We start from the raw sequence: 57,671 nt of genomic DNA, 5'->3' as shown, positions 1-57,671 counted from the left end.
TGACTTGGGCTTTCTTGACTCGTTGAATGATGATTTTCATAATAGCCTTTCTAGTAACTGAAGGGAGAATTAGCCGTTGGTCCGTTTAACAGAGTAGACCTCTGGTACACTCTTAATCTTGTCCACGACTGTGGTCAGTGTAGAGAGGTTGGAAATACCAAAGGATACATGGATATTAGCAAATTTCATATCCTTAGTTGGTTGAGCATTAACAGTTGAGATATTCTTGGTCGTGTTTGAGAGAACTTGTAAAACATCATTTAAGAGCCCTGTACGGTTGAGACCATAGATATCGATGTGGGCAGTGTATTCCTTGCTTGAGAATTGATCTTCCCATTCCACATCAAGGAGACGTTGCTCATAGTTTTCTTGGGCACGGAGATTCATACAGTCCACACGGTGAATAGCTACACCGCGTCCCTTAGTAATGTAGCCGACAATGTCGTCACCCGGCACTGGATTGCAACACTTGGCAATACGAACGAGGAGACCTGAAGCACCTTCAATGACCACACCACCCTCATGCTTGACCTTGATGGTTTCTTTGTTCTCGACCTTAACTTCGCCACCTTTGACAAGCTCTTCTGCCTCCGCCTTGGCCTTAGCGCGTTCTTCCTCACGACGTTCCTTTTCGGTCAAGCGGTTAAAGACGGTAATAGCGCCAATTTCTCCAAAACCAATGGCTGCGTAGAGAGCCTCCTCTGTCTTGTAGCTGGTCTTTTGAAGAACCTCATCCATATGGCGCTTGTCCATGAATTTATTGGCTACATAGCCGTTTTCTTGGAACTGGGCCATCAACATCTCACGGCCCTTGTTAACGGATAATTCCTTGTCTTGATTTTTAAAGAACTGACGAATCTTGTTGCGCGCCTTGCTGGTCTTGACCATGTTGAGCCAGTCACGACTCGGACCAAAGGAGTTGGGATTGGTGATAATTTCAACCTGATCCCCTGTCTTGAGCTTGGTTGTCAGCGGAACCATACGGCCATTGACCTTGGCACCAGTCGCTTTTTCACCGACTTTGGTATGGATTTCATAGGCAAAGTCAATCGGTCCTGAATCTTTTGGTAGGGAGCGAACCGCACCATCAGGAGTAAAGACGTAAATCTCCTCCGCCAGATAGTTTTCCTTAACAGAGTCCACAAATTCCTTGGCATCATCAGCCTGGTCTTGGAGCTCCATCATCTCCTTGATCCAGTTCATTCCAATAGCAGATTCCTTGCTGTTGACCTGCCCTTTAATGCCTTTCTTATAAGCCCAGTGAGCCGCAACCCCATACTCAGCCACTTCGTGCATTTCCTTGGTCCGAATCTGGAACTCAATCGGCCCTTTTGGCCCATAAACAGTTGTATGGATAGACTGGTAACCATTGGCCTTACGATTGGCGATATAGTCTTTGAAGCGGCCTGGCATAGGTTTCCAAAGTTCATGCACATAACCCAGCATAGCATAGACATCACTCTGGGTATCTAAGATACAGCGAATGGCAATCAGGTCATAAATTTCCTCAAAGCGTTTCTTCTTATCCTGCATCTTGCGGTAGATCGAATAGATATGCTTAGGACGACCATAGATTTTCCCTTTGAGATTTCTTTCTGTAGCGTACTCTTCCAACTTGGTTACAACTTCATCGACCAAAGCCTCACGTTCTCTGCGTTTTTCCTTCATCATGTGGGTAATCTTGTAAAACTCAGTTGGATTGAGATAACGGAAAGATAGATCTTCCAACTCCCACTTGACACTGGAAATCCCTAGACGATGAGCAAGTGGTGCATAAATTTCCATGGTTTCTCTGGAGATACGCTCTTGCTTGTCCTTTCGAAGGTGTTTGAGAGTCCGCATATTGTGCAAACGGTCCGATAATTTAACCAAGATAACACGGATATCCTCTGACATGGCCATAAGCATCTTGCGGTGATTTTCAGCCAATTGTTCCTCGAGTGATTTGTACTCAACCTTACCAAGCTTGGTCACCCCATCAACGATAATCCGAACATCATGACCGAACTCTCTCTCCAAATCATCCAGTGTCGCATCTGTGTCTTCAACCACATCATGCAAAAAACCACAGGCAACGGTTACGGCATCCAGCTTGAGCTTAGCCAGAATGCCTGCTACCTGAATGGGATGGATAATATAGGGCTCACCTGATTTCCGAAACTGCCCACTATGACAATCAACTGCGTAAATCAATGCTTTTTGTACAAAAGCAACGTCTTCCTTTGTTAAATATTCTTTCGTTAAAGCGACTACCTGATCGCCCGTCAAATTCACTTCTTTCGGCATCTATACTCTCCAATTCTTCCTACCATTTTATCACTTTTTTAAGGATATGAAAACTAGAAAAGCCTGTTTTTATACCAATAACAAGCATTTAAAAGAAAAACACTGCCAGATTTCTCTAGCAGTGTTTTGACATTTCATTTGCTTAGTAGACTGTTTTTTCAGTTTCTACATCGAAGAAGTGTGCTTTGTTCAAGTCAAATCCAAGTTCAACTGTTGCACCTGTTTGCAAGTAGTCACGAGCATCCACTTTTGCAACAAATTCATCTTTACCAACTTGGCAGTAAAGGTGAGATTCTGAACCAAGCAATTCTGATACAGAGATAGTTGCTTTAACAACTGATTCTGGGAATGTTTCAAGGAAAGCAGGTTCTGCATTCACATCTTCTGGACGAATACCGAAAATCAATTCTTTACCTTCATAGCCTTTATCACGAAGAACTTTCAATGCTCCTTCTGGAACTTTCAAGCGGAAACCGTCAGAAACAATTTCACCACCAACCAATTTCACATTGATGAAGTTCATAGCTGGGCTTCCGATAAATCCTGCAACGAACTTGTTAACTGGGTTTTTGTAAACTTCTTGAGGGGTACCGATTTGTTCAACACGTCCGATAGTACCTGTACCAGCAGGGTTCTTAGTAGCTGACATGATAACGATACGGTCTGCAAGAGTCATCGCTTCTGTTTGGTCGTGGGTTACGTAGATAGTTGTAGCTCCGATACGACGGTGGATTTTCGCGATTTCAGCACGCATGGATACACGAAGTTTGGCATCCAAGTTTGACAAAGGTTCGTCCATCAAGAATACTTTTGCATCACGGACGATGGCACGACCCATGGCAACACGTTGACGTTGACCACCTGAGAGGTCAGCAGGTTTACGATCCAAGAATTCTTTCAAACCAAGGATTGCTGCTGCTTCTTGAACACGTTTGTCGATGTCTTCCTTGCTGTATTTACGCAATTTCAAACCGAAAGCCATGTTGTCATATACAGTCATGTGTGGATAAAGAGCGTAGTTTTGGAATACCATGGCGATGTCACGGTCTTTTGGAGCTACGTCGTTGACAACCACGCCATCGATAGATGCAGTACCTTCTGTGATGTCTTCAAGACCAGCAATCATACGAAGAGTTGTTGATTTACCACATCCTGAAGGACCTACGAAAACGATAAATTCCTTGTCTTTGATGTCCAAGTTGAAGTCTTCAACTGAGTAGTGTTCGCTGTTTGGATATTTTTTGTAAATGTTTTTAAGATTTAATTCTACCATGGAAGGTGAACTCCTTTTATTTTTTGATAGCTTTATTATAGATGAAAACGCTTTACTTTTCTATGGCAAGGTGACCAAAAAAATAAAAAAGTTCTGTGCAACTTGCACAAAACTTTAAAGAATATCTGGTAAAATCAACTGATAACACAAGGTCAAGTCGGTCAATTCCTTCAACTGTAGCCCTGTCAATTCTTCCCATTTGTCAATCTTGTATTGGAGAGAATTGCGGTGCAGATAGAGTTGCTGGGCCGTTTTAGTTAGGACAGCACTGTTTTCCCAGAGAGAAAGGATAATTTCCTGAATCTGATCCTGATCCAAAATCATCTGATGCAGGTATTCTTTAATGACTCTCAGTTCCACAAGTCTTTCCCCCATACTCCATAGATAGAGCTGTGAAAAGGTGTGTACACCTTGGTGACCTTGGCGCCACCAAGCTTTAAACAAATCCCGCTCCGCTTTGATTAAGTCTGATAGGGCTTGAGGGCCTGTCTGAGACCAAACCTGGCCTAACATGATAGACAGACGAAGGCCAAAGTCATACTCAACCGCTTCAATCATATCAGATAAGATTGAGCGAACAGAGCTATATTTATCTTGTTGAAGAACAAATACATAATCCTGAGCCCCAACCTGTAGCACTGTCTGGCAGTTGGGAAAAAGAGTCCGCATCATGTCTAGCCAAGAGGATAGATTTTCCTGTTGGTAATAGGATAGATGGCAATAAACCAGCTGAATTTTTTTAAATGTTTGCGGTGCCTGCCCCTTCCCCTCAATCAAATAGGGATACCAAGGATTGAGCGAACGAGCCTGCTCCTGCTGGGTCAAAAGGGCAACCAGCTGCTTTTCACGCTCGCTGAGCCCAGCTTCCTCCAGTAAAATCCACTGCTGAGAAGCTAAAGGAAGAGTAAGATAGCCCGGTTTCTCTACTGGCTGATCTGAAATCTGAGCTTCAGGGAACCAGTCTTGTAATTCCTTTGCAATCATATTCTAGCCCTCCACTTTTTGGATGCACCAAGAAATTATAGTCTCTAGACGCTCCAGATTTTCAGTCAGATGGAGATAGCCCATGACCGCTTCAAATCCTGTAGACATGCGATAAGTTACGACATCCGCATTTTTAGCCTTTGTGTGGCTATTGGTATTGCGGCCTCGTTTATAGATTTCTTCTTCTTTTTCCGTCAAGACTTGCTCTTCCAACATGAGGGCAATCAAGTGAGCTTGAGCCTTGGCTGACACATACTTAGTCGCCTCTTGGTGGAGTTTGTTGGGTTTGGTCATGCCTTTAAGGATGAGATGGCGACGGATATACATGGAATAAACCGCATCTCCTTCGAAGGCAAGCGCAATCCCGTTAATGAGATTGACATCAATCACGAGTCCACCTCACTCCATCCTTGGTGTCAAGGAGCTTAATTCCTTGAGCAGCCAATTGGTCACGGATTTGGTCTGCTGTCGCAAAGTCACGATTAGCACGCGCTTCTTGACGTTTTTGGATTAAGGCTTCAATGTCTGCATCCAAAACTTCCTCAACAAAGACAATCCCAAAGACCTCCAACATAGCCGCAAGAGCTTCCTTAACACTTGCATCATAGTTTCCTGAGTTGATCCATTTGGCCATTTCAAAGACAACTGTGATACCGTTGGCAGAGTTGAAATCCTCATCCATAGCAGCTACAAACTTGTCTTTAAAGGCTTGTAACTCTTGGGTATCCACGTTTCCTGTAAATGGTTGTTCGTAAGTGTTCTTCAGATACTTGAGATTGGTCTCGGCGTCTCTCACTGCTTTTTCGGTAAAGTTGATAGGCTTGCGGTAATGCTGAGTCGCAAAGAAGAAACGCAACACTTGACCATCAAGAGTTCTAAGGGCATCATGGACGGTGATAAAGTTACCCAAGGACTTAGACATCTTGACATTGTCGATATTGACAAAGCCATTATGCATCCAGTAGTTAGCAAAAGTCTTACCTGTTTTTGCTTCTGACTGGGCAATTTCGTTGGTATGGTGAGGAAACTCCAAATCAGCTCCACCACCGTGGATATCAATGGTATCTCCCAAAATCTCTGTCGACATGACTGAACACTCGATATGCCAGCCCGGACGACCAGGTCCCCAAGGACTGTCCCAAGAAATCTCGCCTGGTTTTGCAGCTTTCCAAAGGGCAAAGTCTACAGGATTTTCCTTGCGAGCTGTTTCTTCATCGGTACGACCTGAAGCACCCAGCTCCAAATCTTCCAAGGTTTTGTTAGCCAATTTGGCGTAATTGTGGGATTTTTCCACACGGAAATAGACATCCCCTTGGCTCTCGTAAGCATAACCTTTTTCAATCAAGTCTTCCACAAAACGAATGATGTCCGCCATAAACTCCACTACACGCGGATGGCGAGTCGCAGGTTTCACACCCAAGGCCGTCACATCCTCACGAAAGGCAGCGATGTACTTGTCCGCAACCTCCAGAGGCGTGATACCTTCTTCCTTGGCACGGTTGATAATCTTATCGTCTACATCTGTAAAGTTGGAAATATAATTGACCTCAAATCCCCGATACTCAAAATAGCGACGAACTGTGTCAAAAGCTACTGTTGAACGGGCATTGCCCACGTGGATATAGTTATAAACCGTCGGACCACAGACATACATGCGAACCTTGCCCTCTTCAATGGGCATAAATTCACGTAGGCTGCGGGTCATGGTGTCGTAAATTTTAATCATGCGGTCCACTCCCTTCTCTATTTCTGACTTTTTCGGCTGAAAACCAGCTCTGCAAAAGGGCCAAATTGTCTGAGGCTATCCAGTTGGTAAAAGCGCTGCCCTTCCTCTTGAGTAAAGAGGGGAACTCCCTTTCCTAGGATAAGGGGCGCTATCTGAATAATGAGGTGGTCGAAAAGATCCGCATCCAAGAGCGGTCCTACCAAGGAATTACCACCAATCACAAAGACATTTTTGCCTTTGTCAATCTGTTGAACAAAGTCCACCACATCCCCAGCTACTGGCTTGTAATTGATGACAGGCAGGTGCCTATCATGCGTAAAGACATAGTTTTCCGTAGCTTGATAAAAACTTTCTACATCTTGCAAATCTTGGATTTCCTCAAAAGTCCGCTTGCCCATGATGGTGATATCCATTTGCCTGTAAAAGTCATCATAGCTTGTATCCTCTACAGAACCAAGCTGATGCAGCCAGTCTATCCTGTGCTGGCTGTCTGCCAAGTAGCCATCCATGGTGATACAGCCGTAAAAATATACTGCCATTCTTGTAGTTACCTTTCTAGTTCCTTTGCTATTGTCAAAGCGATAGTGAAAAAAGTCATGGCATCAGCTGTCCGCTCTTCATGGCGGGCATCCCAGGTTCGGTTATGATGATCCACATAGTCAGCTGTGTAGAAGAATTGATAGACCTTGCTCTTGCGAAATTGACTCCAAGCCATGATAGCTGAAGCTTCCATATCCACCACTTGTGCACCAGCAGCCAAGCGACGCTTGACCTTATCAGGCGTTTCTCGATAAAAGGCATCAGTCGTCCAAGACTTGGTGCGGATATGCTCGATATTGTGCTTGTCAAAGATGGCTTCCAGCTCGATTAGCAGAGACTCGTCATAGGCTACTTCGTCACCCGGTGGGGCATAATGATAGCTAGTTCCTTCATCACGCAATGCGGCCGCAGGCAAGATGATCTTATCTGCCTCAATTGAGCGGTCCAAAACGCCACAGGAACCTAAAATGATAAAATTTTTGAAGCCTCTAGCTACCAATTCCTCCAGTTGGCCAACTATCATCGGAGCCCCAATCGGAGCCAACATAACTGCTAGCTTGATAGGACCTTGGCGGTAAATATACCATGGACGCTGTCCGTTTATGCTTTTCAAATAGCCTCCTGGATAGACTGCTTCTGACTCAATCAAACGTTTCAGAATTTCGCCATTAAAGGACAGGATGATGGTTTCACACACTTCACCCTTGTCATGGACTGGCTTTTCAGTTGGTTCGATAACAGCAGGTACATTTTCGAATTCTTCTAATAGCATAACTTCTCTTTCTTTAAGGCTCCAGCAAATCCGCCTTCATTTTATTTAGACGGCGCAGTTTGGTCTCATCTTTTTTGGCTTCACTGATATAATGAGCCCATTCACGCTGGTGGCTAGGTGGCAGTTTAATAAAGCGCTCCTTAGCAAGACCATCCAAGCGTTCTTGCAACTCAAGAACTGCCTGGTTCAAAATTGCATCTGATAAATCTGACATAGTTCTTACCTCCTGTCATACTTCACCTCGATAACTTTGCTACCCTATCCTACAGACTTGATGAATGGTGACTGGCTTCACGGGCATGCTCTAGCTTGTCTAGATAGTATTCTCGTTTTTCTTCAACTTCGTGGATCGTCGGCTCATCTTTCTGTCCATGAACTCGGACGATCTTAGCTGGGATTCCGACAACTGTCACATCGCTCGGAACATCTGCCACAACCACTGCACCCGCCCCAACTTTGGCTTTCTCTCCAATTTCAATAGGGCCAATCACCTGAGCGTGGGCCGAAATCAGCGCCCCTTTTCGAACAGTCGGATGGCGTTTGCCAACATCCTTCCCTGTTCCACCAAGAGTCACTCCGTGATAGAGAAGAACGCCTTTTTCAACAATCGCCGTCTCTCCAATCACCAGACCTGAACCATGGTCGATAAAAACACCTGATTCTATCTGAGCACCCGGATGAATCTCTATCTGAGTCCAAAAGCGCCAAAACTGACTGTGCATACGAGCCAGGAGTTTGAAGCCGTGCTTCCAGAGAAAATGCGAGAGACGGTGGGCAGCTAAGGCCTTGACACCTGGATAAGTCAGCAAAACTTCCAAACTGTTGCGTGCCGCTGGATCATTTTCTTTTACAATATCAATGGTTTCGCGCCACCATCCCATACATTTCTCCTTTTCTTATTCTGAATCTTTTGGTGTTTCTGTAAATTCTTTCTTCGATTTGTGGTCCTTGTGATGACGTGGACGGTGAGGTCTCTCAGACTTTTCGCCTTTTTCATCATGCTCAGGTTTTGGTGGACGAGGAAGAAGAGCCTTCATAGAGGCATCGATACGGCCTTTTTCATCAATCTTGATAACCTTAACATCAACTTCATCACCGATAGCTACCAAATCCTCGACACGGTTGGTACGAGTCCAAGCCATTTCAGAAATGTGCACAAGTGCATCTGTCTTATCAAAGAGGTTGACAAAGGCACCAAATTTCTCGATACGAACAACCTTCGCATGGTAAACTTCATCCACTTTAGCTTCACGGACCAAGCCAGCGATGATTTCTTTGGTTCGGTTAATGGCATCTTGGTCGCTAGAGTAGATAGAAACATTACCTTCTTCGTCGATATCAATCTTAACGCCTGTTTCAGCGATAATCTTGTCGATGGTTTCTCCACCCTTACCGATGACAATCTTGATCTTGTCCACATCAATCTTGATGGTGTCAATTTTTGGAGCAGTTGGAGCCAATTCTGGACGAACTTCTGGAATAGTTGCTTGAATCACATCAAGGATTTCAAAACGCGCTTTCTTGGCTTGGGCAAGGGCTTCTGTCAAGATTTCAGCAGTAATTCCTTGAATCTTGATATCCATTTGAAGAGCTGTAATCCCGTCACGAGTACCTGCAACCTTAAAGTCCATGTCTCCAAAGTGGTCTTCCAAACCTTGGATATCTGTCAATACTGTATAGTTATTTCCATCTGAGATAAGTCCCATAGCAATACCAGCTACTGGCGCCTTGATTGGCACACCACCAGCCATAAGGGCAAGAGTTCCCGCACAGATAGAGGCTTGAGAAGATGAACCGTTTGATTCCAAGACCTCTGCTACCAAGCGGATCGCGTATGGAAATTCTTCCAAACTAGGCAAGACTTGAGCAAGAGCACGCTCACCGAGAGCACCGTGACCAATTTCACGACGACCAGGGGCACCGTAACGGCCTGTTTCCCCTACAGAGTATTGAGGGAAGTTATAGTGGTGCATAAAGCGTTTCTTGTACTCTGGATCCAAACCATCGATGATTTGAGTTTCTCCCATCGGAGCCAAGGTCAAAACTGAAAGGGCTTGAGTTTGTCCTCGAGTAAAGAGACCAGAACCATGTACACGAGGAAGATAGTCAACCTGCGCATCTAAAGGACGGATTTCATCGACTTTACGACCGTCAGGACGCACCTTGTCTTCTGTGATCAAACGACGCACTTCAGCGTGTTCCATTTGTTCCAAGATTTCAGCCACATCACGCATAATACGGTCAAATTCTTCGTGGTCTGCATATTTTTCTTCGTAAACAGCAGTCACTTGGTCTTTAACTGCTTGAGTTGCAGCTTCACGAGCCAATTTTTCTTCTACTTGGACCGCTTTTTGGAGGTCGCTGTTGTAGGCTGCGATGATTTCAGCCTGCAAGTCCGCATCTACATGAAGCAATTCCACTTCTGCTTTTTCCTTACCGACCGCAGCAACGATTTCTTCTTGGAAGGCAATCAATTCTTTAACAGCTTCGTGTCCTTTGAGAAGAGCTTCCAACATGATTTCTTCTGACAATTCTTTGGCACCAGACTCAACCATGTTGATAGCGTGCTTGGTACCAGCTACTGTCAATTCAAGAAGTGATTGCTCTGCTTGTTCTTGAGTAGGGTTGATGATGATTTGGCCATCGACATAACCCACTTGTACCCCAGCGATTGGTCCGTCAAATGGAATATCTGAGATAGAAAGCGCCAAGGATGAACCAAACATAGCCGCCATTGGAGCAGAGGCATTTTCATCATAAGAGAGCACTGTGTTGATTACTTGCACTTCGTTACGGAAACCTTCCGCAAACATAGGACGGATTGGACGGTCAATCAAACGCGCTGTCAAAGTCGCATCTGTTGAAGGACGTCCTTCACGTTTCATAAAGCCACCAGGAAACTTCCCAGCCGCATACATTTTTTCTTCGTAGTTAACTTGAAGTGGGAAGAAATCCCCAGTTGCCATTTTCTTAGACATAACGGCAGCAGTCAAGACAGTTGACTCACCGTAACGCACGACAACAGAGCCATTTGCTTGCTTAGCAACCTGGCCAGTCTCTACAACCAACTCACGACCCGCAAAAGTCGTTTGAAACACTTGTTTTGTCATTTTAATCCCCTTTGGATTGATGAAATTATACGCCTTGCCTACAAAGATCAAGATACTAAGGTCACAAAAAGCAAAGTAAAAATAGGAAACTGGCGAAGTCTTCGATGAAGACAAGACAGTTTATCTTTTTTACACAGCTTTTCGGCCGAGTTCAATTACTCATGATAGCATAGATTGACGCAGTGTGCGATGCACACCAGGAAATCTATCTTTTTCACTAGGGATTTAGCCCGTGTTCAACTACCTAAATACCTTGAAAAGTTTAAAAATATTATTCTTTAGCATTTGTACCTTTTATAGCAGATTTGAATAGCTAAGAATCTGTTTATACCCTCATCTTTGTATCAAGTACGTACAGAGTCTATTTTATCATATTTTTCTTAAAAAGTGCGGGCTTTTCTATTAAAAAGGAACCATTCCCCTCACCTGAGAAGAATGGTTTGCTTTTTATTATCCTAAAGACTGATGATTAAACAAGGCGTGGGTTGCTTGGTGGATGTATTTTGCTGTTTCAGCATTGTTCATGGTGTAGAGATGCACACCTGCGACATCTTGAGTTACCAAGTCCACGATCTGATCCACTGCATAGGCAAGTCCTGCTGCTCTGAGCGACTCAGGGTCATGCTCATACTTGTCTAAGATGGCCTTAAATTTACGTGGAAGATGGATATTCTCACATGTCTTCAAGAGACGAAGCGCTTGGTTACGGTTAAGAATGGGCATAATCCCCGCATGAATAGGAACATCAATCCCTGCCAAGGTACACTTGTCTTGGAAATCATAGAAACGCTCATTATCAAAGAAAAGCTGCGTTACAAGGCTGGAACAGCCTGCATCTACTTTCTTCTTGAGATTTTGAATATCCGAGATCTGGTTTGGCGAGTCAGGGTGTCCCTCTGGGTAGCAAGCTCCGATAATATCAAAGTGAGGGGCTTGTTCCTTGATGAACTCGATCAAGTCCGTTGCATAGCGGAAATCCTTTTGTGGTTCCACATCAGGGATAATATCCCCACGCAAGGCCAAGATTTTCTGTACCCCAACCTTATCCAAGTCCGCAATGGTTTCAGCAACCTTGTCCTTGGTCAGATAGATAGCTGGCAAGTGGGCAATAGTTGGAATCGCCAAGTCATTCTGGATAAAGTCAGCCAAACGAACCGTCGTTTCCTTGATATTAAATTTATTATTGCTGGCAGTCACACTGATAAAGTGCGGTGTCAGCTCCCGCATATCCTGCAAGGCTGAAATAATATTATCATTACCCACAGCTGGGTTTGGAGGGAACACTTCAAATGAAAGTGACGGCGTTTGGCGTGACATATTCATTATCCTTTTCTAGTTTTCTAGTTGATTTCTTACTGATCAACCATGTATGGAGAAATGTCTTTTCTTACAATTTCTCACGCGCAGCTTTAGCAGCTTCAACAAGGCGGATCAAGCTTTCTTTTGTTTCTGGAATACCACGTGTTTTCAAACCACAGTCAGGGTTGATCCAAACTTTCTTGCTTGGCACTTTGGCAAGAATAGCATCGATTGTGTGGTCGATTTCGCCTTCATTAGGCACACGAGGAGAGTGGATATCGTAAACCCCAGGTCCCACTTCTGTTTGGAAGTTTTTCGCTTTGAGTTCGTCCAAGATTTCAAGGTTGGAACGGCTTGCTTCAAAGGAAATAACGTCCGCATCCATGTTGTCGATAGCTGGGATGATATCTGTAAATTCTGAGTAACACATGTGAGTGTGGATTTGAGTGTCTGGCGCTACTGTTGAGTGTACCAAGCGGAAGGCAGGAATAGCCCAGTCAAGGTAGTCTTCGTACCAGTCGCTACGACGGAGTGGCAATTTCTCACGAAGAGCAGCCTCGTCGATTTGGATGATTTTCACACCTGCAGCTTCAAGGTCAAGAACTTCATCCTTGATGGCAAGAGCGATTTGAAGAGTTGAATCCTTGATAGAAATGTCTTCACGTGGGAATGACCAGTTAAGGATGGTAACAGGTCCTGTCAACATACCCTTAACAGGTTTGTCAGTACGGCTTTGTGCGTAGCTAGACCATTTCACAGTGATTGGGTTGAGACGAGTGACATCGCCCCAGATGATTGGTGGTTTCACCCCACGCATACCGTATGATTGTACCCAACCATTCTTAGAGAAGAGGTAACCTGACAAGTTTTGACCAAAGTACTCAACCATGTCGTTACGCTCGAACTCACCGTGTACAAGCACGTCGAATCCAACTTCTTCTTGCCATTTGATCCATTCGTCGATAGTTTCAGCAAGGAAAGCATCGTATTCTTCTTGTGACAATTCACCTTTACGGAAGGCCAAACGTTTCGCACGAACTTCCTTAGTTTGAGGGAATGAACCGATGGTTGTTGTTGGAAGAGCTGGAAGTTTAAAGGCTTCTTCTTGGATGGCTTCACGTTCCGCAAAGGCTGGCAAACGAGTGTAGTCAGCGTCTGTCAATCCAGCGATACGCGCACGAAGTTCTGCATTTTCACCCACACGTTCAGTCGCAAAGAGTTCTTTGTTAGCTGCAAGAGCTTCTGCACCTTGACCATTGCGGATAGCATCCAAATCACGAATCTCATCCAATTTTTCAACTGCAAAGGCAAAGTGGTTCAAGATAGCTGGTTCAAATTCTTCATTAGCAGTTGTAAATGGCACATGAAGAAGTGAGCATGAGCTAGTCAAAACGATGTTTTCAGCTGGGATTTGTTCAAGAATCGCCAAGCTCTTTTCATAGTTGTTACGCCAGATGTTCTTACCATTGACAATACCTGCATAGAGAGTCTTGTCAGCTGGGAAGCCACCTTTAACGAGTTCAAGAGTTTTCTTACCTTCAACGAAGTCCAAACCAATGGCATCTACTGGCAAGTTCACAAGGTCAGCGTAGACGTCACGAACGTCACCGAAGTAAGTTTGAAGCAAGACTTCAAGACCTTTCTTGTCAGCCAAAAGCTTGTTGTAGAGGTTCAAGAAGAGGGCTTTTTCTTCAGCTGTCAAATCTTTGACAAGAGCTGCTTCGTCCAATTGGATACGAGTCGCACCAAGCTCAGCCAATTTAGCAAAGACCTCTTGGTAAGCAGCTACTAAGCTATCTACGAAGTCTTCTGCTTTCACACCGTCTTCAAAATCTGACAATTGAAGGAAAGTGAACGGACCTACAAGGACTGGACGAGTGTTGAGACCAAGTTCTTTTGCTTCTTGGAACTCATCAAAAATCTTGTGACCAGCCAATTTAACTTGAGTGTCTTTTTCAAATTTAGGAACGATGTAGTGGTAGTTGGTGTTAAACCATTTCTTCATCGGAAGGGCACGCACGTCCCCTTTTTCTCCTTGGTAACCACGTCCCAAAGCAAAGTAGCGTTCAAGATCAGACAATTCCAAGTTTTGAACGGAAGCAGGTACCACGTTGAAGAGGAAAGCTGCATCTAGGAAGTTGTCATAGTGAGAAAAGTCATTTGATGGGATTTCAGTGATGCCTTTTTCTTTGACGATGTTCCAGTGTTTAGCACGCAATTCTTTTGCTGCGGCAAGGAGTTCTTCTTCTGAGATTTCTTTTCTAAAGTATTTTTCAGTTGTAAATTTTAATTCGCGGAATTCGCCCAAACGAGGGAAACCGATGATCGTAGTTGACATGATGTGTCCTCCAAAATTTGTTGTTGAAACTATCTTAACAGAAAAGAAACTGTCTGTATAATTGTAAATAATTAGGCTTTGATATAGTTTGAAACTATATCACTGTTTTAAACAAAAGAAAAAGACTTGAGATCTGTGTCTCAAATCCTTTGTATTGCTTGTTTGGTGGCTGTATTTTAGTTGGAATGCTCAAACGAGCTATTGACGATTTTCATCAGTGACTATGGCTTGCTATTAGAAAAGACTATAGGTTGGTTTTCTTTTGTAATTCTGATATTTCCCTGAAAAAGTGCGGACGGGAGGTAAAATTGTTCTGTGGATGATTTTAGCCAACCAAGTAATCTCTTCTCTATCAACCTTTTTCCTGTTCAAGTGGAACGACTGCTAGTGTCTTTCCTAAACTTGCTAAAACTTTTAAGACCGTATCCAACTGAGGACTGGTCTTTCCTGTCTCCATCCTAGCTATAACAGGCTGGCTTACTCCACTGAGTTCCTCTAGCTTTTTCTGACTGATACCTTGCTCATGTCTAGCCTCAATCAACTCACTCATGATATCCACTCGCATATCACTTTCAAGGATTTCCTCCTTGGTAAAGAGTTCAGATCGGATATCCTTCCAATTACTTCCAATAGCACTATTCTTCATCACTTAACCCTCTTTCTTTTATGTCCTTCAGTTCACGCTTGGCTTTTGAAACAAATTATAACTTAAAAGTTATTAAAAGTAAATCCTAATACTCTTAAAAAGAAGACCTTAGAATCATTCTAAAGGTCTCATATTTATTATTCAAAAAAATTACGAGAAGAGTTATAATATGGAGCTAATCCTGACTCTTACTCCAGCTCAATGCCTTTCTCTCGGAGATTAGCTAAACACTCCTCATAGTATTCTGCATCATGTTCACTATAGATGGTCTTGCCTAGTTTCTCCTCTGCTAAGTCTTGATAAGAAGGGCAGGTCTTGCCACGGTAGTTCTTATCCAGCCACTCTGGACTGACATTGTAGCCACGGATTGCCATCTCCTCCATGATCAAGCGATGATAGGCATAGAGACGATAAGGCGAGTGGGTAAAGACATAGTCCACCGTCGCATGCTTTCTGCCCCAGCCATTGCCACGAAGAGCACAGCACTCTCGATGTTGCCCCAAAAGCTGCGGACGGGGAAGTTGTGAAATCAAAGCCTCATGCCAAAGTCTCATGAGAGTCTCCTTTCAGTAAAGTCGAATGTTGCAAATAGGTATTGGGATAGCGATCCAGCAACTCTCTCGTCTTAGCGATTAAGTCTTCCTTAGAAGCCTGACCAAAGCGGTAGCGATCCAGCAAGAGCATGTAGTCTTTGCATTCAACATCTGTCGCTTTCTTTTTGAAATAGCCCCAAATATGCTGAAAGGCATTGCAAACCTGACCCCTGTGTTCTGGGATTTGACAGGCACGGTCAATCATCTCTTGAACCTGACTCACCTCCACCTCTTCATTCTTCAAGTATTGGCGAATCTCATTGTAAATATTGCTGGAATGGCTCAAAACGAGGTATTTGTTTCTAGCCCAGAGTTGTTGGCACTGGGATTTTTGATTAGTTTGTTCCATCTTTCTCCTTACTTTCTATCCGTTTCCAGGAAATATGGAAACAAAGTTGTATCCTAAAAATGAGCGAATTATCAGCGGAATATGAGCGAATCAATTGGCTCCATCACCCTTTAAAGTGTTTCAAAAACTCTTTGAGCTCGGCATCGGCTTCTGGTGTGGTTCCGTGGAGTTGACCGAGCATTTCAAGTAATGCAGCTGTTTGTCTTTCGATTGCTTTATTTGTCTCGTTAATCTTGCTGACGATGTCTGTCAGCGGCTCGACTTCTTCTTCCTCACCAGTACTTAATCTCACCGTCTCTAAAACCATTCAACCGAATTCCTAGAGGTTGAATGGACGAACTGCTAATCAAGCCCTTAGATAAAAGATAACTTCTCATCTTTTCGTTGAAATTGTTTTTCTTAACCGTGACAACATTGTTTCCTTTTTCGTTCCTATTTAATTTTTCAAAAGCTTTTTCCCATTCGTTATATACATCAGAATCTCCCAAAAAATCCATTATCTCCCACAGTTCAAATAGATCTAGATATTCCCCTAACAAAGCTAACCTATGTGTTGAGATTTCAGGATTAGATAGTAAATTATCCTTGAGCAGACTTGTACGATCTGAAGATTCAATATCGTCCATAGCCAATAACTCTCGGCATAACTGAATACTAATTTCTTCACTATCTAATCTAATCAAGTCATCCCAGTTTTCTTTAGCTAGCTGTCTTATCTTAATTTTGATAGATTCATCTGCATTGTCATAATAATTGGAACTAATTATATAACTTAAATCATCTATATCAAATTTAGAATCAAGGATATGAGCAACAAGTTCAAGAGAAAATTGCTTATTTTTTATGCTTACATAATCCAGAGAATCTATTATTTGTAGCTTGTAGGAATCATCTATTTCCTCATATTGCAACAAATCATTGAGTTCCGTTTCATCATGAACGTCTTCTTCAATCTCAAGATACTTTTCAATATTCCTTGAAATGAAATAATTTTTCATTGATGGATATTTTTCTCTGATGAACTTAAGATTATTAGCATTAAATTTTATAACATTCAAATCTATCAAAACTTCCAATCTATCATCTGAAAGCCCCGTTACATCAAAGTTTTCGTAATGCCATTGCATTGATGTAAGCATTGTTCTATATATAGTTAAGTTCAGATTATCTTCAGATACAATTTGAACAAAAAAATCTTCCTGTACTTCCTCATCAAGTTGTACAAAAATTTCTCGGTTCAATACAAAATTGGGATCTTGATTAATAAAAGGAACCAGATATTCATCAATATTCCTAAATAAAGTAAAGTAGGAACAAACAATCTCAGAATTAACTTGCCCTTTTTTAAGCAGCACAAGATTTTCTATCAGTTTTATATCATTAGATAATCCTTGAAACTTCTCTACAGTATATTTAATGGAGAAGTTTGGAATATTATTGAATATACTTACGGCAGGTGTAATCTCCCCATCTTCGTAATCCTCAACTCTATATAAAATATCATGTTTAAGTAAGTGTTCAATATAAGAAGAATCATCATCCATTTTCCCGTTTGATATTTTTATATAAACATTGACGTATTGTAACAAATTATCTTCCGAATCTAAACAGTAGTCCAACAGTGATTTCAATTCAATATTTTTACTAATAAGTTCAAAATTCTTGTGAGTATATTCATAATTAGTATATCTTTTTCCCAAATTCCATTTTATAAAAAATTTCAAATTATTCTCAGAAATCGAATATAAATCATTCCGATAGATATAATTCATTATTTCTTTATAATCTGTAAGTTTTTTTTCATCTAATAAGGATTCATAAATACGCTGTGAATATTCTCTAACTTTCATCTCAATATTTGATAAATTTTTTGTAAACTGCTGAATTTCATAACTCATATTTGGAGAAAGAAGCTCTTGATTATCATTTATATATCCTGAAATCAATACTTTTGTTTTTTCAGGAATGTCACTCAAATCAACTAAATTCATCAATGATAGTATTAGACTATTTTTATTTGGAGCAGCATATCCTCCATTTTTAATTTCTAAATACTCGTTAAAAAGACTAACATTGTGCTCCAACCATTTCTTAAAAAATAATTTAATAGTCTCTTTTTTATAAATTACACCTTGACCTGATGTAGCTCTATCTAATGTATTGTAAAAGTTGATTAAGAAATCCAAAACATCCTCTTGTTTAAATACTTGAGCTAAACACTCATTATCATTTTCTTTTCTGGAATTTAGTAAATAGTCAAATAAATTATAATTTAGCACATAACTATATCTATAATCTTTAATCGACAAGCGATTAACTATTTCATTTGTATTGGTTAAAGAAATATCATAATTACCATCACGTCCAGAAACAACATTTCTTAAATATTCTTTTTCTTCTACCGTTATAGTATTTTCATAGAAATGATTCAAATAATCTTGATAGCTCTCATCAATATAAGCATTTCTAATTAGGAAAGAAATTATTGAGGATTGAGGATTCTTTCTTATTTCTTCGGTAAAATCACTTTTAAAATCATCAATATCTGTAGCATATTGGTAAACATCTGATAACCTATAACTATCTAGTTTCCCAAGCTCATCGTTCAGTTTCTTAATTTCTTTTTCCAATTTTTCTATGAGCTTCTTATTCCTAATATTCTCTAAACGTTCTTGGAATTCTGGAGTATTTTTATCTGGAAATATAGACTCAATACCCGTATTTCGTTTATATTGATTATTCTCTGCGTCACTATAATCTTCAAAGGTCCAAATTTCACTATCATCTGCCAGTAACGCTTTTATGTAATCCGAACGTGATGAAAAATCTGATTCAGATTTACTATTTACTTTAATTACTTTTCTACCAGGTGGTACTTTCAAAATAGTTCCATATAATTCAAGCTCATCGTTTAATTGTTCTTCCTCTGCCTTCTCTATCTTTTTCTCCAATTCTTTTATCTTACTATTTAATTTCTCCCTACTATTTTTTAATGCTATTTCTTTTGAGTTCAATAGTTCAAATAAATATCCTTGATTTTTTTGTAAAAGCGAAAAGTCTTTAGGGAAAATATTTTTATACACTATCATCGAAAATACTTTCTCAGGATTTAATTTCAAAGTACTCAATACTTCTTTATAGGTCAAATACTCATTACAAATATTATTTATCAGACGCATATCATCAAGGTATAGTGAGATATTAAATAAAAACTTTTCATCCAATTCCTCACAAATTTTCATATCATTTAATATTTCTGATAGCTTATCATAGGAATTTGAAGCCGTTACAACAGGCACTATTGGAATAATAAAATCAAAAAATTTCGTTCGTTCTTGTGACTCAAATAAATCATCTTTAACAAGATAGAAGAAAACCAGTTTAGGTTCTTTACATACTTCTCTTTTTCTATTAATAACAATATTTAATTCCTTAATTTTTTCAAAGATTCTTGAATCATTGAAACGCTCAATATCTTCAAAAACTATGACATCTGCCTTAGATTGTTTAAACAGATATATTACGTCATCCAAATACCTATCAAAATAAGATACTTTGCTATTCTCATTTGAAAAAACTTCTATATCCGTCTCTATTTTATCTGATTTTAGCGATAGGTGTTTAATGAATCCAATATCTCTTTGTAGCTTTAATAAATAAAAAATTCCATATAGCAATAACGCAAATATGATAGCGAGCGCTAATAATCTAGAAGTTACATCAGTCGTCCAAGAAAGCCAAGAGACTTCCTTGATCAAATTAACCCATGTGTTAAAATTAAAAGAATACAGAAACAGCAGCAATAAAGAAAATAAATAAGCCGTATTCCTCCAAGGATGAATTTGTGACTCTGCATCAAGAGTTTTAAAAATTGATTTTCTAATCGAGTTAGGTTCAATCTGATGGAGTAATTGATTGATAATCTTTCCCTCAATTGTATTTATTTGACGGTTATTAAGTCCTTTTTCTTCATTTTTTATAGTCTCATCATACTGAGCAAGAGAAATATGGATAAACTTTTTATTTTTAGTTTTTTTTAGAAGCTCAATCAATCTTCTTATTCCTATTTTTTCTGATTGACAATCATGTAAAAATTTCTTAAAAAACTCAATTACTTCTTTAATTCCTATTTTGGGAGAGCTGTTATTTTGCAAACGCTTCTCAAAACTCTCAATGACACTGCTTTTACCAGCTCCATAGTTCCCTGTAATTGCGACATTTGTTGGTTCTGATTCATCACTTATAACATACTCCAAAGCTTGTAATGTGACTAGTTGAATTTCTACATTTTTATTCGATGTAAGTGAACGGAACCTATACTCTTTTTCCATCAACAATCTCCCTTTTTCTATCTCATTATTACTGTTTATTATTTGAATTTTTCTTCTAACACCTACCATTATATCAATTCTAACTCAGTATATAAAGCTTTTATATACAAAACACCCCTTAGAAACCTGCTTCTAAGGGGTTGTCTTTATCCTGCCACTTGTGTAGCTTCTTCTACTTTTACTTTTTTATCCTTCTTACTTGAACCAGTCAATCGTCGTTTACTGTCTCGGATTGTATTGAGGTCTTTAAGGAGTTGGGTCAGGTGCTCTTTTTCAGGATAGGCTTCTGCGCTGGCTGCGGTGTAGCGCATAAAGAGGTCGTAGATGCTGGTTAGTTCCGTACGGACTTGTCTGGTCTTACCGACTTCCTTAGCAGACTTATGCGCACGCGCCTGACTTTCCACCTTATCATATTCCTCCTGCGCACTAATCACCGCCGTCAGCATAGGGGTCAAGCCTAGACTGGTAACTGCTGTCTGGTAGGGTTCCTCACTAAGCGTTTTGAGCAGACTCTTGATTTCTGCCGTTTCCACATCATTGCTGTGCTTGGTGATATCCTTGTACTTGGCAAAGACTGGTTTCAAAGTCTCATGAGCTTCTTTGAGTTTGGTCTCCTTGATCTTAGCAAAGCCTCTATGAAGAGTAAAGAGACCGACTAGGGCACTGTCACGATTGCGATCGACTTCGGTCAGATTCGTCGCCTCTTTCTTTTCTACGATAGCGAGTTGGCCTTGGAAGTCTGCTAGCTTGCTCTTGAAGGAATCAAGATGCTTGCTATACATAGGCTCGTCCTTATGTGCCTTGGCAAAAACTTCTAGTAGTTGACCCGTATCTACCATGAGACTTTCAAACTCACGGTTGGTAAAGTTGGTATAGCTTAGGGGGCGGATGGTAAATGTTTTTGTCATGATGATAACCTTTCTATTTAACGAATCATTTAGTTTTTTCTTTATCAAATAAAGACTGGATTAGTTCTGGAAGATAGACCTGTTTTTGATCTGTTTTTACAATGCTTCCTTGTCTAGGAGGTTGAATCAAAGGTCTATCCTTTCTTACATAGACTTGAAGCAATACACAGACCAAAAATAGGAGTCCCCATAGAGGAAGGTCCGATAGGATACTCTCCTTATTTTCTTTATCTTTCTTCATCAGATTTCTCCTTTAAGTTGATAAGACAATTCTAACAAATAGCAAAGAACTTAGGACACTCATCCGCTCAACTGTCTACTTTATCATCCCAACTGCACTTTTTCAGTCTATTTCTTACTTTTACTGGATAAATCAGTCATTTTAAAATAATACTCAATGAAAATCAAAGAGCAAACTAGGAAGCTAGCCGCAGGTTGCTCAAAGCACGGCTTTGAGGTTGTAGATAGAACTGACGAAGTCAGTAACCATACCCACAGCAAGGCGACGCTGACGTGGTTTGAATTGGATTTTTGAAGAGTATTAAAAATCCCTATCTGACTGGAAACATATCCGTCTGTCAAATAGAGACTCTTACTATTTTTAGATTTTAACTTTACTAACTTTAGAATACATCTAAACTTTAGGAAAGATGGCTATTCGAAAGCTAGAAGACCTCAAAACTTTCTCAGATAGACTATTCGAAGCTTAGAATACTCATAAATTTATGTACTTCTTGCTATTCTAAGTTTAGAATACCTGTAAACTTTAGGAAATTCATATCTTCGAAACTTCGAATAGCTACCTACCCTACTCGAATCGACTTTTAACCTTCTTCTTAGTCAAGGTACGGTCATTTTTATTGGAGAGAGCTTTGATACGAGCTTCGAGAAGGATTTTCCGCCCGGCCTCTGTTCGTGTATAGACAAGGTGATAACGTCCGATAGTTGGTCTCAGAAAGTCGAGGAATTTCTGTGCTTCTTCCTTGCGCTTGTCAAAAAGACTTGGCACGACATAGTAAGGTGACTGACCTTGTCGGACTTTCTCTGCCTTCAAGAGATAGCGCTGATTGTCCACTGGAGCAAAGAACTCTCCCACAGTCTGAGCAAACAGCTCCTTGTCCCTCATGCTTCCTCCTTTGAGATAGGCAAAAACCATATAATTTTCCTTGTCCTCTTCTACCTGAACACGGGATTGATCATCTGTTAGATGCCCTGAATCTAGCAGAGCCTTTCGGATTTGCTCCCCCAGAGACTGCAAGCGTTTATAGGGACTTTTATAACGGAGGTAGCGCCAAGATGCAAAGACCAAAAAGAGGAGACAGGCTGCCGTAAGCCACCAAACTCTAATCAGTCTCAATCTAAACAACAAGAGCAATAAATCCACTGCTAGGAGCAACAAAGACATGCGAACCCATTTTAATGCATCAAACTGGAGCATGATTGGAATCTTCTGTTGTTGAGCAGCGACTTCAGTGACAATCTCAAATCGATCTGCCACTACGAGAGCATCTTGCCATTTTTTGCGCAAGCCTGCTCGATCCTTGGAGAGACTCTTAACTCGCTCATTATACTCGCTGATTTGCTTTTTCCTAAAGGGGGGCTTTGGAAAATCCAAACGATCCAAACCGGTCTCAATACTCTCCTGATTATAGGCCAAGCCAAGAAAATGCTCCATCCGTCGCGACAAGGTCTGCAGATCCTGATTGCTCTCTGGTCTAGGCTCCTCACCAGGAAGAGTGATAAGTGCTTGCGCTTGAACGGCTACCAGATGCCAGATGTTACTGGTCTTTTCTGGATGGCACGGCCAAATACGAATGGCACGGCCACGCATCTGGTTACTTAGCATAAAGCTCCCCACAAAGCTTCCGAGGATTAGGGAATTAACACAAGGAGCATCCCAACCCTCTCCGAGGAGAGATTTGGTTCCTACTAGGACTTGAATCCGCCCTCGTTGAAAAAGCTCCGTCACTGCCGCTACGATTCCCTTAGCTGAGCTTGGAAAACCAACCTGCACATAATCTTTTTGATCTAAGTGACCAATAGATGAGAAACTAAGAGGAACCTGAGGCAAGAGTTCCTTCAACTCTGCTGCCACATCGGTAGGCAAAATAACGACACTACCTGACAAGACAGCCAAAGACACAGGTATCTCTTGCTCCTGAGCTTTCCGACGAATGCTTTCAAAATAAGGGAGAACCCCCAACTGAGAAATGGTTGCCTGATTATCTCCCAGATAGGTAGCAAAATCCTTGCGAATATAGTCAGCTAGTACTAACTGTCTCAGTTCCTGACCTAGACTCTCATACTCTGTCCAGAAGATATCAGCGATGGCAGACAATTTCCCCAGAGATTGAGTTAAAAGCTGATCAGAAACCTTAGACTTAACCAGATAAACCTGACGTTTTTCCACCAACCCACGAGCCTTCAAGTCAGCCTCTAACTTTTTCCTATATCCATCTAGATCCTCATACCAATCTGGTGTCTGATAGAGCATGCTCTGCAACAGTGTCTCCAGCCAGTAGGAGGTCAATGCTGGAAGCTTCTGGGTTCCCAGTAAATTTTGCAAAGAGGGAGGAATCGTTAACCCCTGAGAATGCATATAAATCAACATAGCGGACAAATACTTGGGATCTTCTAAGAGCAAATCAGATGAAATATCCCCTTTGAGGACCTTAGACCCTGCTACAAATGTTTGAAAATCAGGATCAACTATAAGGTGGTGAATATAGTCCCACTTAGTCTCCTCAAACCGTTTGAGACGTTCCGCCTCTTCAGCTGTTGGTGAACACATATAGACAAAATCCTGATGAGGGCAAAGAGTGTCTTCCTTGACTAATTCGGGTACCGTGATTTCTTGGTCGATTTCCCCACACATACGGATATAGCGTTCCCAGAGTTCAGGATCGCTGTCATAAGGTGGTGTCGCTGTCAAGGAGATGAGTTTCAGCGGTCCATACTGCTTGCGAAAGGCTTCCAGACTTTTCCACCATTCATTGCGCAGGTGGTGGCATTCGTCCAAACAAAGAGTCGCAACTTTCTGAGCTCTTAGGCTTGCAAGCAAATCAAACCCCACAAAATCCTCTGCTTCTCCATCTTCTTGTGATTGAAGTTGGTTCATGGCACTATGAAAAGCCTGATAGGTCACAATCGTTAATGCCTTCATCTCCTTTAAGTTTTGGGAAACGAGGTCTGAAAGCCTCTGACCATCCTCTAGAAAAGCAGTTTGGATCCTATCTACCCATTGTTCGCGAATGGTGACAGTCGGAACTAAAACAAGGGCTGGGTTGCCAAAACGAGCGATTAGCTCGATACCAATGGTTGTCTTTCCAGACCCTGGAGCAGCCACTAGATGAACATGACCGTCTGCTTGATAGTCCTGAAAACGATCCAAGACCTGTTTTTGATATTGGCGCCAGCTTCCTTCAAAGTTTAAACCTAACATGATACTCCTCATTCTATACCGTCATTTTCTTATTCTCATTTTACCACACTTATTTCTCCAGCCAGATAATCCAGATAGTTTTTCTCCACAAAATATGGTATAGTAGAATCATACTATCTATGAGGAGTTTACATGTCACAGGATAAGCAAATGAAAGCTGTTTCTCCCCTTCTACAGCAAGTCATCAATATCTCATCTATCGTCGGGGGAGTCGGCACCTTGATTTTCTGTATTTGGGCCTATCAGGCAGGAGTGTTACAGTCAAAGGAAACCCTATCGGCCTTTATCCAGCAAGCTGGGGTTTGGGGGCCTCCACTCTTTATCTTTTTACAGATCCTACAAACCGTTGTTCCGATTATTCCAGGAGCTTTGACCTCAGTGGCTGGGGTCTTTATTTACGGCCACATCATCGGAACCATCTATAACTATATCGGTATCGTGATTGGCTGTGCTATTATCTTTTACCTGGTGCGTCTCTATGGAGCTGCCTTTGTTCAGTCGGTCGTCAGCAAGCGCACCTATGACAAGTATATCGGTTGGCTAGATAAGGGCAATCGTTTCGAGCGGTTCTTTATCTTTATGATGATCTGGCCTGTCAGTCCAGCTGACTTTCTCTGTATGCTGGCTGCCCTGACCAAGATGACCTTCAAACGCTATATGATTATCATCATTCTGACCAAGCCCTTTACTCTAGTGGTTTATACTTATGGTTTGACCTATATCATTGATTTCTTCTGGCAGATGTTTTGAGAATAGAAAATAGCCTGATACTAAATATACTTTGGTATGGAAATCATGCCAACTTTTCGATAGTGAATCGAGGACTAACCTAGCCTTTCCGCCGTGATAGAAAGACCTGAAATCTCATGGTTTCAGGTGTTGGGAAACTTTGAGACAGTAGGCTCAAAGTTTCGATATGGAATTTCGAAGAAAGTCGCTACCGTCCATAATCACTTAAGGAAAGGCTCAAAAAAATTGTCTTCAAACAAAACATCCGTTTGGTTGCCCAAGCGGATATTTTCTTTGTTTTATTTTGCGACACTCTTAGCAAGGACAAAGTTCCCAAGTGTGGCAGAACCATTGCCTGCGACTGCTGGAGTCACGATATAGTCACGCACGTCTGGTACTGGTAGGTAACCATTTAGAAGAGCAGTGAATTTCTCACGTACACGGTCCAGCATGTGTTGTTGGGCCATAACCCCACCACCAAAGACGATGACGTCTGGGCGGAAAGTCACAGTAGCATTGACCGCAGCCTGAGCGATATAGTAGGCTTGAACATCCCAGACAGAGTTGTTGAGTTCAATGTTTTCCCCACGAACACCTGTACGAGCTTCCAAACTTGGACCAGCTGCATAACCTTCCAAACATCCATTATGGAAAGGACAAACACCATTAAATTCTTTTTCAATATCCATTGGGTGTCTAGCCACATAATAATGACCCATCTCAGGGTGACCAACACCGCCAATAAACTCGCCACGTTGGATAACACCTGCACCGATACCTGTACCGATTGTGTAATAAACCAAGTTTTCGATACGACCGCCGGCATTATTACGAGCAACCACTTCACCGTATGCAGAACTGTTTACGTCTGTCGTAAAATACATAGGCACGTTTAGAGCGCGACGAAGAGCACCAAGCAAGTCGACATTTCCCCAGTTAGGTTTTGGAGTTGTTGTGATAAATCCATAAGTTTTTGAGTTTTTATCGATATCGATTGGACCAAATGAACCAATGGCAAGTCCTGCAAGATTGTCAAATTTTGAGAAGAACTCGATGGTTTTATCGATTGTTTCAATAGGTGTTGTTGTAGGAAATTGTACCTTTTCTACAACGTTATAGTTTTCATCTCCGACAGCACAGACAAATTTTGTACCGCCCGCTTCCAAGCTTCCGTATAGTTTTGTCATGATTAACCTCTTGTATTTATTTTCTTTATTATAGCATATTTCCAGACTGAAAATTGCTCAATATTTTAGATTTTCCTCTGTAAATTTTACCATTCAAGCAAAAACGAACAAACATGACATTTGTTCGTTTTTTTGTTTTATTAAGCTTTAACTTCGATGATTGCGTCACCCTTAGCAACTGATCCAGAAGCAACTGGATTTACTGAAGCAAAGTCTGCAGTGTTTGTTACGATAACCATAGTTGTGTTATCAAGACCTGCAGCAGCAATCTTAGCTGAGTCAAATGTTCCAAGAACATCTCCAGCTTTAACCTTGTCACCTTGGGCAACTTTATGGTTGAAGCCTTCACCGTTCATTGAAACAGTGTCGATACCAACGTGAATTAAGATTTCAGCACCGTTAGCTGTTCTCAATCCATAAGCATGGCCAGTTGGGAAGACGATTGTTACTTCAGCATCAGCTGGTGCATAAACAACATCTTGGCTAGGTTTCACGGCGATACCTTGTCCCATAGCTCCACTTGAGAATACTGGGTCATTCACATTTGAAAGAGCAACAACGTCACCAACGATTGGTGTTTGGATAACACCTTCGCTAGGTGAAACCACAGTACCAGTTACTGCTTCTTCTGTTAAACGGTCAGTTTCAGCTTCAGAAATTGCTCCTGAAACTTCTTCTACTTCATCTTCGTAACCAAACATGTAAGTAAGAGCAAAACCAAGTACAAATGATACAGCTACCATAAGAAGGTATTGTAGAAGTTGTCCGTTACCAATGTAAAGCATTGTACCAGGGATGACTGTGATACCATTACCAGTACCAGCAAGTCCAAGGATAGATGCCAATCCACCACCGATTGCACCAGCAATCAATGAAAGGAAGAATGGTTTACGGAAACGCAAGTTAACCCCGAAGATAGCAGGCTCAGTAATACCTAGGAAGGCAGAAAGAGCAGCTGGGAAAGCAAGTGTTTTAAGTTTAGGATTTTTAGTTTTCACACCAACGGCTACTGTCGCAGCACCTTGAGCAGTCATGGCAGCTGTGATGATAGCGTTGAATGGGTTAGCATGGTCAGCAGCAAGCAATTGAACTTCAAGCAAGTTGAAGATGTGATGAACACCTGATACGACGATTAATTGGTGAACTCCACCAATCAAGAAACCACCAAGTCCGAATGGCAAGTTAAGAATAGCTTTTGTTCCAATGAGGATGTAACTTTCAACAACGTGGAAGACTGGTCCGATAACAAACAATCCAAGGATTGACATTACAAGGAGTGTTACGAACGGTGTTACCAAGAGGTCAAGTACATCTGGAACAACTTTACGAACAGCTTTTTCAAATTTAGCTCCGACAACCCCGATGATGAAGGCTGGAAGAACTGAACCTTGCAAACCTACAACTGGGATAAATCCGAAGAACTGCATTGCAGTTACTTCACCACCAGAAGCAACAGCCCAGGCATTTGGAAGTGAGTCAGATACGAGCATCATACCAAGGACGATACCAACGGCTGGGTTACCACCGAATACACGGAAGGTTGACCAAACAACCAATCCTGGCAAGATAATAAAGGCTGTATCAGTCAAGATTTGAGTGTAAGTTGTCACATCTTCTGGAAGTGTCATCCCAAGAGCAGTCAAGAGACCACGAACACCCATGAAGAGACCAGTTGCTACGATAACTGGAATGATTGGTACGAATACGTCACCGAAAGTACGGATAGCACGTTGGAACCAATTTCCTTGTTTGGCAGCTTCTGCTTTCATTTCTTCTTTAGAAGAGGTTGGCAAACCAAGTGCAACCACTTCGTCGTACATCTTGTTTACTGTACCAGTACCAAAGATGATTTGGTATTGGCCTGAGTTAAAGAAAGCTCCTTGAACTTTATCCAAGTTCTCAATCACTTCCTTATTGATTTTCCCTTCATCTTTGACCATGACACGTAGACGAGTCGCACAGTGGGCAACACTGTTGACATTTTCACGTCCGCCAAGGGCTTCGATGACCTTTTTTGCAATATCCTGATTGTTCATTTGCAAAAATCTCCTTATAAAATTTTGTTCTTGTTTGAAAGCGATTTTATTCGCCCTACGACTATTATTTTATCATGTTTCTAAAATATGTCAAGCGTTTTGCAGAATTTTTTATTCCCTTTCTTTTTTCTCTGATTATTTTTGCTCGTTTTTGAGGGATATTCTCTTTTTCCTCAAAAAAATATCTTTATACTTGAGGAGATAAGGCTTTTATTTACATTTTCTTTCATTTTTTCGTGAAAATTTGCCAGATTTCCTTCACTTGATTCCTGGCAATCGTTTGACATATTTTTCTTTTTTTTAACATAAAAGACTTGCTTTTTTTGCCGAAAACGTTTACTATTAATAATAGAATAGAACTTATGGAGGAAAGATAAAATGGAATGGACAACCGAGCGCCGTTACAGACGCTATGAAGACTGGTCTAATGATGAAATCAAACAAATCAAGGAAAAGATGGCTCAATCTCCTTGGCATACTCGTTACCATGTCGAGCCTAAAATGGGCCTTCTCAATGATCCAAATGGCTTTTCTTATTTTGATGGCAAATGGATTCTCTTTTACCAAAACTTCCCCTTCGGTGCAGCCCATGGGTTGAAGTCTTGGGTGCAGCTTGAAAGTGATGATTTAGTGCACTTTACAGAAACTGGAGTCAAAATTTTACCAGATACTCCATTGGATAGCCACGGTGCCTACTCTGGTTCTGCCATGCAGTTCGGCGATCAGTTGTTCCTATTTTATACTGGAAATGTCCGTGATGAAAACTGGATCCGTCACCCTTACCAGATTGGGGCTTTGATGGATAAGGATGGCAAGATTACAAAGATTGACAAGATCTTGATTGACCAGCCAGCAGACTCTACAGACCACTTCCGCGACCCGCAAATTTTTAACTTCAAGGGTCAATATTATGCTATCGTCGGTGGACAGGACTTGGAGAAAAAAGGCTTCGTCCGTCTCTACAAGGCTGTGGACAATGATTATACAAACTGGCAAGCAGTTGGCGACCTTAACTTTGCTAACGACCGCACTGCCTACATGATGGAATGCCCAAATCTAGTCTTTGTAGGGGAGCAACCTGTCCTTCTCTACTGTCCACAAGGATTGGATAAACAAGTTCTAGACTATGACAATATCTACCCAAACATGTACAAAATAGGGGCATCCTTTGATCCTGAAAATGCCAAAATGGTAGATGTGTCTCAACTTCATAATCTAGACTATGGTTTCGAAGCCTATGCGACTCAAGCCTTCAACGCTCCAGATGGACGTGCACTAGCAGTAAGTTGGCTTGGGTTACCAGATGTTTCTTACCCATCTGACCGTTTTGACCACCAAGGAACCTTCTCATTGGTCAAAGAACTCACTATCAAAGATGGCAAACTCTACCAATATCCGGTCGCAGCCGTCAAAGAACTTCGTTCTTCTGAAGAGGCCTTCTTAAATCGCACTCAAACCAATAACACCTATGAACTCGAGCTCAACTTGGAGGCCAATAGCCAAAGCGAGATTGTCTTGCTCGCTGATAAAGAAGGCAAGGGGCTTTCAATCAACTTTGATCTTGTCAATGGACAGGTGACAGTGGATCGTAGTCAGGCTGGTGAACAGTACTCCCAAGAATTTGGAAGCACTCGTTCTTGCCCAATCGACAAGCAAACTACTACTGCTAACATCTTCATCGACAATTCTGTTTTTGAAATTTTTATCAATAAAGGAGAAAAAGTATTTTCTGGTCGCGTCTTTCCGAATGCCGATCAAAATGGTATCCTGATCAAATCTGGAAACCCAACCGGAACCTACTATGAATTAGATTATGGTCGCAAAACTAACTGATGTCGCAAAACTTGCTGGTGTCAGCCCTACTACCGTTTCTCGGGTTATCAATAAAAAAGGTTATCTGTCTGAAAAAACCATTCTCAAGGTCAATGAAGCCATGAGAGAATTGGGCTATAAGCCCAACAATTTAGCTCGTAGCCTCCAAGGAAAATCAGCTAAGTTGATTGGCTTAATTTTCCCAAATATTTCCAATGTTTTCTATGCAGAATTGATTGATAAGTTGGAACACCAACTCTTTAAAAATGGATACAAGACCATCATCTGTAACAGCGAGCACGACTCTAAGAAGGAACGGGAGTACATCGAAATGCTAGAGGCCAATCAGGTCGACGGTATCATTTCTGGTAGTCATAACTTGGGAATTGAAGACTACAATCGTGTAACAGCGCCAATCATTTCCTTTGACCGAAACTTGTCTCCAGACATTCCTGTTGTCTCCTCTGACAACTACGGTGGCGGGGTTCTCGCTGCCCAAACCTTGGTCAAGACAGGTGCCCAGTCTATTATCATGATTACAGGGAATGACAATTCCAATTCGCCTACTGGACTGCGTCATGCTGGTTTTGCCTCTGTACTCCCAAAAGCGCCTATTATCAATGTTTCGAGTGACTTTTCTCCCGTCAGAAAGGAAATGGAAATCAAGAATATCTTGACTCATCAGAAACCAGATGCTATCTTTGCTTCAGATGATCTGACAGCCATCTTGGTTATCAAAATAGCTCAGGAACTGGGAATCTCTGTTCCTGAAGAGCTCAAAGTCATCGGCTATGATGGGACTTACTTTATCGAAAACTACTACCCTCAACTGGCGACCATCAAGCAACCCTTGGAAGAGATTGCCCAACTCACTGTTGATCTTCTCTTGCAGAAGATCGAAGGCAAGGAAGTCGCGACAACTGGTTACTTCTTACCAGTCACCCTATTACCTGGAAAAAGTATTTAATACTCTTCGAAAATCTCTTTAAATCACGTCAGCGTCCATCTACAACCTCAAAACAGTGTTTTGAGCAGCTTACGGCTAGCTTCCTAGTTTGCTTTTTGATTTTCATTGAGTATAAACACAAGAAAACTCAGACGAATTCGTCTGAGTTTTTTTATGATCTTAAGTTTTCTAGATAGCGCTGGGCTGTCTCTAAGTTAAAGGTTTTATCTGCGATGAGTCGCTCAACGAGGGGAGCAACCTCGGACTCACTAGCACCTGCTAGGAGAGCTAGGGATTTGGCCTGCAATTTCATGTGGCCTTGCTGGATGCCCGTACTGACCAAGGCTTTGAGAGCCGCAAAGTTTTGGGCAAGACCGATGGACACGATAATCTGAGCTAATTCCTTGGCTGAAGGATTTCCTAGTAGTTCATGACTGAGGGCTACACGAGGGTTGAGTCCGATAGAGCCACCCTTGGTCGCTACAGGCATAGGTAGGGTCATCTGGCCGACCAATTCTTCTGTGTCCCTATCTAGACTCCATCGACTGAGACCTTGATAGTGTCCATCTCGACTGGCAAAGGCATGGGCCCCAGCTTCGATGGCACGCCAGTCATTACCAGTGGCAATCAAAATGGCATCGATACCATTAAAAATCCCTTTATTGTGAGTAGCCGCTCGGTAAGGATCTGCCTGCGCAAACTGACTAGCCAAGGCTATTTTCTCAGCAATTTCTCGTCCTTGATCCCTTTGGGGACTCAAGTAGCGAAAGGCGATGCGACAACTCGCAGTCACCAGAGAATCGGTCGCGTAGTTGGACAAAATTCCCATAAGGCTTTGTCCTTGACTGAGTTCTTCTAAGACTGGCTTCAAGGATTCCAGCATGGTGTTGAGCATATTGGCTCCCATAGCTTCCTGGGTATCGACATGGAGATAGACAACGAGAAAGTCTGTTTCACCTTTGATCTGCTCTACATGCAAATCACGCGCGCCGCCACCACGTTTGACGATAGAAGGATAGGCTTGATTGGCAAGTTCCAAGAGCTCCGCTTTCTTGCTGGCAATCTTTTCTTGCGCTTGTTCAGGATCAGCAACTTGATAAAGGGCTACCTGACCGATCATCTGGCGCTCATGTACTTGAGCAGTAAAGCCGCCTGCTCGCTTGATGATTTTGCTGGCATAGCTGGATGCAGCAACCACAGACGGTTCTTCTGTCACATAGGGAACTGTGTAGTCCTGACCGTTCACCAAAAGCTCTGGAATGATGGAATAAGGCAGAGAAAAAGTTCCTACCACATTCTCACTCAGCTGATCTGCAACTGCCAAGCTGATTTGTTCATCCTGCTCCAGACTGGTTTGCTTTTCAGGACTAAGGAGCGCCTGAGCTCGCAACAACTCCAGGCGCTCTTGGTATGATTTTTTAGAAAATCCATTCCAACTTATCTTCATTATTTTTCAACCTTGCTATAACGGCGTTGGTGGTCGACAATCTCCACCAAGGCATAGTCTTGATGTTCATAACCTGCAAATTGAGCTGAGCCAGACTCATCCAACTGCAAGTCTTCGAAGAAGACTTTTTCATAGTCTACAACTGACAATGCTGTACGTTGTTTGAGTTTGCTCAAGCGATCCTTATCAAGGTAAGTTTCATAACCTTCTACCAGTTCTCCACTAAAGAACTCTGAAACAGCTCCACTTCCGTAACTGTAGAGGGCAATTTTATCGCCAGCCTTCAAAGTCTCTGCATTTTCCAAAAGAGAAAGGAGACCGAGGAAGAGGGAACCCGTGTAGATATTCCCAATCATCTGACTATAGAGGATGGACTTATCAAAGTTTTCTTGCAAACTATCCTGTTTTTCTTGAGATAAGTTCTTGTCCATCATCTTGCGCAAGCCTTTTAGGGCCAACTTAGGATAAGGCAAGTGGAAGCAGATAGCCGCAAAGTCATCCATAGTCCAATCGTAGCGTTTCTTATACTCATCCCAAGTCGTTGTCAGGCAATCAAGGTACTGTTGGGTCGAGTACATGCCGTTTACATAAGGAGTGCTTGAGTAGTTCGGACGCCAGAAATCCATGATGTCTCTCGTTTGGGCAACATTATCATTGTTAAAGGCCATGATGCGTGGATTTTGAGTGATTAGCATCGCTACACTTCCAGCACCCTGAGTTGGTTCGCCTGGAGTTCCCACACCATACTTGGCAATATCACTAGCGATGACCAAAACCTTAGACTCTGGAGAATTTTCCACATGCAATTTAGCATAATGGAGGGCAGCTGTTGCTCCATAGCAGGCTTCTTTGATTTCAAAGCTACGGGCGAAAGGCTGAATGCCTAACAGACCATGAACAAAGACTGCTGCCGCCTTACTCTGGTCAATTCCTGACTCGGTCGCCACGATGACCATATCGATTTCTTCTTTTTCTTTGTCTGTGAGGATAGAGTTGCTTGCACTAGCTGCCAAGGTAACAATGTCCTCAGTCAGTGGCGCAATACTAATTTCATTTAACAAGAGTCCCTTGCTAAATTTTTCGGGATCAACTCCCCTCGCTTCTGCTAAGTCTTGTAATTTCAAGACATATTGACTGGTCGCAAAACCAATCTTATCAATACCGATTGTCATATTTACCTCTGTTTTTTCATTCATTGTAAAAAATCGTTTCATTCTATTTTATCACAAATAGGGACAAAAGAGAGAAAAAAGACTTGATTCAACAAATCAAGTCTTTGCTTTGACTGCATTAGGAAGAGATTCCTCGTTGTTTTCGGATGTAGTAATAAAGCTTTAGAATTACCGTTCCACTTGCCATTCCAATAGAAATAACAAGAGCTAACATAACCACCAAAGTCGCGCTGGCAATAGCATGGCTGTAATCGCCTGTCACAAAGAAAGCTGTCGTTCGATAGGATAAATAACCCGGCACCAAGGGAGCAAGAATGGCCAAGACAAAAACTACCGCTGGTGTCTTATAGACAATACTTAAAATCTGGCTGATGCAAGAGCCAATTACTGCTGCGATAAAGGTCGCGACAATAACATTGGTTGGTTCTTTGAGCACGAGATAGAGGAGCCAAACGCCCATTCCCAAAATACCACCAGGTAGGAGCATGGAGCGTTGAACATTCAGTACGATTAGAAAGGTGATAATGGCGAGTAAACTCGCCACTGCTTGGAGCAAAATACTTGTTAGAGTCATCTTATGTCATCAAAACCAGGGCGACAGAGGTGCCAGCCCCTAAAGCGAGGGTAATGAGCAAAGATTCAAACATCTTGCTCATACCAGAGTTGATATGGTTGGTCATGATATCCCGTACCGCATTTGTCAGAGCAATCCCTGGAACAAAGGGCATGACCGCTCCTGCTATAATCAGGTCTGCCGTCGAAGGAAATCCTGTATAGCGGGCCCAGAACTGGGCGATCAATCCGAAAACAAAGGCACCCGCAAAGGCCGTTACAAAAGGAATGCGGACAAACTTCTCTACGTAGAGAGAGAAGGCAAATCCAAATAAGGTCGCAATAGCTGCGCCAAAAGCGTCATAGACATTGCCCCCAAACATAATCGAGAAGAAAGGGGCACTGAGGGTCGCTGCTACGGTTACTTGGAACTTGGTATAAGGAAGGGCTTGATTGCCGATTTCTTTCAGCTTTTTAAAGGCTGTCGAGAGATCAATCTGCCCTCCGACAAGCTCCCGTGATACTTGGTTGACATCGCAAACTTTTTCAATATTATAAGAGGATGAGGTCACCCGTTTCATCCGAGAAATATTGGTGTTTTCGATAGAAAAGAAAATAGCTGCGGGCATGGCAAGAACATTGCAATCCATTATTCCCTGCGAATGGGCAATACGGATCATAGTATCCTCAACCCGATGAATCTCTGAGCCACTTTTCAGGAGAATGGTTCCTGCTAGCATAATCACATCAATGACGGCATTCAACTCTCTCGATTCGTCCATTTTCTCCTCCTTTTTTCTACTTCCTATATTTTATCACAAAATCTTGTGAAAAAAAATCTTTGTCATAAAATCATGACAAAGATTCGTTTAATCTCGAGAACTTTCGTGAGTTCCTTCACTATTGGATGAACTGCTAGAAGGAGTGTTCCCTTGTTGATTTCCTTGTTGGTTCCCCTGGTTTGGAGTGGTTGTAGAACCCTGGTTTCCACGTTGGGCAGGATTAGAGGATGAAGTTGATGGTGGTGTTTTTGGTTTGTAGATAGAAAGTTTGATACGCGTACTTGCAAGATCAACCTGTTCTCCTGCTCTTGGCGTTTGACTTACAACAGTTCCTTCTGCCGTTCCTTCAGGAGCAGTCGATACTTCTACAACCTCAATATTTGCTTCCTTCACACCGACAATCTGAGTCAAGTTATTCTTTGTAAACTCGAGACTTGAACCAATGTAGTTCGGCATGCTGACACTAGTCACCTTCTTAGCCACTGTTAAGGTAATCGTAGTAGCTTTTGAGAGATCATAAGTCGAACCCGATGCAGGGGTCTGTCTGAGGACGGTTCCAGGTTCGCTTTCGCTGGATTCTTCCTCTTCCATCTTGATTAGATTTTCAGGAACCTTCTTCTCCTTGAGTTCAGCTACAACTTCCGTATACTTACGTCCGACATAATTGCTCAATTGGAAGGATTGCTTACCAGAAGAAACAATCAAATTGACCTTGGTTCCTTCTTTTCGGCCGCTACCAGCTTCTGGATCCGTTCGAATAACACGTCCTTCTGCTACGGTATCGCTGGCCTCTGACTTTTCTTCACCGGCTTCAAACTTGGATTTTTTAAGAGCTTCCTTAGCCTCTGCAACGGTTTGTCCAGCTACGTCAGGAATAGCAATCGTTGCTGGTGTCCTTGACAAAATCCAAACCAAAGAGGCTGCAACCAATAGAAGACTGGCCAAAAGAATCATATAGCGAGCCTTAAACTTCCGTTTCTTGGCTGGTTTTGGCGCTGGAGCCGGTTCTGCCACTGGTTGAGTTGGTTTCTTTGGCTGAGGGCGTTCTTCTTGCGCCGGAGCTTTAGGAATCGATGTCAGTGTACTTTGTGGGACTTTAGGTAAAGTCTTAGTGTCTGCCTTACTCGCATCGTCAAAGACCAGCTTCGGTTCATTGCGACGATTATAAGACAAGCTAGTTGACAAGTCCACATACATTTCTGAAACAGACTGATAACGATCTGACAGCTTCTTAGCAGTTGCCTTGATGACAACATTTTCTAAAGCCTGAGGGACAGATGGGTTTTCAGCTATGACGGACGGAAGTGGCTTCTGGAAATGCTGGAGGGCGATGGTCACCGCGCTATCCCCATCATAAGGGATATGTCCCGTCAGCATTTCATAGAAGATAATCCCCATCGCATAGATATCGCTCTGGAAAGTAGCTTTAGAACCACGCGCTTGCTCAGGTGACAAATAATGAACAGAGCCTAACATTGAGTTTGTCTGGGTCAGACTAGTCTCCGCAAAGGCTACGGCAATCCCAAAGTCCGTGACCTTAGCTGTGCCGTCAGGTGTCAAGAGGATATTTTGAGGTTTCAAATCCCGGTGAACGATTCCTCGAGTATGGGCTAAGCGCATGGCCAAGAGGATTTGCCCCATAATCCGAACCGCTTCTTCATTTGAAAGAGGATAGTGTTCTTTGATATAACGCTTGAGGTCAAGGCCTGCTACGTATTCCATAGCCAGGTACTGTTGACCGTCTTCCTCACCAATATCTGTTATCCGAACGATATGAGGATGGTCCAGATCCGCCATGGCTCTCGCTTCCCGCTGGAAACGTGCCACAGCAATCGGGTCCGTCTGGTAGTTGGTCCTCAGGACCTTCACTGCCACTTCTTCCCCGTCTAGGATCAAATCCTTGGCCAAGTATACATCTGCCATGCCTCCTCGACCAATCTGCTTGACAATCCGATACCGCCCGGCAAAAATCTTGCCGATTTGGATCATTCTGCTGCCTCCTCGTTCATGTAAACAAGGGCAACCGTAATGTTGTCTAAACCTCCTGCATTGTTAGCGAAACGAATGAGGGTTGCCGCCTTGTCTGCTAGGGAAATATCGCTGGTTACGATATCATAAATCTCGCTTGCCGAAATCATATTGGTCAAACCATCACTATTGAGCAAGAGATAATCTCCTGACTCCAGTGTAATCATCCCAAAATCTGGCTGGATTTCATCTTTTTGTCCGATAGACTGGGTGATGATATTCTTTTGAGGGTGAGTTTCTGCTTCTTCTGGAGTCAATTGACCAGCCTTGAGCAATTCATTAACCAAGGAATGGTCACTCGTCAACTGGTGGTATTCTTCTCCACGAATCAAACCGATACGAGAATCTCCAATATGAGCATAGATGGCTTGGTTGTCAATAAAAGCAACAGCTTCTAGCGTTGTTCCCATGCCTCTGTAGGCTTCGTCCTGACCTAGTTGATGAATTTTTTGATTTTCAATCTCCAGGTAATGGGCAAACCACTCACGAACTTCATTGACTGAGTCAATTTGGGTATCCACCCAAGCCACACCAAGGTCTGTTACCGCCATCTCACTAGCGATATTTCCTGCACGGTGTCCTCCCATCCCGTCAGCCAAGATGATCATAGTGCGTCCTGCTCGGTTGACAAAGTGATTGACATAGTCCTGATTATTTGTCCGTTTCTGACCAACATCTGTTAATAATGCTATTTCCATTGTGTCAGTTCCTTCCTATTCTGATATCTTGCGAAATTGGCTGATAAAGAATCCATCACTTCCATACAATTCAGGAGTGATCAGGATGCAGCCATCTTTCAGGATATCTTTACATTCGTGTTCTAGTTTAACCTGCTCGAACTCGGGATGACTTTCTAAAAACGCCTCAACGACTTGAAAGTTCTCCTCAGAGACAATAGTACAGGTACTATAAGTTATTATACCACCTTTTCGTAGCGTTTGACAAACACTACCTAATATTTCCAGCTGAATTTCCTGTAAGGATGTGAAATCTGCTGTTTCTTTATTGTATTTGATGTCTGGTTTGCGGCGTAAAAGTCCAATCCCAGAACAGGGAGCATCTACCAAAATCTTATCAAAAGAGTCCCGACCAAAAAACTCATGCACTTTTCTGGCATCCAACTTTTGTGTTTGAACCCGATCTGCCACACCTAAACGCTCCGCATTTTCTTGGATCAAGTCCAACTTATGATCATAAAGATCCAAAGCCGTCACCTTACCGGATGTGAGGTAAGAAGCCATATGGGCTGTTTTCCCACCCGGAGCGGCACAGGCATCTAGGACCTGTTCATCACCTTGTAGATCAAGAGTCGGAGCAACCAGTTGACTGGACTCGTCTTGGATGGTTATAGCACCCTCTGAAAACAAATCATGTCCCGCAAAGTGTCCCTGCTCCTTGACCAGACCAGTGGCTGCCAAAGGGGAATCGGTCGCCTCTAACACGGCTTTGATTTCCTCTTTTCGGCTCAAATCGGCTACACGAATACTGGCTTTGCTGCGCACCAAGAGACTTTTAAAGATGGCTTGTGCTCGCTCTTCACCGTATTCTTCCTTGAGCTTAGACACTAGCCAAACTGGGAGAGAATAGGCAATGGAATCACGCTTATTTTTTCGTTTGATGCTGTCAATATCTGGCCAGCCTTCTCGCAAGATACGACGAAGGACGGCGTTGACTAATTTTTCACTGCCTTTTTTACGGGCTTTGGCTAGTTCTACCGCTTCATTGACTACAGCGTGATTAGGAATCTTATCCAGATACCGAAGTTGGTAAGCGCTCAGAAGGAGCAGGATATAGAGCCAGTTATCTAGCTTATCCCGGTCTTCGATAAAGTGGGACAGGTACCATTCCAGAGTCAGTTTTCGGGCTACCGTACCGTAGACAATCTCTGTCACCAACCCCTTATCTGCTACTGAGAGTTGACTGCCTTTAAGGTGTTTGTTTAAGGCAATATTGGAGTATGCTTGGTTGATAAAAACATCCTCTAGAACTGCCAAAGCTAGACTTCTAGCCGTTTCTACTTTAGTCACCAAATCGTTCTCCTACAGTCAACGTCCGTCCCACTCCGTTGAGGAAGGAAGCAATGTCCATCTTAGGCTTACCAGCTGGCTGCACTTGTTTGAGAGACAGAGCCCCTTCTGCCGTTGCGACAATCAATTCCTTTTTACCAATAGAGAGGATCTCACCTGGAGCTCCCTGACCTTCTACTGGTAGAGCTTCATAAATCTTAAAGCGGTCTCCCTTGAGAAAAGTGTGGGCAACAGGCCATGGATTCATCCCTCTGATTTGGTTGAAGAGTTGACGGTTAGTCTTATTCCAGTCCAACTTTTCTTCCTCTGGTTTGATATTTGGCGAGAAAGTGACCTGGCTTGGGTCCTGAGGCATAGGTTTGATCTCCCCAGCGATATAGGCAGGCAGGGTATCCAAGAGCAAGTCACGACCAACAATCGCTAATTTCTCAAACAAGGTGCCGACATTATCCTCATCAGTGATAGGAATGCTACGATGAGAAATCATATCTCCTGCATCCATTTCCTTAACCATCTCCATAATGGTCACACCAGCTTCCTCATCCCCTTGAATCAAGGCATAATGAATGGGTGCACCACCACGGTGTTTTGGAAGGAGGGAAGCGTGAACGTTTACCGCAAAGTCCATGCTATCAAGAAGTTTACTTGGGAGGAACTGCCCAAAAGCAGCGGTCACAATCCCATCCGCTCCTAAATTCATAATGGCTTCCAGCTCTGGGCTTCCAGATAATTTTTCTGGTTGGTAAATAGGAAGGCCTGCTTCTTTTGCAGCCTGCTTGACTGGAGTTTCTTGGATCACTTTTTTACGGCCGACAGCGCGGTCTGGCTGGGTCACAACAGCTAGAATCTCGTAACAATCATCTGATAACAACCCCTTCAAAACTGTCGCTGAAAAATCAGGGGTCCCCATAAAGATTAGTTTTGTCATTTCTTCTCCTTCTTATAAAAATTGCTGCGGTTCGTGGTCAATGCTGAGACGAAGCTCGCTATTTTCACGTTCTTGAGTCAAGGCCAAGACCTGGTTGAGGGTTGGACCCAGCTCATCTTCTAAACGGTATTTAATCAAAATCTGGTAATGATAAAGGTTGTGGGTACGAGCAATGGGCTTGGGCGTTGGACCCAGGATTTTACTAGTTTCCGATAGACCTGAGCGCAAAATTCCCATAACTTCATAGGCACGTTTGACAACCTCTTCTTCTTTCTTGTGAGAGAGGGTAATCCCAATAGTGAAATAATAAGGCGGATAGCCGAGTTGGCGCCTGATGCTCATTTCATAGGCGTAAAAGCCTTCATAATCCTGCTCCTTGGCAAATCGAATGGCATAGTGCTCAGGATTGTAAGACTGGATCAAGACCTGCCCAGCCTTTTCCGCTCGACCTGCACGACCAGCCACCTGGGTCAAGAGTTGGAAGGTTCTCTCAGAAGAACGGAAATCAGGCAGATTCAAGGCCGTATCTGCATTGAGCACTCCGACCAAGGTCACATTTGGAAAATCCAAGCCCTTGGCAATCATCTGAGTTCCCAGCAAGATATCTGCTTCACCTTGGCCAAACTGGTCAAGAAGAGCTTGGTGACTGCCTTTCTTGCGGGTCGTATCCACATCCATCCGCAGAATGCGTGCCTGAGGAAAGAGCTCTGCCAGCTCATCGTAAGCTTTCTGAGTCCCTGTACCGTAGTAGCGAATGCTGCGACTCTGACAGTTGGGACAGACATGAGGAATTCCCTTCGAAAAGCCACAGTAATGGCAGTTCATGGTCTTGGTATCCATGTGGAGAGTGAGAGAAATGTCACAGTTGGGACAAGTATCCACAGTCCCACACTCCCGACACATAACAAAGCTAGAATAGCCCCGACGGTTGAGCATGAGGACTACCTGCTCTTTTTTATCCAGTCGGTCTTGGATAGCTTCTAGCAAAGGAGGGGTAAAGTTTGATGTCTCGTTTTGCCCGATATAGTCCCGAAAGTCAATCACTTGAACCTCAGGAATAGTGGCTAAAGGATTGGCCCGTTGGGTCAGACGTAAGTGTTGGTAGACGCCTTTTCCAGCCCGCGCACGGCTCTCTAAGCTCGGTGTTGCTGAACCAAGGACTAGGGCTGCTTGATTGTACTGAGCCCGTAAAATGGCGACCTCTCTAGCATGGTAACGCGGATTGCTGTCTTGCTTGTAACTGGCTTCATGTTCTTCATCGATAATGATGACACCCAGATTTTTCAGAGGAGCAAAGATGGCCGATCTGGCTCCAACAACAACTTGAGCATCTCCACGTTCGACCTTGCGCCATTCATCGTACTTTTCACCATTAGACAGGCCTGAATGAAGAATGGCTACTTTGTCGCCGAAACGAGCAATGAACCGCTCCGTCATTTGTGGCGTCAGAGAAATCTCAGGAACCAGTAAAATAGCTGTCTTACCCTTGTCCAAGGCTCCTTGGATGATCTGCAAATAAACCTCCGTTTTCCCACTTCCTGTAATCCCTTGAAGGAGGAATGGAGGCTGTTGACTGCCAATAGCACTGACAACCGCATCACGCGCCTGTCTTTGTTCCCGATTCAATTCCAAAGGTTGGCTGGCTTCAATGCCTTCAAAATAAGCGGCTGAGCGTTGCACTTCCTTTTGGACTATGGACACAGCTCCTTGCTCCACAAAGAAGTTGACTTGCTCGCGTGAGTAGGACTCTAACAAACTAGCCAGAGGAGCACTCTCAGGATGAGACAGCAAATAGTCTCTCAGCTCTGCTTTTTTCTTAGCACGCGCAGAAATCTCGATCTTCTCTAGCTGAGTGGCATCAACTTCATACCAAGACTGGGTCTTGACCTTCTTTTGATCGACTGCCTGGTATTCTAAGCGGAGCAGAACTTTCCTGGTCAAGCGCATCATTTCTGCCTGTTTAGCAAGGTCTAGAGAAGAAAAGGCTAGCGAATCTTCGGAACCAAACAGACGCTCTTTGTCTGCCTGACTTAGGCCTTCCAAAGGATAGAGAATCTTATCATAACTGGAGTTTAAAAATCCCGGCAACATGGCTTTTAGAATGGAGATTTTATAAGAAAAGACAGACTTGCGTAACTCCTCAGCCAGCCAGAGTTGCTCTTGAGTCAAGACGGGAGAAAAGTCTAGCACCTCTGCAATCTCCTTCAAGTCCTGACCTTCCATCTCTTCATCCGACTGGGACTCCAGGCCAAGCACAATCCCTTGTATCAAACGATTACCCTTGCCGAAGGGGACATGAACCCGCATACCGACTTCCAGCATCTCTACAAATTCCTCAGGGACCTTATAACTATAGGGCTGGTCCGTCTGCATAAGGGGAACATCCACGATAATCTTTGCGATAGCCATCTTCTCACCTCCTTCTTGTCAGTACATTCTTGCAATAGAAAAAATAAGATTGAGTCCCCCCCAACCTTAAATTTTTTCACCATCTTCTTTTTCTTTAGCAATTTGCTCTTTGATTTTCTTTTCTTCTTCTTCTCTGCGGCGTTTTTCTTCTTCGATACGGAGACGAACCGCTTCACGTTTTCCTTCTGGATCTGGGTGAATCGTAACGTTTCCTGACTCGATTTCTTCCAAAGCGCGAAGAGTTGATTTTACAGACTTAAACTCTTGAGTTGCTGGCGCACCTGCTTCTAGTTCGTGGGCACGCTTTGCTTCCAAGATTACGAGTGAATATTTTGATGGCACCTTGTCTAGCAAGGTATCGATAGAGGGTTTTAACATCATTTGCTTGTACCTGTTTCCTATAGTTTATCGAGTAGTTGGAGATTTTGGCAACATCTCCTGATAGTGACCAATGACACGGTCCACACGGAAGTGTTCTGCTTCGATCACACGCTTGACACGTTCAGCAGCGAGGGGCACCTGATCGTTGACAATGGCATAATCATACTCACGCATGAGGGCAATTTCTTCCTTGGCTTTTTCGATTCGTTGGGCAATCACTTCAGCGCTATCTGTTCCACGACCTACCAAACGATCTTGCAATTCATCCAAGTCTGGTGGCGTTAAAAAGATAAAGACAGCATCTGGAACCTTTTTCTTAACCTGAAGAGCTCCTTGGACTTCAATCTCAAGAAAGACATCGATTCCCTTATCTAGGGTTTCGTTGACATAGGTCAGAGGAGTTCCATAGTAGTTACCGACATATTCTGCATATTCCAACATCTGACCTTGACGGATCAGCTCTTCAAACTCTTCACGAGTACGGAAGAAATAGTCCACTCCGTCCACTTCACCAGGACGTTGCGCACGCGTCGTCATCGATACAGAGTATTGAAATTGATTCTCAGAACTCTCAAAAATCTCTCTTCTAACCGTTCCTTTCCCAACTCCTGAAGGACCAGAAAAAACGATTAGCAAGCCTCGGTCTGCCATTATGTCTCCTTTAGTTAGTCTGTGAAATAAAGCGAAATTTCTCTCGGATACTGATAATAGTGTCAATTATCCTTCTACAGTCTTTCTATCTAGTGTAACAAAAAAGCAGTAATATTTCAACTGCTCTTTCTTATTTATTTAGCATAATCTACTGCACGAAGCTCGCGAATCACGGTTACCTTGATATTTCCTGGGTAATCGAGATTGTTTTCAATTTTCTCACGAACTTTGTGAGCCAAGATTGTGACTTTGTCGTCTTTGATTTGTCCTGGATTAACCATGATACGAATCTCGCGTCCTGCTTGAAGAGCAAAGCTGTTTTGCACTCCTTCAAAGCCATTGGCGATTTCTTCCAAGTCATGGAGACGCTTGATATAGCTTTCAAGCGATTCACTACGAGCACCTGGACGCGCTGCACTCAAGGCATCTGCTGCAGCAACGATCACTGCAATGACGCTTTCGGCTTCGACATCGCCGTGGTGGCTAGCAATGGTATTCACTACAACTGGGTGTTCCTTGTACTTACGAGCCAACTCTGTACCAATCTCAACATGGCTACCTTCAACCTCGCGGTCAATAGCTTTCCCGATGTCATGAAGGAATCCAGCACGACGGGCAAGAGCTGCATTTTCACCAAGTTCACTGGCGATGATACCAGATAACTTAGCAACCTCAATCGAATGACGCAAGACATTTTGTCCATAAGAAGTACGGAACTGCAAGCGTCCCATAATCTTCATCAAGTCTGGATGAAGGTTTGGCGCACCAATCTCATAGGCAGCAGCCTCACCGTATTCGCGGATCTTATTGTCAATCTCTTGACGGTTTTTCTCCACCAACTCCTCGATACGAGCTGGGTGGATGCGGCCGTCTTTGAGCAACATTTCCATGGTCATACGAGCAATTTCACGACGAATCGGATCAAATCCTGACAAGGTTACCACTTCTGGCGTGTCGTCAATGATGACATCTACCCCTGTCAAACTTTCAAAGGTACGAATATTACGTCCTTCACGACCGATAATGCGTCCCTTCATGGTATCATCTGGTAGGTGAACTGTCGAGTTTGTTGACTCTGCTACATAGTCACCAGCGATACGCTGCATAGCCTGAACCAAGATATCTTTCGCAATCTTGTCTGAACGTTCCTTCACTTCTTGCTCAGCCTCACGAATGCGGCTAGCAATTTCCTTGGTTAAGTTTTCCTCTGTCTGAGCCAAGATAATATCTCGAGCCTCAGTTTGGGAAAGGGAACCGATACGTTCAAGTTCAGCTTCTTTTTGTCTTTCGACTTCCTCTAATTGCTCTTCACGTGCATCAAGGTTTTTTGCTCTATCAGAAATACTTTGTTCTTTTTGTTCAAGTGTTTTTTCTTTGTTCGTCAAATTGTCGTCCTTACGGTCAAGGCTCGTAGCTCTCTCCGTCAAACGACTTTCAATTTGCTTGAGCTCCTGACGTTCTGACTTAAATTCAGCGTCCACTTCTTCACGGTATTTTCTGGCTTCCTCTTTGGCCTCCAATAGTGCTTCTTTTTTAAGAGACTTGCTTTCGCTCTTGGCTTCATTTAGCAATAAATCCGCTTCGCGCTCAGCTTGTCCTCGTAAATTAGTTGCTTCTTGTTCAGCATTTAGAAGCATCAACTCTGCAGCCTCTTGAGATGATTTCATCTTAGCTGAGATGCTGACATATCCAATGACTAAACCTATGATGACGGCAAAAACAGCAATCGCAAGTGTCATGATTTCCATGTTTTTACCTCATTAAATTTGTTTATCGAATGACATACATTCCTTAATATTCTATCATAAAAAAACAATTTTCACAAACCCAAATTGAAGAGTTTTGTGTGAATTTTAGAAGAAAGTTCTGAAATCACAAAACAAACTTTCTAACTCTTAAAAATGACATTTTCATTAAAACATACAATAAAAAAGCCTACCTTTCAGTAGACTTAGTTTAATTCTATTTTGATAGGCACTCTGCCAAAATTCTGCTCTGCTATACTTGGGTGTCCTAGTTGGTAAATCTGGTCTGCCTTTTGAGTCATAGCATCCCAAGGTTCTTTGCCAATTCGGCTGACTAGATGGACCTGCTCTTTCAGTGACTTGAGATGTTGTCTGCCTTTTTCGGTAAAGCCAAGGACATGAATGGCTTCTGGCAAGTCGCTTTCTCTAGCCTGCACCAGGATATAGGTCAAGAGGCGTCTGACACGCGCCTTGGTGTAGCGTTTGGTCGCAACCGCCTCGACCAATTCGTCAACAGACTGAGCCTTCTTGATAGCATCCTTGATGCGCACAGCCATTTCTTGATTGACCTGATAGATGGTCGTTAGGTCTGGATTTGACAAGATTTGATAGCGGAGCAAGGGAAAATAGTCCTCCCAGCTCACCTTACTGGCCTGCTCAAAGAGGTCAACAGAAGGCATAAAGCATTCTAAGAAATCTTTGTCCCTCTGGTGCTGACGGAGGGCTGTCGCCGAGGCAAAGTCCACATCCTTGTCCACAGAATGATACCCCGCTCCCTGACGTTGAATCGACTCAAGCTTGATGTTTCGTCCTGCAACCGCCTTGGCATAGGCCAGAGCAAGGACATGATTAGGCGTGTTGCCTGAAAAATCTAGACCTGCAAATTCCTTCCACATAGCTTGGGTTTTCTGAGGGTAGGAGAGTGAATCAGGTAGATTTTCCACAAAACTCTCCATCTCAGCACCTCGCTCTGTGTATAAGTCAGCAATTTTCTGATAATCCAGAACTTCCTCTGTCCCAAAAGCTAGCCTATCAATGCCCAACCGAGTCAAGATATCCACAGCTCCTTGTCCAAAGAAATCCGCTGCTTGTAAACTGGCTAAAAAGGGCAATTCCACTACCAAGTCCGCTCCATTCTCTAGTGCCATTTGAGCCCGTGTCCACTTGTCAACGATAGCCGGCTCGCCCCTCTGCATGAAATTTCCAGACATGGCAACGATTTTCAGCCCATCTGCTTGTTCTAGCAGGTATTTGTGGCCATTATGAAAAGGATTGAACTCCGCGATAATACCGGTGATGGTCATTATTTTTTATCATCTCCCACTATTTTTATTAAAGAAATTATAATCTTCGATCCTGTTACACAAGAAGCCAGAAATAATGGAATAATTGCATATGCATCAATCTGTGTATTATAGTTTTTCAAATCCTCTAATGTGATAATATAAGCTACTATCACTATAGCAATTATAACGAGTGATACAATTAATTTCATCCAAATAAGATAATATTTCTGTAATTCGTTGAAAATATTTTTATCTCCTTTTGAAAGTTTATTATAAAGAGAGATAAAAAATAATATAATTAACATCGGAGCTAAAACAACTATTACATTTTGAACTAAATCTAAAACTCTATCCTTAAAATTGATTAAAGTATTTATAGAATTATATGTTATGTGCAAGATTTCCGCATATCTTATAGAAATATATGCTAAATTCATAGGAAATAGAAGATATTTTAAGACTTCAAATTTATTATCAATTTCATAATCTACAATCTTCTTTAAAAACAATAAAGGTTTTTTTTAAATTAAGAGAATTAACCATAATATTAAAGGAAATACAATAATAATGATTCCTAAAATTGATGCCAGACCTTTTTTCCAGTTGTCAAAAGATATGTTTTTATGTAAAAAATCAAAACTACTTTTAAATCCTGCTATTATTTCCGTAATTAATTTTACTCTAAATTTTATGCAGTAATATCCAAAATAAAATAAATTAAATACTAGTAAACAAAAGTCTCCTCCTGCCATATTTTCTCCTACTTCTGTGCGACAAAAAACCAACGTCTACTGGTCTCAGTCGGCTCCTTGTCCTCAAAGTCCGCATAGAGTTTGAAGGACTTGAAACCAGCCTGTTCCAGCAAAATATCATAGGTCAAGACTTCGTATGTACGCTCCTCGTGTACCTCATCGTGGCGACTAAAGGAACCATCAACCTCCTTGATAAAGAAAGTCAACTCATGCACGATAGAGTGAGGGGCTTCGTCCTCGTAGGTATCCCAGAGCATGGCAAAATCTTCCGCATTTTCATGGTAAGAATAGCCTGGAAAAACTTCATCTGTTTGGTAGGTCGAATGCACATCAAAGATAAAGACACCATCTTCGTTGAGGGCATTATATACTTCCTTAAAGACGTCCCCTACTTCCACCTCATCCTGCATGTAACAGATTGAGTCCGAATAACAAGTCACAAAATCGTATTTCCCTGCTTTGGACAAATCCAGCATATTGCCTTCCATAAAATCAATCTTTTGCTTGGCTGAAGCTGCTCTTTTCTCAGCAATCTTCAGCATATCCGCGCTCAAGTCCAGTCCAGTCACTTCAAAACCAGCCTGAGAAAAGCGCACAGACTGGATGCCTGTCCCACAAGCCAATTCCAAGAGTTTCTTTCTCTCCTTGGTCTTAGGCAAATGACGCAGAGAAAAATCCGTCCATTTGTCGTATAAACTATCGTCCATCACAGCATCGTATACAGCCGCAAAGGTTTCATATGTCGCCATAAATCATGATACCAAGTCCGCCCGTAATTCGATAGAAAATTAGGAGCCTGACGATGGAGCCGAGCTCCAAGAAAGGCTATCTATTTTCCGACGATTACAGGACGGGTTCAAATCCTTTCTATCACTTTCCTTTTAAAATAAGCAAAGAAACCCCGTTTACTGCAACTGAGTTCATCTCCTATACCAAGGCTTCTGAAATGTCTACTGAATCTGCCTCATGCCAGAGTTTTTCAAGGTTATAGTGGGCACGCATTTCTTCTGAGAAGATATGCACGACGACACCACCGAGGTCTAGCAAGACCCAGCCTCCAGCTGCATCACCTTCGACATGGCTGCCTTTAACACCAGCTTCGGCTACTTTTTCACGGATATTATCAGCGATAGCGTCCAACTGACGGCTATTCATCGAGCTAGTGATAACAAAGTAGTCTGTAACACTGGTCAAATCTTGTACATCAAGTGCCAGGATATCTTCCGCACGTTTCTCATCAGCCGCTTTCACGACTAGTTCTAGTAATTCTTTTTCGTTCATTTAGTCCTCTTTCAAAAAGTGCACAAAGGCGTTATAGGTTTCAATGGTTTGGGGATAGATGGGGAATCCCTGATGAGCTAGATGCTCCACGGTACGAGCTGTTTCGTAGGCCACTGCCTTATTGAGCGATAGCTCAGCAATTTCACGCGCCACATCCACACCTGGAAAGGCACGATTGTGCTCGATATAATCTGCGACGTAGATGACTTTATCTAGATCGGTCATCTGACCAGCACCGACTGTATGGATTTCAATAGCTCGCAGGATTTCTGGATTATGCAAATCCAAATCTTCCTGAATCTTGTAAATACCAACCATGCCATGCCAGACATTATTACCCCAATTTCTGAAGTCAGGGTCTAATTGGTAACGGTCAATCAAGTCTAGAAATTCCTGATCTGACAGCTTTTTAGCATAATCATGAAGAAGGCCTGCTAGACCCGCTTTCTCAGCATCGACTCCAAATCGCTGGGCGAGCTCTATAGCCGCACGCTCTACACCCAGACAATGGGTTAAGCGTTTTTCAGGTAGAAACTCTGCCATTTTTCCCAACAAAGCATCGCGAGAACAGTTGATATAGTCTTGATAGGCCATCAGTAGAGCCCCTCCTTCTCGATGTAGTCTAGCACTGGCTGAGGTAGGAGAAAGTTGGGTTTCCGACCTTGAGCAAGAAAGTCACGCACCATGCTGGAGGAAATATCCATGAGAGGCACATCCACCCAGATAACTGGATAGGAAGTCCCAGCCTTGTAGCGTGGGCGCTGAACCCCCACAAACTGAACCATGTCAACCAGTTCATCAATTCGGTACCACTTAGGCAGATAATCCACCATATCAGCCCCGATAATGAAGTAATAATCCGTATCTGGATGTTGCTCTGTCAAAATCTTCATAGTGTCGTAGGTGTAGGAAATGCCCTTGCGCTCCAGCTCAATAGTTTCAATGGCTAAGCCTTCAATCCCCTCAATCGCCAACTCAAGCATCTTGAGCCGATGGTGCTCGGGGATGGTTTCCTTTTTATCTACATGAGGTGGTTGGTATTCGGGCATAAGTAGGACCTGGTCCAGCCCCAACTGTTGTCGTACTTGGTCCGCCACAACAAGATGGGCATTGTGAACAGGGTTAAAATTCCCCCCTAAAATCCCGACTTGTTTGCGTTTTTTCTCCTTGATTTCTGGCTCCAACTCTACCTTGGTAAAGGGAGTCAATAATTCGATTGCCATAGGCTCGTCTTCCTTTAATTCTCTGTAAAAACAGTTGTTTGGAGTAGGTTTTTAGATTTCTTTAACTTTCTTGGAAATCTTGCGATTTTCTTTCTTGCTGGATTGTTTAAACAAGATCAAGATGCGTCCGATTTTTTGGACCGTATCCACACCGATTTCTTCTTCCAAGATTTCAGCTACTTCGTGGATGTTCTCATCTGTGTTTTGTAAGAGAGTAACCTTGATCAATTCACGCGCGTCAAGAGCTTGACGGACGCTGGTCTTGATTTGGTCGTTGAGACCATTTTTTCCAATTTGGATGATGGGTTTGAGGGTGTGTGCCTGGCTGTTGAGGAAGGCACGTTGTTTCGATGTTAATGACATAATCTTTCTTCCTTGATTTTTGATAGTTATTTTAGGTGGTGGGGGACGGTCGGAACTAATTTTCCAAAGATCTCATCTTTGAAAAATGGATTTCCTGACCTCACACTTGAGCCTAGGTCTCAAGTGTGCCCCTTGCCAATCTAACGATTGGCAATCACACCACGACAATAACTATCTTTTTATGAGCTCACTTTGTTCGCTCAGTGATTTTATTTTAAATAATTACTTTTCGTGTGACGACTGCGACGCCTTCTGGTGCCCAGACGGCGACTTTGGCGGTGCCTGTTACGCGGATCCAGCCGAGTCCTGAAATGACTAAGTCAGTCTTGTCCTTGATGGTAAATACATGCTGGACTAATTTTGGAAAATCTTCTTTCTCCTTGCTATTTGGTGGTGTCAGAAGGGTTCCTAGGTGCTTGTCGTAAAAAGCACTAGCGCCTTCTAGCTTGGTACGGTGGAGTTTGAGTTCATTGTCAAAGAAAGCTGTGAATCCTTGCTTTTCTCCTGATATGAAGTCAAAGCGTCCAAGACCACCTAAAAATAGGGTTTGTTCAGGATTAAGCTGATAGGTTTTGGGCTTAATTTCCTTTTTAGGGCTGACATACTTGAGATTTTTAGCCGTCAAGTAGTGGGCCATCTGGTGACGGTGGATGATTCCCGGCGTATCGTAGATATAAGATCCATCGTCAAGCGGAATCTCAATCTTGTCCAAGGTTGTTCCTGGGAATCGTGAAGTCGTGATGACATTCTGGTCACCCGTGATTTCTTGGATAATTGCATTGATGAGAGTTGATTTTCCAACGTTGGTTACCCCAACTACGTAGACATCGCGGCCCTTACGGTAGTGTTCAATCTTGTCAATGACTTCCTTAATAGCATGCTTATTCTGTGCTGAAGTCAGGACGACATCCACTGGACGAAGTCCTTCTTCGTGGGCACGCTCCATCAGCCACTGGCTAATCTTGCCCGGTTTAACAGACTTGGGCAGGATATCTTTTTTATTTCCCACCAAGAGGACATCATTGCCCGATACAAAGCGCGGTAAGCCTGGGATAACTGATCCATTGAAATCAAAGATGTCAATGACATTCACTACCAAGGCATCACTGTCTCCCACCTCGTGCAAGAGCTTGAGAAAATCATCGTCTGTCAACTGGACATCTGTGATTTCATTGTAATGGCGGAGACGAAAACAGCGTTGGCAATAAACTTCGCCAGTCTCCAAACCTTTTTCAAGTGCCGACTGGGGAGTAAATCCAAGACCAGCCTTGTCTGTCGTCTGAATGGTTGCTCCACATCCAATACAGAGAATTTCTTCCATAGTTAAATTCCTTTTTTATATGTAATCGGTCCGTACTTTTCAGTGATTTTTCGTATGACACGGCGCTCGCGAGCTCGGTTAATCTGCGTTTTGATGGAGTCGTGTTGGACCAAGGGTTTGACTAAGATCGAGCGAATGCCTGCACGATGTGCTGCTCGTATATCCGTCATGAGCTGGTCGCCGACCATGACCACTTCATTTTTCTCATAGTGGAATTCCTTCATGGCACGGTCAATCCCAAATGTGAAGGGCTTCAGAGCCCAATAAATGTAATCAATCCCAAATTTCTCAACTGCTCGTTGGACCCGTTTTTTGGTGTTATTTGAGACCACGATGATGCGAATACCTGCGTCCCGAAGGTCATGTAGCCATTGCTTCATCTCTGACGTCCCATCAGGGTTGTTCCAAGCAATGAGGGTATTGTCCAAATCGACCAAAACAGCCTTGATACCATGCGCTTGCAGGCTTGGGACTGTCAGATCATAAACTGCTTCCACAGCAAAGTCTGGCATATAATTTTCAATCGCCATTCTGGCTCCTTTTCTTTTTAATTTCTAGCAATATTCTTTAAATATTGGGCTAAGACTACCCATAAAATGAGACTAGCTATCAAAATATAAATCCAAGCATTTGGTTCATCTGCAAACGGTAAGGGAACATTCATTCCGAAGAATCCTGTAATAACTGCAAGGATAGCTAGCAAGACTGAGATAATGGTCAAAGTTGTCAAATTATCATTTAGATTATTATTTAGGATGTTGTTGTAAGAGGCTGAGAGTTGTTGCAAAACTTGAGAAATCAAGTCTGTCATCGAAACCAACTGATGTGCTTCAATCATGGCATCGTCAAACTGCTCTCTTTCTACCTCATTAAAATTGCGATAAAGAGCATGCCCTTGGATATGTTCCAAGAGGAGACGATTTTGTTTGGCAGCTGCTGTCAGGTAAACCATACCAGTTTCCAAGTCAGAGAGGGCAAAAAGATTTTTTTTAGTTGTTTTTTGACGAAGAAGTGCACTGATTTCATCCTTACTTTTATCCATTTCTTCAATAACTGGATAATAAGCATTGCTTATAATCTCTAAACTGGCAAAAAGAAATTTGTAGATTGAAACAACTTCATGGCTTTCAAGGTAGGTTGCCATACGTTTAATCACATAACTATTCTTGTGATTGCTAATTGTGATCAGCCGTTGTTTTTCAACGATAAAGGTCATCGGAATCGCTTCATAATATTCTTTGTCTTTTTCTAAGTCAAGAACATTATAAATGAAGGTTACCGTTCCCGTTTCACGGTGATAGTCCATGTGGGCACGCTCATTTCTATCCAGAGCATACTCAATGGTTTCCTTGTCCAATCCATAGACATCCGAAAGGTCTTCCATGTTTTTAATCTTGTCCACATCAAGGTCTATCCATGTACAATCGTGACCTAATTTTTTCTCTACAAATAGCATACTCTCTCCTTTACCAAACTCCTTCTATTGTACCACAAATCTGCTAAAATAGCCGGCCTATTCAGTACGAGATAGATTGCTGACGACGGTGATATTACGATTGGGAACAAAGTGGAGGGCTTGATCGTCACCTCGCAGTTGCGTTGTACGGATCCCTACGCTAACGACCTTTCCAGAAACGGTAATCGGTCCATTTGTGAGAACCACTTCATCACCCACATCAAGCTGGCGTTCAAAAAGAATGAAGAAGCCATTGATAACATCAGATAGAAAGCCTTGCGCCCCCATACCAATGGCCACCCCAGCAATCCCCGCACCAGCAAGGAGGCTCGAAACTGGCAAACCTAAAATAGACAGGATACAGTAGAGCAAGAAGAAATAAAGAATGTAGTTAAAGACATTCTCTAGCAAACGAGAAATGGTCTTTTGCCTTCCTGCATCTCGATTGGAAAATTTAAGTGAGGGCTTGACAATCTTTCGTACAGTCGCATGAAGCATCTTTTTAGCTATATAAAATAGCAAAAACAAAATCAAAAGAGAAATCACCTTGGTTAAGAGATTCTCTAACATGGTTGTTAAGTCAAGTTTATCAAAATAGCGTTGAAAAAAATCTTGCATATAAAACTCCTTTTTCCTATTATACCATAAAATCGCCCTTCTCTTTTCTTTCATAATTATTCAATTATCATCTCTATTTTCATAATATCACTTGCCTCTATAGCATATTTATACTATAATTATAAACAATACATTTGAAGGAGACTGCTATGAAACGAATCATTAGAGCCTGGACCAAGGCAAGCCTCATCAAACGAATCCTTATTGGAATGATTTTTGGAGCGACATTGGGGATGCTCTTTCCAAACCTTACAGGAATTGGTCTGCTTGGAGATCTCTTTGTAGGCGGACTGAAAGCTATCGCTCCTATTCTAGTTTTTGCTCTTGTTGCCAATGCCCTTTCCCAGCACCAAAAGGGGCAAAACACCAATATGAAGACGGTTATTTTCCTATACTTGCTTGGAACCTTTGCTGCTGCATTGGTGGCCGTTCTAGCTAGTTTCTTACTGCCTGTGCAAATCACCCTGACCAGTGCAAATACAGAAGTTGCTGCTCCTGACGGTATCGGTCAAGTCCTCAGCAACCTCTTGCTCAAACTGGTGGACAATCCCTTGAATGCCATTGTTGAGGCCAATTATATCGGAATTCTCTCTTGGGCAGTCATCTTTGGCTTGGCTATGAGAGAGGCAAGTAAACACAGCAAAGAATTACTGAGAACCATGGCGGATGTCACCTCTAAAATTGTCGAATGGATTATCAACTTAGCTCCCTTTGGGATTTTAGGCTTGGTGTTTAAGACCATCTCTGACAAGGGCATTGCCAGTCTGGCCAACTACGGTGTCCTCCTAGGACTCTTGATTGCTACCATGGCCTTTGTAGCTCTCATCGTCAACCCACTCATCGCCTTTCTCTTTATGAGGAAAAATCCCTATCCCCTTGTTTTGAAATGCCTACGTGTCAGTGGTATTACAGCCTTTTTCACTCGTAGCTCTGCCGCCAATATCCCTGTCAATATGAAACTCTGTCAAGACTTGGGACTGAATCCTGATACCTACTCTGTCTCCATCCCGCTTGGTTCGACTATCAATATGGCTGGCGCTGCTGTTACCATAAATGTCCTGACTCTAGCTGCTGTCAATACACTCGGAATCTCGGTAGACTTTGGGACAGCATTTGTGCTCAGTGTAGTGGCTGCCATTTCTGCCTGCGGTGCTTCCGGGATTGCTGGGGGATCCCTTCTCCTCATTCCTGTCGCTTGTAGCCTCTTTGGGATTTCCAACGACTTGGCTATGCAGGTTGTCGGAGTCGGTTTTGTGATCGGTGTCGTTCAAGACTCCTGCGAAACAGCCCTGAACTCTTCAACAGATGTCCTCTTTACAGCGGTTGCCGAGTATGCTACAAACCGAAAACTTCGCCCCTAGTCTCTGACTCCTCGTTAAACACTTGATTCTATTAGTTTAGGAAATTTTCATGTCCCTCACTCAACGTACGACCAAACTGATCTTAGCGACCTGTCTCGCTTGTTTTCTCGCTTATTTTTTAGATTTATCATCAGCAGTGTCAGCTGGAATTATCGCCCTCTTAAGCCTCTCCGACACGCGCAGAAGCACGCTGAAATTAGCACGTAACCGCCTCTTTTCCATGCTCCTAGCGCTCGCTATCGGTGTTCTAGCCTTTCAGCTGACGGGCTTTCACATCTGGAGCCTGGGCCTCTATCTAGCTCTCTATGTCCCTCTTGCTTACAAAATGGGCTGGGAAATCGGCATCACCCCTAGCAGTGTCTTGGTCAGTCATCTCTTGGTACAGGAGTCTACCTCTCCAGAGCTCTTACTCAATGAAGTTCTCCTCTTTCTCATCGGGACAAGCTTTGCCCTATTGGTCAACCTTTACATGCCCTCTCGTGAGAAAGCCATCCAAAGCTACCACCTTCAGGTCGAAGAAAAGTTAAAAGACATCTTGCTTCGCTTTAAATACTATCTGTCAAAAGGAGACGGACGCAATCAAGCCCAACTCGTTGACCAATTAGACAATCTCCTCGATGAAGCCCTCAAACTGGTCTATCTGGATCATTCGGACCATCTCTTTCACCAGACGGACTACCACATCCACTACTTTGAGATGAGACAGCGACAAAGTCGTATCCTGCGAAATATGGCCCAGCAGATCAATACCTGTCACCTGGCCGCCAGTGAGAGTTTGATCTTGGCCCAGCTCTTTTCTAAGATTGCTGCCCAGCTAAGTCAGACCAATCCTGCTCATGACCTACTTGATGACATCGAACGCTATCTGCAAGTCTTCCGCAATCGGAATCTCCCGAAAACACGTGAGGAGTTTGAAACCCGTGCTACCCTCCTGCAACTATTACGCGAAGCTGAAACCTTTATCCAGGTCAAGGTCGATTTTTATCAGAAATATGGAAACTAGAACGCAAAGAACCTCAGAGAATTCCTCTGAGGTTCTTTTGTTTTGCATTTGGAAGAGAATTTTATTCCCTCACACTGTTCTCAAAAAAGAAATATCAACTCCTAATCGTCCATCACACCACCTGTAAGCTGGTACATGAGGTAAATGTGCTCCAAGACTTTTACCTTATCCATGTGGTCTACATCTTTAAAGCCACCTAATGCTAGAAGTGGAACGAAACCAAAACATTCATCGTAGGCTAGCAGACCATGTTTGGCAACAGCTTTTTTATATAACTTTTGATCAAAATATCTTAAAACATATTCATCATCCAAAAAATTCAAAAAATGTGACAGACGCTTAATTATAATGTTACAATCCTGAATATTGTATTGGACAATTCCCACATAGGCATTCTCTTCCCAAGTAATAATATCTCCAAATGCCGTCGCGAACATAGGAAAAGCGACATCTCCTCTGAAATAGCTATCTTGGAGAAGCTCAAGATAATCATCCGGATTAATTACCTTCAGATAACCATCAAGAAAAGTTCCTAGACCATCCTCCTGCCAAATTTGAAGCAACTCAGCTGGAACTTGATTTTTATATTTTTCAATAACATCTTTGGGCATATCTGCCACTTTGACAAAATCTTTTAACATCTATTAATCCTCTGCTGCAATCTTCATAAAAGCCTGTTTAAAGTCTTCGTACATCTCAAAAGCAACTTTCATGACATTTTCAAAGTCATCATAATTAGCAATCACTGGATCCATGATTCTATAGTCCGGAGAGATGAGTCTCCTAGAAAACTCCATCAGTGGAGTCCCTAGTATAACTTTGTTTTGAGAGTCCCTAACAACCCATATCAATTCTACTAATCCTTTAAAGATACTAATATGGAATCCAAAAGTATAACCATTTTCTTTAATAGGTTCAATATAAAAGAATTTTTCACGCCTATCAAATTTAACTCGATACCCAAAATCTTCGAAAACATCAAATATCAACTCGCCTGTAATAATATTTAAGCGTTTTTCTTTAGGCGTTCTATCTAAGCTAAATTTATCTGAAAGCTCCTTATATCTCTCCACTCCTTTGTAAATCTTAGTTCAACTCCGTATTCTTTGGCAATCTTCTTATATTTTCAATAACATCTTTGGGCATATCTGCCATTTTGACAAAGTTTTCTAACATTTTACCCTCCATTTCGCGATAACAGCAATGCTCGAAAAATCACATTTTTCAAAATGTAATCAAGCTTACGCTACTTTTGATTATGTACCTTCTGGAAGGCTTCCATAACCTTGAACTGTTCCAGTTCTTTTTCATTAGCTGGTTGCTTGCCGAGGTATTTGTATTCAAATAAGTCCATTCGAGCACTTGGGCCATAACCACTTTCCAACCATGGAGCATAGTCATAGTCGACCGAAAGTTTGTTATTTTCATCTAAATGGATGATACAAATGTACCAATCTGCCAAGTCATTTTCAATAAACACTCTTTTCAGATCTTCTGATTTTTTAAATAAAACCTTGTTTTCGCTTAGAACATCCATCATCGATAGACCAAAATCTTCTGGCATTTCCAGATGGTAAT

Annotated in this window: 54 protein-coding genes and 1 pseudogene (2 of these 55 running past the window's edge); 5 read left to right on the top strand and 50 right to left on the bottom strand. The window is 42.6% G+C overall.

The features are described from left to right. From dtd to P8P68_RS09340, 21 genes and pseudogenes are all read right to left on the bottom strand, one after another. Positions 1 to 40 carry the beginning of a D-aminoacyl-tRNA deacylase gene (dtd, locus tag P8P68_RS09440; RefSeq protein ID WP_084856990.1) on the bottom strand. 404 nt of this gene lie to the left of the window's left edge, so the window shows 40 of its 444 coding nt (coding positions 1–40); it begins with the start codon at positions 38 to 40; the stop codon falls past the left edge of the window. A 29-nt stretch (positions 41 to 69) separates the two neighbouring features. Next, positions 70 to 2,286 (bottom strand): bifunctional (p)ppGpp synthetase/guanosine-3',5'-bis(diphosphate) 3'-pyrophosphohydrolase, encoded by a 2,217-nt coding sequence (locus P8P68_RS09435; RefSeq protein WP_278275939.1) that lies wholly within the window; start codon positions 2,284 to 2,286, stop codon positions 70 to 72. Positions 2,287 to 2,428: 142 nt separating this feature from the next. Beyond that, positions 2,429 to 3,559, bottom strand: coding sequence for a sn-glycerol-3-phosphate ABC transporter ATP-binding protein UgpC (ugpC, locus tag P8P68_RS09430; RefSeq protein WP_000229940.1), 1,131 nt, complete (start codon positions 3,557 to 3,559; stop codon positions 2,429 to 2,431). Between the two features lie 114 nt (positions 3,560 to 3,673). Further along, positions 3,674 to 4,543: a PucR family transcriptional regulator gene (locus P8P68_RS09425; RefSeq protein WP_278275938.1), complete on the bottom strand. Its 870-nt coding sequence runs from the start codon at positions 4,541 to 4,543 to the stop codon at positions 3,674 to 3,676. Between the two features lie 3 nt (positions 4,544 to 4,546). After that, complete coding sequence (locus P8P68_RS09420) at positions 4,547 to 4,933, bottom strand: Mini-ribonuclease 3 (protein WP_198464902.1); 387 nt, start codon at positions 4,931 to 4,933, stop codon at positions 4,547 to 4,549. Beyond that, positions 4,926 to 6,269 (bottom strand): cysteine--tRNA ligase, encoded by a 1,344-nt coding sequence (gene cysS / locus P8P68_RS09415; protein WP_278275937.1) that lies wholly within the window; start codon positions 6,267 to 6,269, stop codon positions 4,926 to 4,928. Before cysS ends, P8P68_RS09420 begins: the two co-directional genes overlap by 8 nt. Before the next feature lie 17 nt (positions 6,270 to 6,286). Beyond that, positions 6,287 to 6,808, bottom strand: a complete 522-nt coding sequence (locus P8P68_RS09410) for a dihydrofolate reductase family protein (RefSeq protein ID WP_278275936.1) — start codon at positions 6,806 to 6,808, stop codon at positions 6,287 to 6,289. A gap of 8 nt (positions 6,809 to 6,816) precedes the next feature. Beyond that, positions 6,817 to 7,581, bottom strand: a complete 765-nt coding sequence (locus tag P8P68_RS09405; protein WP_278275935.1) for a nucleoside phosphorylase — start codon at positions 7,579 to 7,581, stop codon at positions 6,817 to 6,819. A gap of 13 nt (positions 7,582 to 7,594) precedes the next feature. After that, positions 7,595 to 7,795: a YdeI/OmpD-associated family protein gene (locus P8P68_RS09400; protein WP_002882686.1), complete on the bottom strand. Its 201-nt coding sequence runs from the start codon at positions 7,793 to 7,795 to the stop codon at positions 7,595 to 7,597. A gap of 49 nt (positions 7,796 to 7,844) precedes the next feature. Beyond that, positions 7,845 to 8,462 carry a serine O-acetyltransferase gene (cysE, locus tag P8P68_RS09395; RefSeq protein WP_070657773.1) on the bottom strand — a complete coding sequence of 206 codons (618 nt, stop codon included), beginning with the start codon at positions 8,460 to 8,462 and terminating at the stop codon, positions 7,845 to 7,847. A 15-nt stretch (positions 8,463 to 8,477) separates the two neighbouring features. Beyond that, the gene (gene pnp / locus P8P68_RS09390; RefSeq protein ID WP_070657771.1) at positions 8,478 to 10,691 is read right to left on the bottom strand and encodes a polyribonucleotide nucleotidyltransferase; all 2,214 of its coding nucleotides are present in this window, start codon (positions 10,689 to 10,691) and stop codon (positions 8,478 to 8,480) included. A gap of 450 nt (positions 10,692 to 11,141) precedes the next feature. Next, the gene (gene metF / locus P8P68_RS09385) at positions 11,142 to 12,008 is read right to left on the bottom strand and encodes a methylenetetrahydrofolate reductase [NAD(P)H] (protein WP_042903098.1); all 867 of its coding nucleotides are present in this window, start codon (positions 12,006 to 12,008) and stop codon (positions 11,142 to 11,144) included. Positions 12,009 to 12,078: 70 nt separating this feature from the next. Beyond that, on the bottom strand, positions 12,079 to 14,328 hold the full coding sequence (gene metE / locus P8P68_RS09380; RefSeq protein ID WP_278275934.1) for a 5-methyltetrahydropteroyltriglutamate--homocysteine S-methyltransferase: 2,250 nt from the start codon (positions 14,326 to 14,328) through the stop codon (positions 12,079 to 12,081). 352 nt (positions 14,329 to 14,680) lie between these two features. Next, positions 14,681 to 14,974: a helix-turn-helix transcriptional regulator gene (locus tag P8P68_RS09375; protein WP_000797739.1), complete on the bottom strand. Its 294-nt coding sequence runs from the start codon at positions 14,972 to 14,974 to the stop codon at positions 14,681 to 14,683. A gap of 188 nt (positions 14,975 to 15,162) precedes the next feature. Then, positions 15,163 to 15,528 carry a TIGR02328 family protein gene (locus tag P8P68_RS09370; RefSeq protein WP_001241800.1) on the bottom strand — a complete coding sequence of 122 codons (366 nt, stop codon included), beginning with the start codon at positions 15,526 to 15,528 and terminating at the stop codon, positions 15,163 to 15,165. Next, positions 15,512 to 15,916: a YbgA family protein gene (locus P8P68_RS09365; protein WP_278275933.1), complete on the bottom strand. Its 405-nt coding sequence runs from the start codon at positions 15,914 to 15,916 to the stop codon at positions 15,512 to 15,514. The genes P8P68_RS09370 and P8P68_RS09365 overlap by 17 nt, the downstream gene beginning before the upstream one ends. A gap of 103 nt (positions 15,917 to 16,019) precedes the next feature. After that, positions 16,020 to 16,190: pseudogene (locus P8P68_RS09360) on the bottom strand (type I restriction-modification system subunit M); the annotation flags it as partial. Next, on the bottom strand, positions 16,189 to 20,247 hold the full coding sequence (locus tag P8P68_RS09355) for a hypothetical protein (protein ID WP_347566595.1): 4,059 nt from the start codon (positions 20,245 to 20,247) through the stop codon (positions 16,189 to 16,191). The pseudogene P8P68_RS09360 and the gene P8P68_RS09355, both read right to left, overlap by 2 nt. Positions 20,248 to 20,393: 146 nt before the next feature. Next, a complete protein-coding gene (locus tag P8P68_RS09350; protein WP_278275931.1) occupies positions 20,394 to 21,155 on the bottom strand; it encodes a DUF6261 family protein in 762 nt (253 codons plus the stop codon). Between the two features lie 25 nt (positions 21,156 to 21,180). Then, complete coding sequence (locus P8P68_RS09345; RefSeq protein ID WP_278275930.1) at positions 21,181 to 21,396, bottom strand: hypothetical protein; 216 nt, start codon at positions 21,394 to 21,396, stop codon at positions 21,181 to 21,183. 567 nt (positions 21,397 to 21,963) lie between these two features. Beyond that, positions 21,964 to 24,597, bottom strand: coding sequence for a DEAD/DEAH box helicase family protein (locus P8P68_RS09340; RefSeq protein ID WP_278275929.1), 2,634 nt, complete (start codon positions 24,595 to 24,597; stop codon positions 21,964 to 21,966). Between the two features lie 132 nt (positions 24,598 to 24,729). On the opposite strand from P8P68_RS09340, the gene P8P68_RS09335 reads away from it, so the two are divergent. Next, entirely contained in the window at positions 24,730 to 25,347 is a 618-nt protein-coding gene (locus tag P8P68_RS09335) for a TVP38/TMEM64 family protein (protein WP_000076176.1), read from the top strand. A 278-nt stretch (positions 25,348 to 25,625) separates the two neighbouring features. Here P8P68_RS09335 and scrK read toward each other — a convergent pair whose 3' ends face one another. Next, positions 25,626 to 26,513, bottom strand: coding sequence for a fructokinase ScrK (gene scrK / locus P8P68_RS09330; RefSeq protein WP_049484304.1), 888 nt, complete (start codon positions 26,511 to 26,513; stop codon positions 25,626 to 25,628). Between the two features lie 140 nt (positions 26,514 to 26,653). Beyond that, positions 26,654 to 28,549, bottom strand: coding sequence for a sucrose-specific PTS transporter subunit IIBC (locus P8P68_RS09325; RefSeq protein ID WP_254727740.1), 1,896 nt, complete (start codon positions 28,547 to 28,549; stop codon positions 26,654 to 26,656). Positions 28,550 to 28,927: 378 nt separating this feature from the next. On the opposite strand from P8P68_RS09325, the gene P8P68_RS09320 reads away from it, so the two are divergent. Beyond that, positions 28,928 to 30,382 (top strand): sucrose-6-phosphate hydrolase, encoded by a 1,455-nt coding sequence (locus tag P8P68_RS09320; RefSeq protein WP_278275928.1) that lies wholly within the window; start codon positions 28,928 to 28,930, stop codon positions 30,380 to 30,382. Then, entirely contained in the window at positions 30,363 to 31,328 is a 966-nt protein-coding gene (locus P8P68_RS09315) for a LacI family DNA-binding transcriptional regulator (protein ID WP_000225979.1), read from the top strand. Before P8P68_RS09320 ends, P8P68_RS09315 begins: the two co-directional genes overlap by 20 nt. A 151-nt stretch (positions 31,329 to 31,479) precedes the next feature. Here P8P68_RS09315 and P8P68_RS09310 read toward each other — a convergent pair whose 3' ends face one another. The 24 genes from P8P68_RS09310 to P8P68_RS09195 form a co-directional block, all read right to left on the bottom strand. Then, positions 31,480 to 32,754 (bottom strand): hydroxymethylglutaryl-CoA reductase, degradative, encoded by a 1,275-nt coding sequence (locus P8P68_RS09310; protein ID WP_278275927.1) that lies wholly within the window; start codon positions 32,752 to 32,754, stop codon positions 31,480 to 31,482. Then, a complete protein-coding gene (locus tag P8P68_RS09305) occupies positions 32,754 to 33,926 on the bottom strand; it encodes a hydroxymethylglutaryl-CoA synthase (RefSeq protein WP_278276311.1) in 1,173 nt (390 codons plus the stop codon). The genes P8P68_RS09310 and P8P68_RS09305 overlap by 1 nt, the downstream gene beginning before the upstream one ends. Before the next feature lie 118 nt (positions 33,927 to 34,044). Further along, positions 34,045 to 34,500: a threonine/serine exporter family protein gene (locus tag P8P68_RS09300; protein WP_044021233.1), complete on the bottom strand. Its 456-nt coding sequence runs from the start codon at positions 34,498 to 34,500 to the stop codon at positions 34,045 to 34,047. A 1-nt stretch (position 34,501) separates the two neighbouring features. Then, positions 34,502 to 35,260 carry a threonine/serine exporter family protein gene (locus P8P68_RS09295; protein ID WP_000344542.1) on the bottom strand — a complete coding sequence of 253 codons (759 nt, stop codon included), beginning with the start codon at positions 35,258 to 35,260 and terminating at the stop codon, positions 34,502 to 34,504. Positions 35,261 to 35,347: 87 nt separating this feature from the next. Continuing rightward, the gene (pknB, locus tag P8P68_RS09290; protein ID WP_278275926.1) at positions 35,348 to 37,249 is read right to left on the bottom strand and encodes a Stk1 family PASTA domain-containing Ser/Thr kinase; all 1,902 of its coding nucleotides are present in this window, start codon (positions 37,247 to 37,249) and stop codon (positions 35,348 to 35,350) included. Further along, positions 37,246 to 37,986 (bottom strand): Stp1/IreP family PP2C-type Ser/Thr phosphatase, encoded by a 741-nt coding sequence (locus P8P68_RS09285; RefSeq protein ID WP_000401527.1) that lies wholly within the window; start codon positions 37,984 to 37,986, stop codon positions 37,246 to 37,248. Before P8P68_RS09285 ends, pknB begins: the two co-directional genes overlap by 4 nt. 15 nt (positions 37,987 to 38,001) lie before the next feature. After that, a complete protein-coding gene (rsmB, locus tag P8P68_RS09280) occupies positions 38,002 to 39,315 on the bottom strand; it encodes a 16S rRNA (cytosine(967)-C(5))-methyltransferase RsmB (RefSeq protein ID WP_278275925.1) in 1,314 nt (437 codons plus the stop codon). Then, on the bottom strand, positions 39,308 to 40,243 hold the full coding sequence (gene fmt, locus P8P68_RS09275; RefSeq protein ID WP_278275924.1) for a methionyl-tRNA formyltransferase: 936 nt from the start codon (positions 40,241 to 40,243) through the stop codon (positions 39,308 to 39,310). The genes rsmB and fmt overlap by 8 nt, the downstream gene beginning before the upstream one ends. A gap of 12 nt (positions 40,244 to 40,255) precedes the next feature. Beyond that, positions 40,256 to 42,652 carry a primosomal protein N' gene (locus P8P68_RS09270; RefSeq protein ID WP_139689437.1) on the bottom strand — a complete coding sequence of 799 codons (2,397 nt, stop codon included), beginning with the start codon at positions 42,650 to 42,652 and terminating at the stop codon, positions 40,256 to 40,258. Between the two features lie 66 nt (positions 42,653 to 42,718). Next, complete coding sequence (rpoZ, locus tag P8P68_RS09265; protein ID WP_278275923.1) at positions 42,719 to 43,033, bottom strand: DNA-directed RNA polymerase subunit omega; 315 nt, start codon at positions 43,031 to 43,033, stop codon at positions 42,719 to 42,721. 24 nt (positions 43,034 to 43,057) lie between these two features. Continuing rightward, a complete protein-coding gene (gene gmk, locus P8P68_RS09260) occupies positions 43,058 to 43,684 on the bottom strand; it encodes a guanylate kinase (RefSeq protein ID WP_000775041.1) in 627 nt (208 codons plus the stop codon). A 134-nt stretch (positions 43,685 to 43,818) separates the two neighbouring features. Further along, positions 43,819 to 45,432: a ribonuclease Y gene (locus P8P68_RS09255; RefSeq protein ID WP_000404959.1), complete on the bottom strand. Its 1,614-nt coding sequence runs from the start codon at positions 45,430 to 45,432 to the stop codon at positions 43,819 to 43,821. Positions 45,433 to 45,635: 203 nt separating this feature from the next. Continuing rightward, positions 45,636 to 46,733, bottom strand: a complete 1,098-nt coding sequence (locus tag P8P68_RS09250) for a nucleotidyltransferase (protein WP_000156368.1) — start codon at positions 46,731 to 46,733, stop codon at positions 45,636 to 45,638. After that, a complete protein-coding gene (locus tag P8P68_RS09245) occupies positions 46,733 to 47,152 on the bottom strand; it encodes a hypothetical protein (protein ID WP_278275922.1) in 420 nt (139 codons plus the stop codon). The genes P8P68_RS09250 and P8P68_RS09245 overlap by 1 nt, the downstream gene beginning before the upstream one ends. Before the next feature lie 84 nt (positions 47,153 to 47,236). Next, a complete protein-coding gene (locus P8P68_RS09240) occupies positions 47,237 to 47,467 on the bottom strand; it encodes a hypothetical protein (RefSeq protein ID WP_278275921.1) in 231 nt (76 codons plus the stop codon). Between the two features lie 8 nt (positions 47,468 to 47,475). Then, positions 47,476 to 48,216 (bottom strand): class I SAM-dependent methyltransferase, encoded by a 741-nt coding sequence (locus tag P8P68_RS09235; protein WP_000257063.1) that lies wholly within the window; start codon positions 48,214 to 48,216, stop codon positions 47,476 to 47,478. Between the two features lie 178 nt (positions 48,217 to 48,394). Further along, a complete protein-coding gene (gene rsfS, locus P8P68_RS09230) occupies positions 48,395 to 48,748 on the bottom strand; it encodes a ribosome silencing factor (protein WP_001003010.1) in 354 nt (117 codons plus the stop codon). Further along, positions 48,749 to 49,342, bottom strand: a complete 594-nt coding sequence (gene yqeK / locus P8P68_RS09225) for a bis(5'-nucleosyl)-tetraphosphatase (symmetrical) YqeK (protein WP_000331211.1) — start codon at positions 49,340 to 49,342, stop codon at positions 48,749 to 48,751. Then, entirely contained in the window at positions 49,342 to 49,971 is a 630-nt protein-coding gene (locus P8P68_RS09220) for a nicotinate-nucleotide adenylyltransferase (RefSeq protein ID WP_000963714.1), read from the bottom strand. Before P8P68_RS09220 ends, yqeK begins: the two co-directional genes overlap by 1 nt. Positions 49,972 to 50,022: 51 nt before the next feature. Beyond that, entirely contained in the window at positions 50,023 to 50,334 is a 312-nt protein-coding gene (gene yhbY / locus P8P68_RS09215; protein ID WP_000060169.1) for a ribosome assembly RNA-binding protein YhbY, read from the bottom strand. A 214-nt stretch (positions 50,335 to 50,548) separates the two neighbouring features. Then, entirely contained in the window at positions 50,549 to 51,655 is a 1,107-nt protein-coding gene (gene yqeH, locus P8P68_RS09210; RefSeq protein WP_000391190.1) for a ribosome biogenesis GTPase YqeH, read from the bottom strand. A gap of 2 nt (positions 51,656 to 51,657) precedes the next feature. Continuing rightward, positions 51,658 to 52,185, bottom strand: a complete 528-nt coding sequence (locus P8P68_RS09205) for a YqeG family HAD IIIA-type phosphatase (RefSeq protein WP_000963734.1) — start codon at positions 52,183 to 52,185, stop codon at positions 51,658 to 51,660. A 17-nt stretch (positions 52,186 to 52,202) separates the two neighbouring features. Further along, on the bottom strand, positions 52,203 to 53,111 hold the full coding sequence (locus P8P68_RS09200) for a magnesium transporter CorA family protein (RefSeq protein ID WP_000899715.1): 909 nt from the start codon (positions 53,109 to 53,111) through the stop codon (positions 52,203 to 52,205). 57 nt (positions 53,112 to 53,168) lie between these two features. Next, positions 53,169 to 53,729: a mechanosensitive ion channel domain-containing protein gene (locus tag P8P68_RS09195; protein ID WP_001150572.1), complete on the bottom strand. Its 561-nt coding sequence runs from the start codon at positions 53,727 to 53,729 to the stop codon at positions 53,169 to 53,171. A 149-nt stretch (positions 53,730 to 53,878) separates the two neighbouring features. Between P8P68_RS09195 and sstT the strand changes: the two genes are divergently transcribed. Both sstT and P8P68_RS09185 read left to right on the top strand, forming a co-directional pair. Next, positions 53,879 to 55,090, top strand: coding sequence for a serine/threonine transporter SstT (gene sstT / locus P8P68_RS09190; protein WP_000821319.1), 1,212 nt, complete (start codon positions 53,879 to 53,881; stop codon positions 55,088 to 55,090). Between the two features lie 49 nt (positions 55,091 to 55,139). Continuing rightward, on the top strand, positions 55,140 to 56,093 hold the full coding sequence (locus tag P8P68_RS09185) for an aromatic acid exporter family protein (RefSeq protein WP_278275920.1): 954 nt from the start codon (positions 55,140 to 55,142) through the stop codon (positions 56,091 to 56,093). Positions 56,094 to 56,194: 101 nt separating this feature from the next. Here P8P68_RS09185 and P8P68_RS09180 read toward each other — a convergent pair whose 3' ends face one another. The 3 genes from P8P68_RS09180 to P8P68_RS09170 form a co-directional block, all read right to left on the bottom strand. Continuing rightward, entirely contained in the window at positions 56,195 to 56,734 is a 540-nt protein-coding gene (locus P8P68_RS09180) for a T6SS immunity protein Tdi1 domain-containing protein (protein WP_278275919.1), read from the bottom strand. Between the two features lie 3 nt (positions 56,735 to 56,737). Further along, complete coding sequence (locus tag P8P68_RS09175) at positions 56,738 to 57,166, bottom strand: hypothetical protein (RefSeq protein WP_278275918.1); 429 nt, start codon at positions 57,164 to 57,166, stop codon at positions 56,738 to 56,740. A 173-nt stretch (positions 57,167 to 57,339) separates the two neighbouring features. Continuing rightward, positions 57,340 to 57,671, bottom strand: the 3' portion of a protein-coding gene (locus tag P8P68_RS09170) for an immunity protein YezG family protein (RefSeq protein ID WP_278275917.1). 154 nt of this gene lie beyond the right edge of the window; only the last 332 of its 486 coding nucleotides appear in the window; its start codon lies off the right edge, out of view — the gene reads right to left on this strand; the stop codon is at positions 57,340 to 57,342.

This window comes from Streptococcus sp. D7B5, assembly GCF_029691405.1.
GTDB lineage: Bacteria > Bacillota > Bacilli > Lactobacillales > Streptococcaceae > Streptococcus.
Note: the sequence above shows the minus strand (reverse complement) of the source record. Positions and strands in the feature narration are given on the sequence as shown.

What these genes read in the sequence shown, in the direction of transcription:
- P8P68_RS09180 (WP_278275919.1), bottom strand. Translation starts at nt 56,734, where the DNA reads ATGTTAAAAGATTTTGTCAAAGTGGCAGATATGCCCAAAGATGTTATT.
- metE (WP_278275934.1), bottom strand. Translation starts at nt 14,328, where the DNA reads ATGTCAACTACGATCATCGGTTTCCCTCGTTTGGGCGAATTCCGCGAA.
- P8P68_RS09250 (WP_000156368.1), bottom strand. Translation starts at nt 46,733, where the DNA reads ATGACCATCACCGGTATTATCGCGGAGTTCAATCCTTTTCATAATGGC.
- pnp (WP_070657771.1), bottom strand. Translation starts at nt 10,691, where the DNA reads ATGACAAAACAAGTGTTTCAAACGACTTTTGCGGGTCGTGAGTTGGTT.
- yhbY (WP_000060169.1), bottom strand. Translation starts at nt 50,334, where the DNA reads ATGTCATTAACATCGAAACAACGTGCCTTCCTCAACAGCCAGGCACAC.
- P8P68_RS09335 (WP_000076176.1), top strand. Translation starts at nt 24,730, where the DNA reads ATGTCACAGGATAAGCAAATGAAAGCTGTTTCTCCCCTTCTACAGCAA.
- P8P68_RS09350 (WP_278275931.1), bottom strand. Translation starts at nt 21,155, where the DNA reads ATGACAAAAACATTTACCATCCGCCCCCTAAGCTATACCAACTTTACC.
- rpoZ (WP_278275923.1), bottom strand. Translation starts at nt 43,033, where the DNA reads ATGATGTTAAAACCCTCTATCGATACCTTGCTAGACAAGGTGCCATCA.
- P8P68_RS09245 (WP_278275922.1), bottom strand. Translation starts at nt 47,152, where the DNA reads ATGAATTTAGCATATATTTCTATAAGATATGCGGAAATCTTGCACATA.
- yqeH (WP_000391190.1), bottom strand. Translation starts at nt 51,655, where the DNA reads ATGGAAGAAATTCTCTGTATTGGATGTGGAGCAACCATTCAGACGACA.
- P8P68_RS09315 (WP_000225979.1), top strand. Translation starts at nt 30,363, where the DNA reads ATGGTCGCAAAACTAACTGATGTCGCAAAACTTGCTGGTGTCAGCCCT.
- sstT (WP_000821319.1), top strand. Translation starts at nt 53,879, where the DNA reads ATGAAACGAATCATTAGAGCCTGGACCAAGGCAAGCCTCATCAAACGA.
- P8P68_RS09400 (WP_002882686.1), bottom strand. Translation starts at nt 7,795, where the DNA reads ATGTCAGATTTATCAGATGCAATTTTGAACCAGGCAGTTCTTGAGTTG.
- P8P68_RS09205 (WP_000963734.1), bottom strand. Translation starts at nt 52,185, where the DNA reads ATGGCGATTGAAAATTATATGCCAGACTTTGCTGTGGAAGCAGTTTAT.
- ugpC (WP_000229940.1), bottom strand. Translation starts at nt 3,559, where the DNA reads ATGGTAGAATTAAATCTTAAAAACATTTACAAAAAATATCCAAACAGC.
- P8P68_RS09320 (WP_278275928.1), top strand. Translation starts at nt 28,928, where the DNA reads ATGGAATGGACAACCGAGCGCCGTTACAGACGCTATGAAGACTGGTCT.
- P8P68_RS09365 (WP_278275933.1), bottom strand. Translation starts at nt 15,916, where the DNA reads ATGGAACAAACTAATCAAAAATCCCAGTGCCAACAACTCTGGGCTAGA.
- P8P68_RS09345 (WP_278275930.1), bottom strand. Translation starts at nt 21,396, where the DNA reads ATGAAGAAAGATAAAGAAAATAAGGAGAGTATCCTATCGGACCTTCCT.
- rsfS (WP_001003010.1), bottom strand. Translation starts at nt 48,748, where the DNA reads ATGAACGAAAAAGAATTACTAGAACTAGTCGTGAAAGCGGCTGATGAG.
- P8P68_RS09325 (WP_254727740.1), bottom strand. Translation starts at nt 28,549, where the DNA reads ATGAACAATCAGGATATTGCAAAAAAGGTCATCGAAGCCCTTGGCGGA.
- P8P68_RS09255 (WP_000404959.1), bottom strand. Translation starts at nt 45,432, where the DNA reads ATGGAAATCATGACACTTGCGATTGCTGTTTTTGCCGTCATCATAGGT.
- yqeK (WP_000331211.1), bottom strand. Translation starts at nt 49,342, where the DNA reads ATGGCCTATCAAGACTATATCAACTGTTCTCGCGATGCTTTGTTGGGA.
- P8P68_RS09295 (WP_000344542.1), bottom strand. Translation starts at nt 35,260, where the DNA reads ATGGACGAATCGAGAGAGTTGAATGCCGTCATTGATGTGATTATGCTA.
- P8P68_RS09425 (WP_278275938.1), bottom strand. Translation starts at nt 4,543, where the DNA reads ATGATTGCAAAGGAATTACAAGACTGGTTCCCTGAAGCTCAGATTTCA.
- P8P68_RS09285 (WP_000401527.1), bottom strand. Translation starts at nt 37,986, where the DNA reads ATGGAAATAGCATTATTAACAGATGTTGGTCAGAAACGGACAAATAAT.
- P8P68_RS09185 (WP_278275920.1), top strand. Translation starts at nt 55,140, where the DNA reads ATGTCCCTCACTCAACGTACGACCAAACTGATCTTAGCGACCTGTCTC.
- P8P68_RS09195 (WP_001150572.1), bottom strand. Translation starts at nt 53,729, where the DNA reads ATGCAAGATTTTTTTCAACGCTATTTTGATAAACTTGACTTAACAACC.
- pknB (WP_278275926.1), bottom strand. Translation starts at nt 37,249, where the DNA reads ATGATCCAAATCGGCAAGATTTTTGCCGGGCGGTATCGGATTGTCAAG.
- P8P68_RS09300 (WP_044021233.1), bottom strand. Translation starts at nt 34,500, where the DNA reads ATGACTCTAACAAGTATTTTGCTCCAAGCAGTGGCGAGTTTACTCGCC.
- cysS (WP_278275937.1), bottom strand. Translation starts at nt 6,269, where the DNA reads ATGATTAAAATTTACGACACCATGACCCGCAGCCTACGTGAATTTATG.
- fmt (WP_278275924.1), bottom strand. Translation starts at nt 40,243, where the DNA reads ATGACAAAACTAATCTTTATGGGGACCCCTGATTTTTCAGCGACAGTT.
- P8P68_RS09355 (WP_347566595.1), bottom strand. Translation starts at nt 20,247, where the DNA reads ATGGAAAAAGAGTATAGGTTCCGTTCACTTACATCGAATAAAAATGTA.
- P8P68_RS09435 (WP_278275939.1), bottom strand. Translation starts at nt 2,286, where the DNA reads ATGCCGAAAGAAGTGAATTTGACGGGCGATCAGGTAGTCGCTTTAACG.
- P8P68_RS09370 (WP_001241800.1), bottom strand. Translation starts at nt 15,528, where the DNA reads ATGAGACTTTGGCATGAGGCTTTGATTTCACAACTTCCCCGTCCGCAG.
- P8P68_RS09270 (WP_139689437.1), bottom strand. Translation starts at nt 42,652, where the DNA reads ATGGCTATCGCAAAGATTATCGTGGATGTTCCCCTTATGCAGACGGAC.
- P8P68_RS09305 (WP_278276311.1), bottom strand. Translation starts at nt 33,926, where the DNA reads ATGACAATCGGTATTGATAAGATTGGTTTTGCGACCAGTCAATATGTC.
- P8P68_RS09235 (WP_000257063.1), bottom strand. Translation starts at nt 48,216, where the DNA reads ATGGCGACATATGAAACCTTTGCGGCTGTATACGATGCTGTGATGGAC.
- P8P68_RS09340 (WP_278275929.1), bottom strand. Translation starts at nt 24,597, where the DNA reads ATGTTAGGTTTAAACTTTGAAGGAAGCTGGCGCCAATATCAAAAACAG.
- gmk (WP_000775041.1), bottom strand. Translation starts at nt 43,684, where the DNA reads ATGGCAGACCGAGGCTTGCTAATCGTTTTTTCTGGTCCTTCAGGAGTT.
- cysE (WP_070657773.1), bottom strand. Translation starts at nt 8,462, where the DNA reads ATGGGATGGTGGCGCGAAACCATTGATATTGTAAAAGAAAATGATCCA.
- P8P68_RS09200 (WP_000899715.1), bottom strand. Translation starts at nt 53,111, where the DNA reads ATGCTATTTGTAGAGAAAAAATTAGGTCACGATTGTACATGGATAGAC.
- P8P68_RS09405 (WP_278275935.1), bottom strand. Translation starts at nt 7,581, where the DNA reads ATGCTATTAGAAGAATTCGAAAATGTACCTGCTGTTATCGAACCAACT.
- metF (WP_042903098.1), bottom strand. Translation starts at nt 12,008, where the DNA reads ATGTCACGCCAAACGCCGTCACTTTCATTTGAAGTGTTCCCTCCAAAC.
- P8P68_RS09375 (WP_000797739.1), bottom strand. Translation starts at nt 14,974, where the DNA reads ATGAAGAATAGTGCTATTGGAAGTAATTGGAAGGATATCCGATCTGAA.
- scrK (WP_049484304.1), bottom strand. Translation starts at nt 26,513, where the DNA reads ATGACAAAACTATACGGAAGCTTGGAAGCGGGCGGTACAAAATTTGTC.
- P8P68_RS09220 (WP_000963714.1), bottom strand. Translation starts at nt 49,971, where the DNA reads ATGGCAATCGAATTATTGACTCCCTTTACCAAGGTAGAGTTGGAGCCA.
- P8P68_RS09240 (WP_278275921.1), bottom strand. Translation starts at nt 47,467, where the DNA reads ATGGCAGGAGGAGACTTTTGTTTACTAGTATTTAATTTATTTTATTTT.
- P8P68_RS09410 (WP_278275936.1), bottom strand. Translation starts at nt 6,808, where the DNA reads ATGGCAGTATATTTTTACGGCTGTATCACCATGGATGGCTACTTGGCA.
- P8P68_RS09310 (WP_278275927.1), bottom strand. Translation starts at nt 32,754, where the DNA reads ATGAAGATAAGTTGGAATGGATTTTCTAAAAAATCATACCAAGAGCGC.